The organism is Variovorax sp. EBFNA2 (assembly GCF_033802765.1).
Taxonomy (GTDB): domain Bacteria; phylum Pseudomonadota; class Gammaproteobacteria; order Burkholderiales; family Burkholderiaceae_C; genus Variovorax; species Variovorax paradoxus_H.
Genome location: NZ_CP138496.1, coordinates 4,623,193 through 4,677,399, shown reverse-complemented (window position 1 = coordinate 4,677,399; position 54,207 = coordinate 4,623,193). Strand labels below are relative to the sequence as shown.

General features: G+C 68.6%; 55 protein-coding genes and 1 pseudogene (2 of these 56 cut by a window edge). 26 read left to right on the top strand and 30 right to left on the bottom strand.

The window, feature by feature from the left end; genetic code table 11:
* From RZE79_RS22050 to RZE79_RS22035, 4 genes are all read right to left on the bottom strand, one after another.
* Positions 1–56: the beginning of a TolC family outer membrane protein gene (locus RZE79_RS22050; RefSeq protein WP_319356838.1), read on the bottom strand. 1,474 nt of this gene lie to the left of the window's left edge; the window shows 56 of its 1,530 coding nt (coding positions 1–56); it begins with the start codon at positions 54–56; its stop codon lies beyond the left edge, outside the window.
* Positions 57–80: 24 nt separating this feature from the next.
* Positions 81–434, bottom strand: a complete 354-nt coding sequence (locus RZE79_RS22045; protein ID WP_070062458.1) for a rhodanese-like domain-containing protein — start codon at positions 432–434, stop codon at positions 81–83.
* A 16-nt stretch (positions 435–450) separates the two neighbouring features.
* Positions 451–1,128 carry a protein-L-isoaspartate O-methyltransferase gene (locus RZE79_RS22040; RefSeq protein ID WP_153282780.1) on the bottom strand — a complete coding sequence of 226 codons (678 nt, stop codon included), beginning with the start codon at positions 1,126–1,128 and terminating at the stop codon, positions 451–453.
* Positions 1,129–1,223: 95 nt separating this feature from the next.
* Complete coding sequence (locus tag RZE79_RS22035; RefSeq protein WP_319356837.1) at positions 1,224–1,904, bottom strand: TetR/AcrR family transcriptional regulator; 681 nt, start codon at positions 1,902–1,904, stop codon at positions 1,224–1,226.
* 105 nt (positions 1,905–2,009) lie between these two features.
* On the opposite strand from RZE79_RS22035, the gene msrA reads away from it, so the two are divergent.
* The 6 genes from msrA (at position 2,010) to RZE79_RS22005 (ending at position 7,996) form a co-directional block, all read left to right on the top strand.
* A complete protein-coding gene (gene msrA, locus RZE79_RS22030) occupies positions 2,010–2,561 on the top strand; it encodes a peptide-methionine (S)-S-oxide reductase MsrA (RefSeq protein ID WP_319356836.1) in 552 nt (183 codons plus the stop codon).
* Between the two features lie 58 nt (positions 2,562–2,619).
* Positions 2,620–2,979, top strand: a complete 360-nt coding sequence (locus RZE79_RS22025; protein WP_319356835.1) for a hypothetical protein — start codon at positions 2,620–2,622, stop codon at positions 2,977–2,979.
* Between the two features lie 84 nt (positions 2,980–3,063).
* Positions 3,064–5,163 carry a TonB-dependent receptor domain-containing protein gene (locus RZE79_RS22020; protein ID WP_319356834.1) on the top strand — a complete coding sequence of 700 codons (2,100 nt, stop codon included), beginning with the start codon at positions 3,064–3,066 and terminating at the stop codon, positions 5,161–5,163.
* A 163-nt stretch (positions 5,164–5,326) separates the two neighbouring features.
* Positions 5,327–6,274: an AEC family transporter gene (locus RZE79_RS22015; protein WP_319356833.1), complete on the top strand. Its 948-nt coding sequence runs from the start codon at positions 5,327–5,329 to the stop codon at positions 6,272–6,274.
* 133 nt (positions 6,275–6,407) lie between these two features.
* On the top strand, positions 6,408–6,785 hold the full coding sequence (locus RZE79_RS22010; RefSeq protein ID WP_319356832.1) for a hypothetical protein: 378 nt from the start codon (positions 6,408–6,410) through the stop codon (positions 6,783–6,785).
* Complete coding sequence (locus RZE79_RS22005; RefSeq protein ID WP_319356831.1) at positions 6,785–7,996, top strand: OmpA family protein; 1,212 nt, start codon at positions 6,785–6,787, stop codon at positions 7,994–7,996. The genes RZE79_RS22010 and RZE79_RS22005 overlap by 1 nt, the downstream gene beginning before the upstream one ends.
* A gap of 7 nt (positions 7,997–8,003) precedes the next feature.
* Here RZE79_RS22005 and pdxH read toward each other — a convergent pair whose 3' ends face one another.
* On the bottom strand, positions 8,004–8,657 hold the full coding sequence (gene pdxH / locus RZE79_RS22000) for a pyridoxamine 5'-phosphate oxidase (protein WP_319356830.1): 654 nt from the start codon (positions 8,655–8,657) through the stop codon (positions 8,004–8,006).
* A gap of 29 nt (positions 8,658–8,686) precedes the next feature.
* On the opposite strand from pdxH, the gene RZE79_RS21995 reads away from it, so the two are divergent.
* Positions 8,687–9,256 carry an NTP transferase domain-containing protein gene (locus RZE79_RS21995; protein ID WP_319356829.1) on the top strand — a complete coding sequence of 190 codons (570 nt, stop codon included), beginning with the start codon at positions 8,687–8,689 and terminating at the stop codon, positions 9,254–9,256.
* 45 nt (positions 9,257–9,301) lie between these two features.
* Here RZE79_RS21995 and RZE79_RS21990 read toward each other — a convergent pair whose 3' ends face one another.
* The 3 genes from RZE79_RS21990 to RZE79_RS21980 all read right to left on the bottom strand — a co-directional run bounded on the left by RZE79_RS21990 (position 9,302) and on the right by RZE79_RS21980 (position 12,850).
* On the bottom strand, positions 9,302–11,410 hold the full coding sequence (locus RZE79_RS21990; RefSeq protein WP_319356828.1) for a hypothetical protein: 2,109 nt from the start codon (positions 11,408–11,410) through the stop codon (positions 9,302–9,304).
* 196 nt (positions 11,411–11,606) lie between these two features.
* Positions 11,607–12,146: a superoxide dismutase family protein gene (locus RZE79_RS21985; protein WP_319356827.1), complete on the bottom strand. Its 540-nt coding sequence runs from the start codon at positions 12,144–12,146 to the stop codon at positions 11,607–11,609.
* Positions 12,143–12,850: a gamma-glutamylcyclotransferase gene (locus tag RZE79_RS21980; RefSeq protein ID WP_319356826.1), complete on the bottom strand. Its 708-nt coding sequence runs from the start codon at positions 12,848–12,850 to the stop codon at positions 12,143–12,145. The genes RZE79_RS21985 and RZE79_RS21980 overlap by 4 nt, the downstream gene beginning before the upstream one ends.
* 135 nt (positions 12,851–12,985) lie before the next feature.
* Between RZE79_RS21980 and RZE79_RS21975 the strand changes: the two genes are divergently transcribed.
* Positions 12,986–13,537 (top strand): OmpA family protein, encoded by a 552-nt coding sequence (locus tag RZE79_RS21975; protein WP_153282792.1) that lies wholly within the window; start codon positions 12,986–12,988, stop codon positions 13,535–13,537.
* 52 nt (positions 13,538–13,589) lie between these two features.
* Here the strand turns inward: RZE79_RS21975 and RZE79_RS21970 are convergent, their stop codons facing one another.
* On the bottom strand, positions 13,590–14,618 hold the full coding sequence (locus RZE79_RS21970) for a LacI family DNA-binding transcriptional regulator (RefSeq protein ID WP_319356825.1): 1,029 nt from the start codon (positions 14,616–14,618) through the stop codon (positions 13,590–13,592).
* A 228-nt stretch (positions 14,619–14,846) separates the two neighbouring features.
* Between RZE79_RS21970 and RZE79_RS21965 the strand changes: the two genes are divergently transcribed.
* From RZE79_RS21965 to RZE79_RS21935, 7 genes are all read left to right on the top strand, one after another.
* Positions 14,847–15,374 carry a gluconokinase gene (locus RZE79_RS21965; RefSeq protein ID WP_319356824.1) on the top strand — a complete coding sequence of 176 codons (528 nt, stop codon included), beginning with the start codon at positions 14,847–14,849 and terminating at the stop codon, positions 15,372–15,374.
* A complete protein-coding gene (locus tag RZE79_RS21960) occupies positions 15,371–15,895 on the top strand; it encodes a TRAP transporter small permease (protein ID WP_319356823.1) in 525 nt (174 codons plus the stop codon). The genes RZE79_RS21965 and RZE79_RS21960 overlap by 4 nt, the downstream gene beginning before the upstream one ends.
* 10 nt (positions 15,896–15,905) lie before the next feature.
* Positions 15,906–17,186: a TRAP transporter large permease gene (locus RZE79_RS21955; RefSeq protein WP_153282796.1), complete on the top strand. Its 1,281-nt coding sequence runs from the start codon at positions 15,906–15,908 to the stop codon at positions 17,184–17,186.
* A 59-nt stretch (positions 17,187–17,245) separates the two neighbouring features.
* Positions 17,246–18,253: a TRAP transporter substrate-binding protein gene (locus tag RZE79_RS21950; RefSeq protein ID WP_319356822.1), complete on the top strand. Its 1,008-nt coding sequence runs from the start codon at positions 17,246–17,248 to the stop codon at positions 18,251–18,253.
* 116 nt (positions 18,254–18,369) lie between these two features.
* Complete coding sequence (edd, locus tag RZE79_RS21945; protein ID WP_319356821.1) at positions 18,370–20,196, top strand: phosphogluconate dehydratase; 1,827 nt, start codon at positions 18,370–18,372, stop codon at positions 20,194–20,196.
* Between the two features lie 55 nt (positions 20,197–20,251).
* Positions 20,252–20,887 (top strand): bifunctional 4-hydroxy-2-oxoglutarate aldolase/2-dehydro-3-deoxy-phosphogluconate aldolase, encoded by a 636-nt coding sequence (gene eda, locus RZE79_RS21940; RefSeq protein WP_101489458.1) that lies wholly within the window; start codon positions 20,252–20,254, stop codon positions 20,885–20,887.
* A gap of 2 nt (positions 20,888–20,889) precedes the next feature.
* On the top strand, positions 20,890–21,618 hold the full coding sequence (locus RZE79_RS21935; RefSeq protein WP_319356820.1) for a haloacid dehalogenase type II: 729 nt from the start codon (positions 20,890–20,892) through the stop codon (positions 21,616–21,618).
* Between the two features lie 3 nt (positions 21,619–21,621).
* Here RZE79_RS21935 and RZE79_RS21930 read toward each other — a convergent pair whose 3' ends face one another.
* The 7 genes from RZE79_RS21930 to RZE79_RS21900 all read right to left on the bottom strand — a co-directional run bounded on the left by RZE79_RS21930 (position 21,622) and on the right by RZE79_RS21900 (position 27,681).
* Positions 21,622–22,185, bottom strand: coding sequence for a DUF1697 domain-containing protein (locus tag RZE79_RS21930; protein ID WP_319356819.1), 564 nt, complete (start codon positions 22,183–22,185; stop codon positions 21,622–21,624).
* Positions 22,186–22,213: 28 nt separating this feature from the next.
* Entirely contained in the window at positions 22,214–22,627 is a 414-nt protein-coding gene (gene gloA / locus RZE79_RS21925; protein ID WP_101489461.1) for a lactoylglutathione lyase, read from the bottom strand.
* A 56-nt stretch (positions 22,628–22,683) separates the two neighbouring features.
* Complete coding sequence (locus RZE79_RS21920; RefSeq protein ID WP_319356818.1) at positions 22,684–23,364, bottom strand: glutathione S-transferase family protein; 681 nt, start codon at positions 23,362–23,364, stop codon at positions 22,684–22,686.
* Between the two features lie 117 nt (positions 23,365–23,481).
* Positions 23,482–24,177: an ABC transporter ATP-binding protein gene (locus RZE79_RS21915; RefSeq protein WP_319356817.1), complete on the bottom strand. Its 696-nt coding sequence runs from the start codon at positions 24,175–24,177 to the stop codon at positions 23,482–23,484.
* Entirely contained in the window at positions 24,174–25,859 is a 1,686-nt protein-coding gene (locus RZE79_RS21910; protein WP_319356816.1) for an iron ABC transporter permease, read from the bottom strand. The genes RZE79_RS21915 and RZE79_RS21910 overlap by 4 nt, the downstream gene beginning before the upstream one ends.
* A gap of 35 nt (positions 25,860–25,894) precedes the next feature.
* Positions 25,895–26,956: a Fe(3+) ABC transporter substrate-binding protein gene (locus RZE79_RS21905; protein ID WP_319356815.1), complete on the bottom strand. Its 1,062-nt coding sequence runs from the start codon at positions 26,954–26,956 to the stop codon at positions 25,895–25,897.
* Positions 26,957–27,108: 152 nt separating this feature from the next.
* On the bottom strand, positions 27,109–27,681 hold the full coding sequence (locus RZE79_RS21900) for a PaaI family thioesterase (protein ID WP_319356814.1): 573 nt from the start codon (positions 27,679–27,681) through the stop codon (positions 27,109–27,111).
* Positions 27,682–27,756: 75 nt separating this feature from the next.
* Here RZE79_RS21900 and RZE79_RS21895 point away from each other — a divergent pair, with 75 nt between their 5' ends.
* From RZE79_RS21895 to RZE79_RS21880, 4 genes are all read left to right on the top strand, one after another.
* Positions 27,757–28,212 (top strand): MarR family winged helix-turn-helix transcriptional regulator, encoded by a 456-nt coding sequence (locus RZE79_RS21895; protein ID WP_319356813.1) that lies wholly within the window; start codon positions 27,757–27,759, stop codon positions 28,210–28,212.
* Between the two features lie 129 nt (positions 28,213–28,341).
* The gene (locus RZE79_RS21890) at positions 28,342–29,658 is read left to right on the top strand and encodes an MFS transporter (RefSeq protein WP_319356812.1); all 1,317 of its coding nucleotides are present in this window, start codon (positions 28,342–28,344) and stop codon (positions 29,656–29,658) included.
* Positions 29,659–29,673: 15 nt separating this feature from the next.
* The gene (locus RZE79_RS21885; protein ID WP_319356811.1) at positions 29,674–31,095 is read left to right on the top strand and encodes an MATE family efflux transporter; all 1,422 of its coding nucleotides are present in this window, start codon (positions 29,674–29,676) and stop codon (positions 31,093–31,095) included.
* A 35-nt stretch (positions 31,096–31,130) separates the two neighbouring features.
* The gene (locus tag RZE79_RS21880; protein WP_319356810.1) at positions 31,131–31,838 is read left to right on the top strand and encodes an SDR family oxidoreductase; all 708 of its coding nucleotides are present in this window, start codon (positions 31,131–31,133) and stop codon (positions 31,836–31,838) included.
* 6 nt (positions 31,839–31,844) lie between these two features.
* Here the strand turns inward: RZE79_RS21880 and RZE79_RS21875 are convergent, their stop codons facing one another.
* The 5 genes from RZE79_RS21875 to RZE79_RS21855 form a co-directional block, all read right to left on the bottom strand.
* Positions 31,845–32,174 carry a hypothetical protein gene (locus RZE79_RS21875; protein ID WP_319356809.1) on the bottom strand — a complete coding sequence of 110 codons (330 nt, stop codon included), beginning with the start codon at positions 32,172–32,174 and terminating at the stop codon, positions 31,845–31,847.
* 113 nt (positions 32,175–32,287) lie between these two features.
* Positions 32,288–33,025, bottom strand: a complete 738-nt coding sequence (locus RZE79_RS21870; RefSeq protein WP_319356808.1) for an aldolase — start codon at positions 33,023–33,025, stop codon at positions 32,288–32,290.
* A 43-nt stretch (positions 33,026–33,068) separates the two neighbouring features.
* Positions 33,069–33,710, bottom strand: a complete 642-nt coding sequence (locus RZE79_RS21865; protein ID WP_319356807.1) for a 2-dehydro-3-deoxy-6-phosphogalactonate aldolase — start codon at positions 33,708–33,710, stop codon at positions 33,069–33,071.
* Positions 33,707–34,618 (bottom strand): 2-dehydro-3-deoxygalactonokinase, encoded by a 912-nt coding sequence (locus tag RZE79_RS21860; protein WP_319356806.1) that lies wholly within the window; start codon positions 34,616–34,618, stop codon positions 33,707–33,709. The genes RZE79_RS21865 and RZE79_RS21860 overlap by 4 nt, the downstream gene beginning before the upstream one ends.
* Before the next feature lie 292 nt (positions 34,619–34,910).
* Positions 34,911–36,650 carry an IlvD/Edd family dehydratase gene (locus tag RZE79_RS21855; protein WP_319356805.1) on the bottom strand — a complete coding sequence of 580 codons (1,740 nt, stop codon included), beginning with the start codon at positions 36,648–36,650 and terminating at the stop codon, positions 34,911–34,913.
* Positions 36,651–36,862: 212 nt separating this feature from the next.
* Between RZE79_RS21855 and RZE79_RS21850 the strand changes: the two genes are divergently transcribed.
* The 5 genes from RZE79_RS21850 (at position 36,863) to RZE79_RS21830 (ending at position 41,871) form a co-directional block, all read left to right on the top strand.
* Positions 36,863–37,612 (top strand): FadR/GntR family transcriptional regulator, encoded by a 750-nt coding sequence (locus tag RZE79_RS21850; protein ID WP_319356804.1) that lies wholly within the window; start codon positions 36,863–36,865, stop codon positions 37,610–37,612.
* A 62-nt stretch (positions 37,613–37,674) separates the two neighbouring features.
* Positions 37,675–38,220, top strand: a complete 546-nt coding sequence (locus RZE79_RS21845) for a TRAP transporter small permease (protein WP_153282815.1) — start codon at positions 37,675–37,677, stop codon at positions 38,218–38,220.
* The gene (locus tag RZE79_RS21840; protein ID WP_319356803.1) at positions 38,217–39,518 is read left to right on the top strand and encodes a TRAP transporter large permease subunit; all 1,302 of its coding nucleotides are present in this window, start codon (positions 38,217–38,219) and stop codon (positions 39,516–39,518) included. The genes RZE79_RS21845 and RZE79_RS21840 overlap by 4 nt, the downstream gene beginning before the upstream one ends.
* A gap of 56 nt (positions 39,519–39,574) precedes the next feature.
* A complete protein-coding gene (locus RZE79_RS21835) occupies positions 39,575–40,585 on the top strand; it encodes a TRAP transporter substrate-binding protein (protein ID WP_153282817.1) in 1,011 nt (336 codons plus the stop codon).
* Between the two features lie 86 nt (positions 40,586–40,671).
* Positions 40,672–41,871, top strand: a complete 1,200-nt coding sequence (locus RZE79_RS21830) for a mandelate racemase/muconate lactonizing enzyme family protein (protein WP_319356802.1) — start codon at positions 40,672–40,674, stop codon at positions 41,869–41,871.
* A 3-nt stretch (positions 41,872–41,874) separates the two neighbouring features.
* On the opposite strand, the gene RZE79_RS21825 is transcribed toward RZE79_RS21830, so the two are convergent.
* A complete protein-coding gene (locus RZE79_RS21825) occupies positions 41,875–42,930 on the bottom strand; it encodes an endonuclease/exonuclease/phosphatase family protein (RefSeq protein ID WP_319356801.1) in 1,056 nt (351 codons plus the stop codon).
* A gap of 113 nt (positions 42,931–43,043) precedes the next feature.
* Complete coding sequence (locus RZE79_RS21820) at positions 43,044–44,873, bottom strand: DEAD/DEAH box helicase (protein ID WP_319356800.1); 1,830 nt, start codon at positions 44,871–44,873, stop codon at positions 43,044–43,046.
* A 289-nt stretch (positions 44,874–45,162) separates the two neighbouring features.
* Between RZE79_RS21820 and ettA the strand changes: the two genes are divergently transcribed.
* The gene (gene ettA, locus RZE79_RS21815; RefSeq protein WP_153282822.1) at positions 45,163–46,824 is read left to right on the top strand and encodes an energy-dependent translational throttle protein EttA; all 1,662 of its coding nucleotides are present in this window, start codon (positions 45,163–45,165) and stop codon (positions 46,822–46,824) included.
* A gap of 125 nt (positions 46,825–46,949) precedes the next feature.
* On the opposite strand, the pseudogene pabB reads toward ettA, so the two are convergent.
* From pabB to RZE79_RS21800, 3 genes and pseudogenes are all read right to left on the bottom strand, one after another.
* Positions 46,950–48,742, bottom strand: a pseudogene (gene pabB / locus RZE79_RS21810) (aminodeoxychorismate synthase component I).
* The gene (locus RZE79_RS21805; RefSeq protein WP_319356799.1) at positions 48,729–50,120 is read right to left on the bottom strand and encodes a TAXI family TRAP transporter solute-binding subunit; all 1,392 of its coding nucleotides are present in this window, start codon (positions 50,118–50,120) and stop codon (positions 48,729–48,731) included. Before RZE79_RS21805 ends, pabB begins: the two are co-directional and overlap by 14 nt.
* Positions 50,121–50,147: 27 nt before the next feature.
* Entirely contained in the window at positions 50,148–51,185 is a 1,038-nt protein-coding gene (locus RZE79_RS21800) for a P1 family peptidase (protein WP_319356798.1), read from the bottom strand.
* 40 nt (positions 51,186–51,225) lie between these two features.
* Between RZE79_RS21800 and RZE79_RS21795 the strand changes: the two genes are divergently transcribed.
* The gene (locus RZE79_RS21795) at positions 51,226–52,527 is read left to right on the top strand and encodes an FAD-dependent oxidoreductase (RefSeq protein WP_319356797.1); all 1,302 of its coding nucleotides are present in this window, start codon (positions 51,226–51,228) and stop codon (positions 52,525–52,527) included.
* 3 nt (positions 52,528–52,530) lie between these two features.
* On the opposite strand, the gene RZE79_RS21790 is transcribed toward RZE79_RS21795, so the two are convergent.
* The 4 genes in view from RZE79_RS21790 to RZE79_RS21775 are tightly spaced (at most 56 nt apart) and all read right to left on the bottom strand, a layout consistent with a single transcriptional unit that may run on beyond the window.
* Entirely contained in the window at positions 52,531–52,824 is a 294-nt protein-coding gene (locus RZE79_RS21790; protein ID WP_319361249.1) for a copper-binding protein, read from the bottom strand.
* 56 nt (positions 52,825–52,880) lie between these two features.
* The gene (locus tag RZE79_RS21785; RefSeq protein ID WP_319356796.1) at positions 52,881–53,330 is read right to left on the bottom strand and encodes a DUF411 domain-containing protein; all 450 of its coding nucleotides are present in this window, start codon (positions 53,328–53,330) and stop codon (positions 52,881–52,883) included.
* A 40-nt stretch (positions 53,331–53,370) separates the two neighbouring features.
* Positions 53,371–53,892, bottom strand: a complete 522-nt coding sequence (locus tag RZE79_RS21780) for a cupredoxin family protein (protein WP_319356795.1) — start codon at positions 53,890–53,892, stop codon at positions 53,371–53,373.
* A 35-nt stretch (positions 53,893–53,927) separates the two neighbouring features.
* Positions 53,928–54,207, bottom strand: partial view of a copper oxidase gene (locus RZE79_RS21775; RefSeq protein ID WP_319356794.1) — the end only. It continues 1,109 nt past the right edge of the window; only the last 280 of its 1,389 coding nucleotides appear in the window; its start codon lies off the right edge, out of view; the stop codon is at positions 53,928–53,930.

The window sequence follows — 54,207 nt, the reverse complement described above, 5'->3', positions numbered from 1 at the left end:
GCAATGACGCTTGCGAGGGCTGCGGAAAGTGGCACAAGCCGGGGCCTGGGAGGCATTGAACGTCCTTGGGAGCGAAAGAATCAGTAGCGCGGCACGCTCGGGTCGTGCTGCGCGGACCAGGCGTCGATGCCCCCCGCCACGTTGGCGAGCGAGTCAAAGCCGTTCTGGTGCAGAAAAGCGGCCACGCGCTGGCTGCGGGCGCCGTGGTGGCACAGGCAGGCGATGCGGGGCGCGGGCTGTCCGTCGCCGGCGGCGAGTTCGGCCAGCCGGCCGGGGATCTCGTTCATCGGGATCGCGACCAGCGTGAAGCCCTGCGGCGCAACGCTCGCGGTCTGCAGCTCCCAGGGCTCGCGCACGTCGAGCAACACGGGGGCGGCGTCGGCGTCCTGGGCGAACCAGGCGGCCAGGTCGGCGGGGCGGACTTGATCGATCATTCGGTGGGCCGCTCGATCAGAACGCGAAGCGCGAAGGCTCGGGAAAGTTCAGCAGGCGCGGCGCCACGGTGTCCCAGGGCTGGATCGTGTCCCACTTGCTTTCGCTGGTGCGGGTCACGAAGTGGGCGCGCATCATGGGCTCTTCGCCAACGATGGCCGAGAGGCGACCGCCGACCTTGAGCGAGCCGAGCAGGTTCTGCGGAATGCGTGCGACCGAGCCGCTGAGCACGATCACGTCGAAGCTCGGGCCGCTGGCCAGCGGCACGGCGCCGTCGGCGTGGCGCACTTCGACATTCGTCACGCCGTTCTGGCGCAGCGTCTCCGCGGCGCGGGCGGCCAGCACGGGGTTGATTTCGAGCGACAGCACCTGGGCCGCGCGGGCGCCGAGCAGGGCGGCCATGAAGCCGGAGCCGGTGCCGATCTCGAGCACCGATTCGTGCTTCTGGATGTGCAGGTCCTGCAGGGTGCGGGCTTCGACCTTGGGCGACAGCATGAATTCGCCGGGCACCGAGCCGTCGAGCAGCGGCAGTTCCATGTCGAAGAAGGACAGCGTGCGGTGTTCGTCGGGCACGTAGTCTTCGCGGTGAATCTCGGCCAGCAGCTCGAGGATGTCCGACTCCAGCACGTCCCAGGGACGGATCTGCTGTTCGATCATGTTGAAGCGCAAGCGCTCGAGGGTGGGCGTGGGGTTCATGGCGTGGCTTTCCTTGAAGGCTCTGGACGGGGACAAACCTTCAATTTTAGGTCGCACCGATGACGCCACCGCGCCAGTCGGCCATCCGGCGGCCGTCATGCGGGGCTCCCGGGGCGCACGCAGAGGCCGTTGAGCACGGTGTCGCACTGGGTGGCGATGAATTTTTCGGGGTCGAGCGCGCTGACGCCGTCGACGCAGACCATGGCCGAATGCTTCCAGAGCATGAGGAACACCATGGGCGCGACCACCGAGTAGATGGCGTGGTCGATGTCCATCTGCACGAACTCGCCGCGGTCGATGCCGCGCTGCAGGATGCGGCGCAGCAGGTCGTGGCCGGGGCGCACCACCTGCTGGCGGTAGAACTCCGCCAGCTCGGGGAAATTGCCGCCTTCGCTCATCATCAGCTTGGTCAGGCCCGAGGCCTTGGTCAGGCCGACGCGCTCCCACCAGACGTTCATGCAGTAGCGCAGCATGTCGGCGGTCGTGCCCTCGAAGGCCTCGAATTCGGCGTTCCACTCCGTGAAACGGCCGCCGAGGTTTTCGACCACCACGGCCTTGAACAGCTCTTCCTTGCTCGGAAAGTACAGAAAGAGCGTGCCCTTGGACACGCCGGCCCGCACTGCCACTTCTTCCGAGCGGGTGGCGGCAAAGCCTTTTTCGACGAACAGGTCGAGCGCCGCCGCCAGCAGTTCGCCCGGGCGCGCCTCTTTGCGCCGCGCGCGCTTGGAAGAAGGCAGCGGACAGAACTTGTCGACGAGGGAGCGGGGGGACGGCATGGTGTTAATGACTGACGGGTTAGTAATGTAGTGACCGGCATCCGGCCCGTCAAGCCGCGACAATACCGGTCCCCCGCTTTTTCCAACCCCACCCGGAGCCGCGCCATGTCTTCCTCACCGTCGCCCACCGAAACCATCGTGCTCGGCGGGGGCTGCTTCTGGTGCACCGAGGCGGTGTTCGACCGGGTGCAGGGCGTGCTCGACGTCGAATCGGGCTACAGCAACGGCCAGACGGTGAACCCCACCTACGAGCAGATCTGCACCGGCCGCACCGGCCATGCCGAGGTCGTGAAACTCGAATTCGACCCGGCGCAGATCAGCCTGCGCGAGCTGCTCGAGATCTTCTTCGTGGTGCACGACCCCACCACGCTCAACCGCCAGGGCAACGACGTCGGCACGCAGTACCGCAGCGGCATCTACACGTCGAGCGACGCGCAGAAAGAAGTGGCCGACTCCGTGATCCGCGAGATCGAGGCCAGCAAGACCTACAGCGCGCCTGTCGTGACCGAAGTGGCGCCGCTGGCCAACTACTCCACGGCCGAGACCTACCACCAGGACTACTTCCTGAACCACCCGAACCAGGGCTACTGCGCGTTCGTGGTCGGCCCGAAGGTCGAGAAGTTCCAGAAGACCTTCGCCTCGCGCGTCAAGGCCTGATCCTTCGCTCTTTCTTCACGCCCCTGTGTCCGCCACCCTCCGCCAGACTCCGACCCGCATGACGCGCACCACGCGCGCGCTCGTCGTCGCGCTGGCGTTCGCGCTCTGGTTCGCGGGCACGATGGGGCTGATGCACCGTTCGCTGCACGTGCCGGGCCTTCCGGCTGCCGCAGCCGCGACGGCGCAGGCCGAGCACCGGCACGGCACCGGCCACACGCTGGCCAGCCTGTTCGGCGTGCACGACGACGCCGACTGCCGCCTGTACGACCAGCTTGCGCACGGCACGGGCGTGCCCGGCGTGCCGCTGGTGGTGCTGCCGATGCTGCTGCCGGCGGCCACGTTTGCTTATCTGCAGGGCGAAGCCATCGCCCGCTGGGTCGCGCTCTTCGACGCGCGCGGCCCGCCTTCCACTCGCTGAATCCCCTGTGTTCCGGTTGCTGCACCTGCCTTCGGCGGGTGAGGGCGGCCGGTCGTTCCCCGATTCAACGAGTGTTCTTTCTTCATGACCCCCCACTTCCGTCGCAACGCCATCGGCGCTGCCGTTCTTTCGCTCGCCTCGGTGGCGAGCCTGGCCCAGACCGCCGACACCGCTGCCGCCACTGCTGTCGCTGACACCTCCAGCCTGCGCGAGGTCACCGTCACCGGCAACCCGCTGGGCGCGAGCGACCTGATTGCGCCGACCACCTCGCTGTCGGGCGACCGGCTGCTGCTGCGCTCCGAAGCGACGCTCGGCGAAACGCTGAACAACCTGCCCGGCGTGAGCAGCAGCTACTTCGGCCCCAACGCCAGCCGCCCCAGCATCCGCGGGCAGGACGGCGACCGCATCCGCATCCTGCAGAACGGTGGCGGTGCGCCCGACGCCTCGGCGCTGAGCTACGACCACGCGGTGCCCGTCGATGCGCTGGTGACCGAGCGCATCGAGGTGCTGCGCGGCCCGTCGGCGCTGCAGTACGGCGGCAGCGCCGTGGGCGGCGTGGTCAACGTGATCGACAACCGCATCCCGACCGAGCCCATCAACGGCTTCGGCGGCCGTGCCGAGCTGGGCTACGCCAGCGGCAACAAGGAAAAGAGCGGCGGCGTGCTGCTCGAAGGCGGCAACGACCGCTTCGCCCTGCACGTCGACGCCTTCAACCGCGATTCGAAAGACGTGTCGGTGCCGATCGACCTCGAATGCAGCAAGCCCGGGCGCCTGTCGCTCGCGCGCCGCATCTGCAACTCGCAGAACCAGGCAAACGGCGGCGCGGTCGGCGGCACGCTGTTCTTCAGCCAGGGCTGGATCGGCGCCTCGGCCAGCACCTACCGCAGCAACTACGGCACCGTGGCCGAGGACGAGGTGACCATCGGCATGAAGTCCGACCGCTACGCGCTGGAAGGCGAATGGCGCCCGGGCGGCTTCATCCGCAGCATCCACGCCAAGGTGAGCCGCACCGACTACCGCCACACCGAGTTCGAAGGCGCCGAAGCTGGCACCACCTTCTCGAACCTGAGCAACGACCTGCGCATCGAGGCGCGGCACGAAAAGATCGGCGACCTCGAAGGCCTGGTCGGCTTCAGCCGCGAGACCAACCGCTTCGCCGCCGACGGCGCGGAGGCCTTTGCGCCGCACAGCCGCACGCGCGCCAACGCGCTGTTCCTGCACGAAGAGCTCGGCACCTCGTGGGGTCGCCTGAGCTTCGGTGCGCGCACCGAGAAGGTCACGGTGCGCTCGCTGGGCTACCCCGACGACCTGTCGGTGACGCGCTTCGCCGTCGGCGAGCGCACCTTCAACCCGCACAGCGCGGCGTTCGGCGCGCTGGTCAACCTCACGCCGCAGTGGCAGCTGACCTCGAACCTGGCCTACACCGAGCGCGCACCGAAGGACTACGAGCTGCTCGCCAACGGCCCGCACGTGGCGACCGCAGCCTGGGAGATCGGTGACCCGAACCTGGGCAAGGAAAAGTCCACCGGCTTCGACCTGGGCGCGCAGTGGAAGTCGGGCCCGAACACGGCCCGCGTGAACGCGTATGTCACGCGCTTTCGCAACTACATCGGCCTGACCGCGTCGGGCCGCACGCTCGATGAAGAAGGCCAGGTCGTCACCGACCCCGAGGCCGTCGACACGCTGGCCGAGTACCGCTACGGCGGCATGCGCGCACGCTTCACCGGCATCGAGGCCAACGGCAACCTGCGGCTGCTGGGCGCCGACGGCTTCGCGCGCATGGCCGACGCGGGCACGCTCGACCTCGAATGGCGCGGCGACATCGTGCGCGCCAAGAACCTCGACACCGGCGAGCCGCTGCCGCGCATCGCACCGCTGCGCCTGGGCGCCACGCTGGCCTATGGCAACGGACCGTGGACCGGGCGTGTCGGCTTCGACTACAACGCCGCGCAGCGCCGCGTGCCCGACGTGGGCGCGCGCGAGACGGACGCGTACACGCTGTGGAACGCGTCGATCAGCTACCGCATGAAGGTGCAGCGCGCCAACCTCACCTGGTACGCGCGCATGGACAACATCGGGAACAAGCTGGCGTACACGCCGACCTCGATCCTGACGACCACGGTGTTCCCGAAGGCGCCGCTGCCGGGGCGGTCGCTGAAGGTGGGGTTGCGCGTCACGTTCTGATCGCGGTGTTTCTCCCTCCCCCGCTGGGGGAGGGCAGGGGTGGGGGCAAGCGGCCTGTGATGAAGCTGCAGCTTCTGCAAGCGCCGCTTGCCCCCATCCCAACCTTCCCCCAGAGGGGGAAGGAGCAAGGCAAGGGCCGAAATCGCTCGGCTATCCTCGCCGGGTGAATTCCTTCGTCATTTCCTCGCTCTTCCCCGTCGTTCTTCTCATCGCCGCCGGCTACCTCGCCGGACGGCGCCGATGGATCGGCGGCAATGCGGTGAAAGACCTGTCGAACCTCATCTTTTTGCTGCTCGCGCCCGCGCTGTTGTTCCGTGCCATGAGCACGGTGCATGTGCAGGAATTGAGCCTCAAGCCCGTGGCCGCGTACTTCATCGCCTCGGGCCTGCTGTTCGCGGCCACGCTCGCGTGGCGCGGCTTCAACCGCACGGGCGCGGTGCTCGCGCTGGCCAACACCTACAGCAACACCGTGATGATCGGCATCGCGCTGATCGGCCTGGCCTACGGCGAGGCCGGCATGGTGGTGCTGCTCACGCTGATCTCGCTGCATTCGCTCGTGCTCATGACCAGCGCCACCGTGGTGCTCGAGCTGGCGGTGGCGCGCGAGCATGCGGCGAGCGGGGCGGAGCGCCGCTCCATGGTGCGCACCGTGCTGCGCGCGCTGCGCAACGCCATCATCCATCCGGTGCCGCTGCCGATCATTGCGGGCCTGCTGTTCGCGCAGACGGGGCTCGTGATGCCCGAGGTGATCGACAAGCCGATCCAGCTGCTCGGCCAGGCCTTCGGGCCGGTCGCGCTGGTGATGGTGGGCATCACGCTCGCACTCACGCCCATCGGTCGCCACTGGCGCGGCGCACTGGTGCAGGCGCTGGTGAAGAACCTCGTGCATCCGCTGCTGGTGGCGCTCATCGGCTGGCTGCTGGGCGTGCGCGGCATTCCGCTCACCGTGATGGTGGTGGCGGCGGCGCTGCCGATCGGCGCCAATGTGTTCCTGTTCTCGCAGCGCTACCGCAGCGCCGAAGACCTGGTCACGGCCAGCGTGGCCGTGTCGACCGTGCTGGCGCTGGGCACGCTCACGCTGGTGATGGTCTGGGTGCAGTGGTTGCCCTGACGGCCCCCATTTTCTCCGCGCTTTTCGCGAACTTTTGCCCGACTGGGCGACAGCGGTAGCCCTATGCCGTTTGGCAGGGCTGGCCGTTTGGTGGGCTGGCGAGCGGCGTTCGCGCCCCTACATTTGCCGGCTGATGACGATCTACCCGGCGCGCGTTTCGCCCCTTGCCCTTGCAGTGACGGCGGTGGTCGCGACGGTGGTCGCGCTGCACGGCGCGCGCGCCCATGCGGCGGGCGAGGCCAAGCCGTGCCGCACGCCGTGCCTGGCGGTTCCCAAACCGGCTGAGGCACCGCAGGCCAAGGAAGCAGAGCCCAAGCCCGCCGTCGTGCGGCCGGCACCGAAGCCGCGACCGCAGATCACCGCCACCGCTGCCCCGGCGCCCGAGGCGCATCGCGAGCCCGCCGAGCGACGCTCCGTGCCATCGAAACGCTGCAGCGAAATCAACATGCGCGCCGCCGTCGGCGAGCCGCTGTCGGACCAGGACATGACCATTTTGAGGAGCCAGTGCTGATGACCGCGAAGACGAACACCGCCGTCCCCCGAACCTTGTGGCGCGTGCTGCTGCTGTGTACCGCCGCGCTGCTGGCCACCGCCTGCGCGCACCGCCCCGCGCCCAGCAGCGCCATGCCCTTCGACCAGGCCGTCACGCAGGCGGTCGACGACCTCATGGTGCAGACCCAGAAACTGCCGGCCTTCCTGGCCAAGGTGGAGTCGACGCTGTCGCAGCGCCGCATCGTGATCGACCCGCTGCTCGAAGGCGCCAGCGGCCAGCAGACCGAGGTGACGCGCGTAGCCGAGCAGCGCATCGTGCAGCGCATGCAGGCGCAGTTCAAGCAGTTCACCGTGACGCCGTTCAACGCCAACGAAATCGGCAGCGCGCAGTACGTGCTCAACGGCACGCTGGTGCGCGACAAGGACGCCTCGGGTGCGCCGTACCGGCTGAACCTTGCGATGACCGAGATCAAGAGCGGCATGGTGATCGCGCAGTCGGTCGCGCGCATCAGCGACGCGTCGCTCGACACGCGGCCCACCGCCTTCTTCCGCGACAGCCCGGTCAACGGCAAGGACCGCGGCGTGGAGGGCTACATCCGCACCGCCGAGACGCCGGCCGGGCAGGCCGCCGATGCGCTCTACCTGGAGCGCCTGCCGACCGCCACCGTGCTGCAGGAAGCCACCGCCGCCTACGAAGCCGGCCGCATGAGCGAGGCCCTGAGCCGCTATGAGGCCGCGTCGAAGCGCACCGACGGGCAGCAGCTGCGCATCTACAGCGGGCTGTACCTCACGCAGTCGCAGCTGGGCCGCACGGCCGATGCCGAACGCACCTTCGGCACGCTGGCGCGGCTGGGGCTCGAGAGCAACAACCTGAGCGTCAAGTTCCTGTTCAAGCCGGGCTCGACCGACTTCCTGGCCGACCCGAAGATCAGCGCGGCCTACCCGATGTGGCTGCGCCAGATCGCGCGGCAGGCGGCGCAGATCGATGCGTGCGTGGTGGTCACGGGCCACACGAGCCGCACGGGCTCGGAAGCGGTCAACGAGCGGCTGTCGCTGCAGCGCGCGACCAGCGTCAAGGCGCGGCTGGTGGGCGAGGCGCCGCCGCTGTCGAAGAAGCTGCGCGAAGCCGGAATGGGCTTTCGCGAGAACATCGTCGGCACGGGCGCCGACGATGCGAGCGACGCGCTGGATCGGCGCGTCGAGTTCAAGGTCGCTGGTTGCGAGGCTTGATCCGGACTCAGGGCGCGAGCCGTTCGCGCATCCAGTCGGCGCCTTCGAGCCGGTAGCGCAACCGGTCGTGCAGCCGGCTCTTGCGGCCCTGCCAGAACTCCCAGCGGTCGGGCACCAGCCGGAAGCCGCCCCAGTGCGGCGGACGCGGCGGCGACAGCAGGTGCCTGGCGGCGTACACGGCGGCGTTCTTCACCAGCACGTCGCGCCCGCTGATCACTTCGCTCTGCGGGCTGGCCCAGGCGCCGATGCGCGAATCGAGCGGGCGGCTGGCGTAGTAGGCGTCGCTCTCCTCGGCGCTGACCCGTTCCACGCGGCCTTCGATGCGCACCACGCGCTCCAGCTCGACCCAGTGGAACTGCAGCGAGGCATACGGATTGCCCGACAGCTCGCGGCCCTTGCGGCTGTCGTAGTTGGTGTACCAGACGATGCCGCGCGCGTCGTAGCCCTTGATGAGCACGATGCGGCTCGACGGTCGCAGGTCGCTGCCCACGGTGCACAGCGTCATCGCGTTGGGCTCGGGGATCTGTGCGCCGATGGCCTCGGTGAGCCAGCGCTCGAACTGCAGGAGCGGGTCGGCGGCGCTGCGGGTCTCGTCGAGCTCGGCGCGCTCGTAGCTCTTGCGCAGCGCGGCCAGCGCGTCTTTGGAAAGCGGAGAAGTCATGCCGGGATTGTTGCGCACATACTCGGCCCATGACGACGACAGAGGCGAACTCCCCGACCGTGATCGTGCTGGCCTCGGGCCGCGGCGAGCGCTTCATCGCGGCCGGCGGCACGGGCTCGAAGCTGAAGGCGCTGCTCGCGGGCAAGCCGGTGCTCGAGCGCACGCTCGATGCGGTGCGCGCCAGCGGCCTGCCGTGGCGGTTGGAAGATGCCGGTCACCCCGGCATGGGCGATTCGATTGCCGCCGCCGTGCGCGCCACGCCCCATGCGGCGGGCTGGCTCATCCTGCCGGGCGACCTGCCGTTGGTGCTGCCCGCCACGCTGCGGGCCGTGGCCGCCGCGCTCGGTGGGCGCGTGAATGCCGTGCAGCCGCAGTACCGGGGCGAGCGCGGGCATCCGGTGGGCTTTGCGGCGGGCTGCTGGGCGCAGCTGGCGGCGCTGGAAGGGAACATGGGCGCATCGTCCGTGCTGCGGGCGATGCGCGCGATCGATTCGGTCGTCGATCTGGTGGTGGACGATGCCGGCGTCGTGACCGACATCGACACGCCCGAGGCGCTGGCGCGGGCCGAGGTGCTCTGGCAGGCGCGCGCAGGTGCCTGAACGTCAAGTCCTCCTGCAACACGCAGGTCTCGCCGGGACCGGACGCTAGATCACCAGTTGCAGCTCGGCCTGCCCCACCAGTTTCTTGAACCGGCTCCGGTCCTTGGTGCGAACCGCGCCGACCGCGTAGTAGTCGCCCAGACTCTGTAACTCATACAGTGCATAGCCGTGCGGGGCGAGATGCTTGCGCGCTGCGTCCAGGCCCTCCGTGATGTCATCGCCGTTGTCCAGCGGTTCCCATTGGAAGCCGTCCCAGGCATTGCCCGGGACGGGGAGGGCCAGCGACTTGACCGCGTCGCCGTCTTTCCAGTCGAAGGTTGTGAAGAGGGGCGAACCGCCGGTGACCGCATAGACCAGCCCCTCCTTGGGGTTGTCTACGCCCCACAGCAAGGCGTTGACGGCGTCGGGGCCGGCTTCGGGCGCCATCGCCGCGCGCAGCTGGTCGAGCAGCGCCTGCAGCGCCGCCTGGCCCGCTGTCTTGTCGCCAAGCCAGACGCATCCGATCAGGTCTGCCAGCCAGCCCCGGCCTGTGGCGGCTTCGTCGCAGATCGCCTGCAGGGAGGTATCTGCGACTGACTTTTTGCGCCGCGCATTGTGGCTGCGGCCTTCCCGGCGCGCTTCGTGGAACTCGGCCCGGGTCATGCCGGTGCGTTCGAGAACCTGCCCGTCGAAATCGACCCACTGAACCTGCGCATCCGGGCCGTCCTCGTTCAGGGTCAGCAGGCGATCGCCTTCGACGATCGGGTTGCCTGTATCCGTCCAGAAGTGCATGGCGGTGCTCACCGGTCGGCCTTCGGTGTCGTAGAGCGTGAGCTGCATGGGCGCAAAGTCGAGGCCGATGAAACGGTTGCGCCCGTAGACCTTGGGCGGCGCGTCGCGGTTACCGCGCGCGATGTGCCCGTGCTTGCACGGGATCAGTTCCCGGCCATCGAGGGCGACCACGCCTTCGCGTCCCTTCGAATCCGCCACCACGGCCCAGCGTTTGCGCGTGTCGAAGTTTCTGACGGTCTCGTAGCGGTGAGGCACGAGGATGCGCGCGCCGTCGGCGCTCGCAACGGCCGAGCGCTCTTGTGCGTCGCGCAGACGCAGCAAGCCGTCGTCGCTCTGGAAAGCCGAGGTCACGCCGGTGTGCAGGATTTCCCCGGTGCTGATGCGCACCAACTGTCCCCCCGCCTCCGGTTCGCCGGAAAATTCGGCCCACAGCAAGTCTTCAGCGACGACGTCTGCGTAGCCCAGGTTGCCGACGGGATAGCGCCAGACGCCGTTGCGGTCCATCAGTCCGCTGGCGACGGAAGGAAGCGCACTTTTCTTTTTCGTCTTGTCCGTGTCGTCGCGCAGGGCAATCACCCATGGGCCGCTCGCGCGGCCCTGATAGACGGAGGTGGCTCCCGCTTCGAAAGGGAGCAGCCAGCGGCCGTAGGGCGTGACCAAACCAACCGGTGGGCGGCGCTTCGCCTCGGCGCGCTTGTTCTTGCCGCCGTTCGCGTCATTGGGTGGGTGCACCACATAGGCGGCCAGGTCCGGCCACCAGTCGTCCACCGTCAGGGCCTGAAGAAAGGGCGCGCGTTCGTCTTCCGTCTCGTACGCGACCGCCCACAGCCGGGCAATCACCTGGTCGGACCACCAGCCCCACTGTCGGCGCCAATCCGACACCAGTGGGCGAAGCACCTCGGGCAACTCGGCTTCAGCGGTGCAGGGCGCGGGTGCTCCCTCGGGCTGCAAGGCAGCCACCAGCGCGGCACTGTCGGCCTGCAGTTGGTCCAGGTGCGTGCCGAATGCCTCTGCGTTGCTGCTGTCCCAGGCGAGGTCGATCGTGTCGAGCACGAGCCACGGATGGGGACTGCCGTCCAGCGCGGCCTGGATGCGGTCCATCTCGGTGTGCGCTTCCATGGGCAACAGGGCCGCCGTGAGGGCACGAAACCGTTGCCAACGGGCTCGCGCGTCCTTCATGGGCGCGGCCAGCAGCACCTGTGCATCGTCGCAGTTGCCGATGGCGGAGGAGGCCCGTTGGCCCTCGCCCACCAGCAGCAAGAAAAGGGCCGGGACCGCATCGAACCATTCGGCGAGCCCGGTCACATCACCGGCTTCTTCGTCGAGCGGGCGCGCGTGATCGGGGAATTCGTGGAGAGAAAAGAGGACGCTGGCGTTTGGCATCGCGATGACTGTAGACGGTACCGGCGGGGCCATGCCGGTGGTCGGCCTGCCCCCTCAGGCCAGCTTCATGTCCTTGCGAACGCCCGGGCCTGGAGAGCTGGGCGGACGACCCGCACGCAATGCGGACCCGATGCTTGCGGGCGGTCCCCGACTGTCCCCGAGCTTTTCATTTGCACAGGAGACGTTGAACAGGTTCTCAGCCCTTGGGGATCACGGCGCAGAGCACGCGCGGGCCCGAATTGCCGGCGGGTTGCGTCGTGAAGTCGTCGCGGTCGCGGTGCACCACCAGGGCGCGGCCGCGCACGTTGTTGGCGGCGCCGTCGGTCAGCGAGATCGCGTGGTTGTCGACGCTGAAACGCGCCACGCCGCGGGCATCGGCCACGAGGCTGGGCAGCTCGCCGGCATGGCTGCCGGGAGCGGAGAACTTGCCGTGCGTGCCACCGGCCGGGTTGAAGTGGCCGCCCGAGGCGTTGCCGTTGTCGCCGCAGTCGCCCTTTTCGTGGATGTGGAAACCGTGCTCGCTGCCCGGCGCCAGGCCGCGTACTTCGCCGGACACGCGCACGCCGTGGTCGAGGGCGGTGAGCGTCACCGAGCCGCGCGCGGGGTTGGGCGTGACGGCGGCGGTCGGCGTCAGCTCGACCGTGGTGCTCGGCTTGCCGCCCATGCTGCCGCAGGCGGCGAGCACGGCGGTGGCGAGGAGGGCGGTGCCGGTGGCGAGAAGACGGCGATGGGTCATGGTTTTTCCTTGTCGAACGAAACGGAAGATGAGGAGGATGAATTGTCGGAAGACCCCGGAACGTATACCGGAGCCGGCGGCGCGCCGCAATCAGCCGGTGCCTCGAAAGGGGCATCTTGCGGCGTTTCGGCCATGGCCAGCGCCACCAGCCGGGCCAGTGCCGCGTCGTGGATCGCGTGGCGTTGCAACTCGAGCAGGGTCTGGCGCGCGTAGTCGAGCGAGCTGCCGTAGCGGCCCACCGCATTCGCGAAGATGTGGCGGTAGCGCTCGTCGCTGAGTTCGCCCGTGAAGTTGGGGCTGCGCCGCGAGAGCGTGAAGGCCAGCGCGCGCACCGGCCCTTCGGCCGTGCCGCATTGCAGCCACTTGGGGTCGTACACGCCGGTCGGCATCTCGCGCAACCAGAGGCGCTTGAGCGTCTCCAGGCCTTCGTCCTTCGGCACGCGGAACACCACGCCCCGGCAGCTGCCGCCCGAGAGCAGGCCGAACACCAGCCCCGGCGTCTGCACGCTGCCCCGGTTGACCCGGCTCCACATCTTGAGCGCGCGGTGCCAGCCGTGCACCGAGGCCGCGCGACGTTCCGCAAAACCGAACTCGGGCCGCCAGATCAGCGAGCCGTAGCCGAACAGCCAGAGATCGTCGCGGCCGCCCCAGTCGGCGATCGCGCGTTCCAGCATCGGCTGCGGGTCGCGCAGCGGACGGGGCATCGGGTCGAGCCCCGGCGGACCGGGGTCCGGCGCGCCGGCTGACACGGGGGTGTCGGGGGCGGCGCCTACAATTTCGTGATCATGGTTCACCGCACCATTATTTACCGACCCCTTTCCTACGGAGATCGCGCTTCCATGAACAACGACGACAGCCAGCAGAATTTCGCCCTCGGCTTTTTGGTGGCATTGATCGCGCTCGTGATCATGTTCGTGATCGGCGTCGCCTTCTGGCACAAGGGCCTGGGTGCCGCGACCGTGCAGGCGAAGCCTGCCGTGGCGGCCTCTGCGGCGGCCGCGCCGGGCGGCGCGGTGCAGGTGACCGAAGTCACCGAGACCGTCACCGTGGTGATCCCCGACGGCGCCAGCATCCGCGTGGCGGGCGACGTGGTGAACTTCTACTTCGCGACCGGCAGCGCCGATCTCGCACCGGGTGCCGCCGAGGCGCTGGCCGTGGTCATCAAGGGCGTCGAGGGCGGCCGCAAGGCGGTGGTCTCGGGCTTCCACGATGCCACCGGTGACGCGGCCATCAACGAGGAGCTCGCCAAGAAGCGTGCCCAGATGGTGCGCGAGGTGCTCGCGGGCCTGGGCGTGCCGGCCGAAAAAATCGACCTGCAGAAGCCCGCCGTCACCGCCGGCTCGGGCAACAACGCCGAGGCGCGCCGCGTCGAAGTGAAGCTGGTGGACTGAGCGCCCCTACGCATCCAGCAAAGCCCGGCTTGCCCGGGCTTTTTCATGCGCCTCAGGTGCTGCCGCGCACGATCAGTTCGTAGTCCAGCTCGATGCAGCCGGGCTGCGCGAGCGTGCCGCGCATCAGGCCCAGCAGCATCTCGGCGCCGGCCCGGCCGACCTCGCTGCGCGGTGTGCGCATGGTGGTCAGCGGCGGCACCATCTGGTCGCTGCCGGCCAGGTCGTTGAAGCCGGCGATGGCGATGCGTCCGGGCACCGGCACCTGCAGGCGGTTGGCCGCCAGCAGCCCGCCCTGCGCGATGTCGTCGTTGCAGAAGAAGATGGCATCGATGTCGGGCATGCGCTGCAGCATCTCCTCGAACAGGCGCGCGCCCAGCGCGATCGACGAGCGCTCGGGGCTGAGCATTTCCAGCCGCGCGTCGTACAGGCCCGCTTCGCGCAGGCAGCGGCGATAGCCTTCGGCGCGCTGCAGCACGCGCGGATCGAGCTGCGCGCCGCAGAAGGCGATGCGGCGGTGCCCGCGTTCCAGCAGATGGCGCGTGACGGCGGCGCCCGCGTCCACCTGCGAAAAGCCCACGCAGGCCACGCCCGGCGCGGTGCTGGTTTCCATCAGGTGCACGCAGGGCACGCCGCTGTGCGCGATGAGCTGGCGTGCCGCCTCGCTGCGGTCGAAGCCGGTCACCAGCAGGCCCGCGGGGCGGTGGGGGAGGTAGGTGCGCAGCAGCAGTTCCTCTTCGGCGCTGTCGTAGTGCGTCACGCCGATGAAGGGCTGGTAGCCCACGGGAAAGAGCGTGCGGTGCACGGCTTCCAGCAGGTCGACGAACAAGGTGTTGGACAGCATCGGCACCAGCACGAGCACCTGGCTGCTGCGCTGCGACGCCAGCGCGCGGGCGGCCGGGTCGGGCACGTAGCCCAGGCGCTCGGCCGCCTCACGCACGCGCAGGGTCAGCACCGGGTCGACGCCGCGCTCGCCGCGCAGTGCGCGTGAGACGGTGATCGGGCTGACGGACGCGGCGCGCGCCACGTCGTCGAGGGTGATGCGGCCACTGGAGCGGCGGGTGCGGCGGGGCGCGTCGGTCAAGGGTAAATCCGGAGAAAGGTGAATCTCATTGTTCTATAGGATAGCGCTATCCATCAAAGGGTTAACAAGTAGTTTGCGACTGCAAATAAGGTGCAGACCAGCCGTTTCCCCTCTGAGCGACAATGGAAGAGAACCCCGATTGCCCTGGCCCGAGCCTCCGTCCGGGCCTTTTTTTGATTTCCAATGGACAGCGCTATCTCAAAATTTCAACCGCAGGCCCTCGTGGTCATGGGCGTGTCCGGATGCGGCAAGTCGAGCGTCGGGGCGGCCTGTGCCGAGGCGCTGGGCTGGACGCTGCACGAGGGTGACGCGTACCACGCGCCCGAAAGCGTCGCCAAGATGCGCGCCGGCACGCCGCTCACCGACGACGACCGCGCCGGCTGGCTCGACCGGCTGGCCGACCTGCTGGCGTCCCCGCCCCAGGGCACCGGCCGGGTGCTGACCTGTTCCGCGCTGCGCAAGCGCTACCGCGACCGGCTGCGCCAGGCGGTGCCGCGCCTGGGCTTCGTGTTCCTGTCGCTGGACTACGAGGAGGCGCTGGCGCGCGTGCAGTCGCGCGCGGGCCATTTCTTCTCGCCGGCGCTGGTCGCGAACCAGTTCGCCACGCTCGAATCGCCGGTGGGCGAGCCGGGTGTGCTGGTGCTCGACGCCACGCAGCCCATGGCCGACCTGGTGGCCGCCGTCGTCGCCTGGGCCGCCGCACCTGCTTCCGCTTCAACCACAGGGCGCGACACGCCGCCCGGAGACATCGCATGAGCCAATCTCCCCCATCTCCCTCCGCGCAGCCGGCGCGCCGCAAGCCGGCGCTCCAGCGCCTGGCCGAACTCTTCATGGTCGTGGCGCTGGCCGGCATGGTCGTCGCGGTCTTCGTGAACGTCGTACTGCGCTACGTGTTCGCCACCAGCATCGTGTCGTACGAGGAAATCTCACGCCTGCTGTTCGTCTGGCTGGTGGCCGTGGGCACCATCGTCGCGGCCTTCGAGGGCAAGCACCTGGGCTTCGACATGCTGACCTCGCGCCTGAAGGGCGGCCCGCGCAAGGGCCTGTTCTGGCTGAGCCAGCTGCTGGTGGCCGGGTGCATGGTGCTGCTGCTGAAGGGCGCGTGGGCGCAGGTGGTCGCCGGCATGGAGAGCTTCAGCACGGTGCTGGGCTATCCGCTGGCGCTCGGTGCCGCCGCCACGCTGGTGCTGGCCGTGGGCCTGCTGGTGGCGCTGGTGTTCGACCTCGTGCGCGGCGAGCCGCCGGCGAACGCGGGCGCCGCGGGCGACATCGAGTGAGAGCAGCCCCATGATCGTCACCGCTCTCTTCCTGATCGTGCTCATCGGCGGCATGGTGATCGGCATGCCGATCGCCCATGCGCTGGTGCTGACCGGTGTCGCGCTCATGTGGCACCTGGACTTCTTCGATGCGCAGCTGCTTGCGCAGAACCTGCAGGCCGGCTTCGACAACTTCCCGCTGCTGGCCGTGCCCTTCTTCATCCTGGCCGGCGAGCTGATGAACGCGGGCGGCCTGTCGCGCCGCATCATCGACCTGGCCCGCGCGTTCGTCGGGCACATTCCCGGCGGACTGGGCTTCGTGGCCATCGGCGCTGCCGTGCTGCTGGCGTCGATGAGCGGCTCGGCCATTGCCGACACCGCCGCGCTCGCCACCATCCTGCTGCCCATGATGCGCGAGCAGAAGTACCCGCCGGGCTACAGCGCGGGCCTGCTCGCGTCGGGCGGCATCATCGCGCCGATCATTCCGCCGTCGATGCCCTTCGTGATCTACGGCGTGACCACCAACACGTCGATCAGCAAGCTGTTCCTGGCCGGCGTGTTCCCCGGCCTGATGATGGGCGCGTTCCTGATCGGCGCCTGGTGGTGGATCGCCCGCAAGCACAAGCTGCCCGCCATGGCGCGCGTGGCATGGGGCGCGCGCATGAAGGCGCTGCTGCACAGCTTCTGGGCCATGATGATGCCGGTCATCATCCTGGGCGGCCTCAAGGGCGGCATCTTCACGCCCACCGAAGCCGCCGTGGTGGCCGCGGTGTATGCGCTGATCGTCTCGATGTTCGTGTACCGCGAGCTGACCTGGGCCGGCCTGTACGAGGTCTTCCTGGCTGCGGGCAAGACCACCGCCGTGGTGATGTTCCTGTGCGGCGCCGCCACCGTGACCGCCTACATGATCACGCTGGCCGACCTGCCCAACCTGCTGGCCGACAGCTTCGCCGGCGTGATGGGCGACCCGATCGTCTTCATGGCGCTGATGATGGTGTTCCTGCTGGTGGTCGGCACGGCCATGGACCTGACGCCCACCATCCTGATCTTCGGCCCCGTGTGCGCGCCGCTGGCCATGAAGGCCGGCATCGACCCGGTGTACTTCGGCTTCATGTTCATCTACGTGGGCTGCATCGGCCTGATCACGCCGCCCGTGGGCACCGTGCAGAACGTGGTGGCCGGCGTCGGCAGGCTGCGCATGGAAACCGTCATCAAGGGCACCACGCCGTTCCTGCTCATGTACGTGCTGCTGGCCGTGCTGTTCGTGCTGTTCCCTTCGCTCATCACGGCACCGCTGGCCTGGATGCACTGACCGCCGTTCCTTTTCTTCCTCTTTTTTTCCGTTCCTCTTTCGATACTCAGGAGACTTCCATGCGCATCCGTTTCGCTCTCGCCGGCCTCGTGGCCGCTCTCGCCACCGCCGGCGCCGTCCAGGCGCAGGACTTCAAGCCGCGCATCGTGCGCTTCGGCTACGGCCTGGTCGACAACTCCAACCAGGGCCGTGCCGTGCGCCTGTTCGCGCAGGAGGTCGAAAAGGCTTCCGGCGGTAAGATGAAGGTCCGCGGCATCGGCAACGCCTCGCTCGGTTCCGACACGCAGATGCAGCAGGCGCTGATCGGCGGCGCGCAGGAAATGATGGTCGGCTCCACCGCCACGCTCGTGGGCATCGTTCCCGAAATGGCCGTGTGGGACACGCCCTTCCTCTTTGCCAACGTGAAGGAAGCCGACGCCGTGCTCGACGGTCTCGTGGGCGAGAAGGTCAAGGCGAAGCTGGAGCCCAAGGGCATGGTCGGCCTGGTCTACTGGGAGAACGGCTTTCGCAACCTCACCAACAGCAAGCGTCCCGTCAACAAGCTCGAAGACATGGGCGACATCAAGCTGCGCGTGATGCAGAACAACGTGTTCCTCGACAGCTTCAAGGCGCTGGGCGCCAACGCCGTGCCGCTGCCGTTCTCGGAGCTGTTCACCGCCCTCGAAACGCGCGCCGTGGACGGCCAGGAGAACCCGTTCAACACCGTGGTGTCGAGCAAGTTCTACGAAGTGCAGAAGTACCTGACGGTGACCAACCACGTCTACAGCCCCTGGATCGTCACCGTCAGCAAGAAGTGGTGGGACACGCTGAGCCCGGCCGAGAAGAAGGTGCTGCAGGACGCCGCCGTGAAGAGCCGCGAGTTCGAGCGCAAGGACACCCGCGAGGAAGCCACCAAGGCGCTGGCCGAACTGCGCACCAAGGGCATGCAGGTGAACGAACTGCCCGCCACCGAGGCCAACCGCATGCGCGAGAAGCTCACCAGCGTCAACAGCGGCATCGCCAAGTCCGTGGGCCAGGAGACCTGGGACGCGGTCAACGGCGCCGTGGCGCAAGTGCGCGGCAAGTAAGCAGGCCTTTTCCCTCGAACGAAGGCGGTTTCGCACCGCCTTCGTCACTTTCGTGCCGGGTGTGGGGTTTACCATGAAGGCCCCAGCCAGCCGGCGCATTCACAGCCCCAGCAAGCATGCCACTCCACGACACCGTCCAAGCCGTCACCCGACGCATCCGCGAACGCAGTGCCCCCACCCGCACCGCGTACCTCGAGCAGATCGACGCCTACAGGCACCGTGACCGCGGCGCCGACCGCATGGGCTGTGCCAACGTGGCGCACGCCGTGGCCGGCATTCCGGCCAACGACAAGTTCAAGGTGGTGGCCGAGCGCGCGCCCAACATCGGCATCGTCACCGCCTACAACGACATGCTCTCGGCCCACGCGCCGTACCAGGGCTACCCGGACATCATCAAGCACGAGGCCCGACGCCACGGCGCGACCGCGCAGGTGGCCGGCGGCGTGCCCGCCATGTGCGACGGCGTCACGCAGGGCACGCCCGGCATGGAGCTGAGCCTGTTCAGTCGCGACCTCATCGCCATGAGCACGGCGGTGGCGCTCACGCACGACATGTTCGACGGCGCCCTCATGCTCGGCGTGTGCGACAAGATCGTGCCGGGCCTTTTGATCGGCGCGTTGCACTTCGGCCACCTGCCCACCGTCTTCGTGCCCGCCGGGCCGATGCCCTCGGGCCTGTCGAACACCGCGAAGTCGAAGGTGCGCGAGCAGGCGGCGCAGGGCCTCGTGGGCCGCCAGGGCCTGCTCGACGCCGAAATGGCCGCGTACCACACGGTCGGCACCTGCACCTTCTACGGCACCGCCAACAGCAACCAGATGCTGCTCGAGGCCATGGGCCTGCATGTGCCCGGCACGGCCTTCATCCAGCCCGGCGACGCCATGCGCGAAACGCTCACGCGCGAGGCCGTGCGCTCGGTCCTCGGCAAGGCCAGCGACACCCCCTTCAACTGCCCACCGATCGGCGAGATGGTCGACGAGCGCTGCATCGTCAACGCCATGGTCGCGCTGCTCGCCACGGGCGGCTCCACCAACCACCTGATCCACTGGGTGGCCGTGGCGCGCGCCGCCGGCATCCTCATCGACTGGGACGACTTCTCCCAACTGTCCGACGTGGTGCCGCTGCTCACGCGTGTGTACCCCAACGGCAGCGCCGACGTGAACGAGTTCCAGGCTTGCGGCGGCCCGGGCTTCGTGATCGGCGAACTGGTCGAGGCCGGTTTGATGCACGCCGACGTGCTCACGGTGCGTGCCGGCGGCATCCGCGAATTCGCGAACATCCCGTCGCTGGCCGGCGAGAACACGCTGCAGTGGACGCCGGCCGCGCCATTGCAGAAAGAAGCCGTCACGCGCCCGGTGTCGAGCCCCTTCAGCGCCACAGGCGGTCTCAAGCTGCTCGGCGGCAACCTGGGACGCAGCGTGATCAAGGTGTCGTCGGTGCCCGACGACCGCCATGTCATCGAAGCGCCAGCGCGCGTGTTCGACTCACAGGCTGCGCTGCACAAGGCGTTCACGGCCGGCGAACTGGAGCGCGACGTGGTCTGCGTGGTGCGCTGGCAGGGCCCGCAGGCCAATGGCATGCCCGAGCTGCACAAGCTCACGCCGCCGCTGTCGGTGCTGCAGGGCAAGGGCTTCCGCGTGGCGCTGGTCACCGACGGCCGCATGAGCGGCGCCTCGGGCAAGATCCCCGCCGCCATCCACGTGTCGCCCGAAGCGGCTGCTGGCGGCCCGCTCGCCAAGGTGCGCGACGGCGACCTGATCCGCCTCGACGCCGTAGCGGGTACGCTTGCCGTGTTGCTGCCCGACGATGAATGGGCCGCACGCGAGATCGCCGTGCAACCCGAAGCGCAGCGCTTCGCCGACGGACGCGGCCTCGGCCGCGAACTGTTCGCCGGCATGCGCCGCAATGCACTGGCCGCCGAAGAGGGCGCCTGCACCTGGCTGTGAACACCCGCATCGCCAGCAGGCGATGCGCAACGCAACGACGTACTGGAGCTATGACATGACAGACAGACTCACTTCCCTCGACGTGATGCGCGACGCGCCGGTCATCCCGGTCATCGTGCTGACCGACGTGAAGCACGCCGTGCCGCTGGCGCGCGCGCTGGTGGCCGGCGGCATCCGCATGCTCGAAGTCACGCTGCGCACGCCGCAGGCGCTGCAATGCATCGAGGCCATCGCCAAGGAAGTGCCCGAAGCCGTCGCCGGCGCCGGCACCATCCGCAGCGCGGCCGATGCGCAGGCTTCGGCGCTGGCCGGCGCGAAGTTCGGCGTGAGCCCGGGCTACACACGTTCGGTCGGCAAGGCCTGCCACGACCTCGGCCTGCCGCTGCTGCCCGGCGTGGCCACCGGCAGCGAGATCATGACGGCGCAGGAAGACGGCTACACCCAGCTCAAGTTCTTCCCCGCGCTGCAGGCCGGCGGCCTGCCGATGCTCAAGGCCTGGCAGGGCCCGTTCGGCGACGTCACCTTCTGCCCCACGGGCGGCATCCATGCGGGCAACGCGGCCGAGTTCCTCGCGCTGTCGAACGTGGCCTGCGTGGGCGGTTCGTGGATCGTGCCGACCGACGCCATCCGCGACGGCGACTGGGCCCGCATCGAGCAACTGGCACGCGCCGCGAGCCAGCTGCCGCGCTGAGCATGCAGCCCGATTTCGACGCGAGCGACCTCAAGGTCATCGCGTTCGACGTGTTCGGCACGGTGGTCGACTGGCACAGCGGCATTGCGGCCGAAGTCGAGCGCGTGCTGCCCGGCGTGGACGGCGCGGCCTTTGCGCTCGCCTGGCGCGCCGGCTACCAGCCCGCCATGAAGGCCGTGATGGAACGCATCGCGGCCGGCGAGGGCGGCTTCACGCTGCTCGACGAGCTGCACCTGAGCATGCTCGACCAAGTGCTGCACGACTTCAGCCTGGCCGACCAACTCGACACCGCCGCCAAGCGCGACCTGAGCCGTGCGTGGCACCGCCTGCCGGCCTGGCCCGATGCGGTCGAGGGGCTCACGCGGCTGAAGAAGAAGTTCACGATCTGCACGCTCTCCAACGGCAACATCGGCCTGCTCACCGAGATGGCCAAGCGCGCCGGCCTGCCCTGGGACTGCGTGCTGTCGGCCGAAGTGTTCAAGGCCTACAAGCCCGATCCGCGCACCTACCTTGGCGTGGCGGGCGTGTTCGATGCAACGCCCGGGCAGGTCATGCTCGCCGCGGCGCACCACGACGACCTCGCGGCTGCGCGCGTGTGCGGCCTCAAGACGGCGTACATCGAGCGGCCCCACGAGTTCGGCCGCCAGCAGCCGAAGGACGTGTCGCCGCAGCCGGACAACAGCCTGCATGTGCGCGACATCGTCGCGCTGGCCGATCGGCTGGACTGCTGATCGTCAGTCCGTGATGAGCTTTTCCACCGTGCGCAGGTTGCGCGTGGTGGTGCTCGACTTGTAGCGGGTCTTCGCCAGCAGCTTCGCCACCGGCGTGTCCAGGCTTTCGCCGCGCGGGCATTGCCAGTACAGCACGCCATCGCCGCGCACCAGCTGTTCGACTTCGGCATCGACCGTGCCGGCCTTCTCCATGATCTCGTCGAGCATCGCGGCATCGGAGCCGAACACGAGGTACGGATGGTGCGTGTCGTCGATGCGTTCGAAGGGATAGCTTGCCGCCATGTCGGCCACCTGCGTCTGCGTGCGCAGCACGATCCACGCCTCGTAGCCGAAGCACTGGCGCAGCGCTTTCTCGATGCGCGTGCGCAGCGCGGCGGCATCGGGCGCGTCGGTGTCGAACAGCACGTTGCCGCTGGCGAGCACCGTGCGCACCGCGCCGAAGCCGAGTTCGTCAGTGAACAGCGCCTTCAGGTCGGCGCTCTTGATCGTGATGCCGTTGACGTTCACGCCGCGCAGCAGCGCGACGTAGCGGGTCAGCGGCGCGTGCTTTTTCTTCGGGCTTGCCATGGCGTTGTTGCGTGCGGCCCGAAAAGGCTCAGCGCAGGCCGCCGCCCGACGCGTTCTCGTTGCGCTGGATCAATTCAATCTTGTAGCCGTCAGGGTCCGTCACGAAGGCGATCACCGTCGTGCCGCCCTTGACCGGACCGGCCTCGCGCGTCACGTTGCCGCCCGAGGCCTTGATCTTGTCGCAGGCCGCGTACGCATCGGGCACGCCGAGCGCGATGTGGCCGTAGGCGGTGCCGAGTTCGTAGCTCTCGGTGCCCCAGTTGTAGGTGAGCTCGATCTCGGCCTGGTCGGGGTTGCCGTTGCCGTAGCCGACGAAAGCCAGGCTGTACTTGTACTCGGGGTTTTCCGACGTGCGAAGCAGCGTCATGCCGAGCACCTGCGTGTAGAAGTCGATGGAGCGCTGGAGATTGCCAACGCGCAGCATGGTGTGGAGAAGTCGCATCTCGTGGGTCGTGTCGTTAGGGGGAGGGCGCTATTGTCGCCCTCTGCTCCTGGCGATCAAGCTGCCAACGTCAGCAGGTGCGCCTGGTGCTTCTTCAGAAAATCCATCAGGTGCTGCGGGTACTCGGGCACCACCGCCGCACGCACGCTGGGGCGTGCCGCCAGCGCATGGCGCCAGGCATCTACCTTCGGCAGCGCGTCGAACAGGTGCGAATCGCTGATCGCGTCGAACACCTCGAAGTAGCGGAACACCGGCGCGAACACCGCATCGACGAGGCTGAAGGCCTCGCCCGCGAAGTACGGGCCTTGCCCCAGCGCGGCTTCGACGCGCGCGAACTTGGCGGCCAATGCCTCGCGCTTCTGCGCGAACACGGCGGCGTCCTGCGTGGTCTCGTAGCCCCACAGGTCGGCGAGGATGGCCGAGCCGAATTCCATCCATGCGCGATGCTGCGCACGTGCGAGCGGGTCTTCGGGGTGCAGGCGGGCGCCGGGTTGCGTCTCCTCGAGGTATTCGCAGATCACGTTGCTCTCGAACAGCACAGCCTCGGTGCCGTCGGGCTGCTGCACTTTCAGCAGCGGCACCTTGCCGAGCGGCGAGATGTCGAGGAACCACTGGGGCTTGTTCGCGAGATCGATCACGACGCGCTCGAAGGGCACGTTTTTCTCGTGCAGCGCGATGGCGGCGCGTTGCACGTAGGGGCACAGCAGGTGGCTGACGAGGGTGAGGGCTTGGGTCATCAGGGCGTTCCGTTCTCGAAGAAATGAGGTGGTCAGGATCGCCGCGATTCTTGCGGTCCTGAACAACCTTTTCCCGAAAAGCCCATTCGACAAACGGGCCCCTTGTGCTAGAGCACTCTACGGCGCTGGCGAGGGCGCCGTCTCCAGCCAGTGCGTGATCCGCCCGTTGTGCATCACCCCGATGCGGTCGGCCATCGCATGTGCCTCGGCCTCGTTGTGCGTGACGAGGATCGCGGTCTGGCCGGCCTTCTTCAGGATGCCGCGCACCTCGGCGGTCAGGCGTTCGCGCGTGCCGCCGTCGAGGTTGGAAAACGGTTCGTCCAGCAGCAGCACGGCGGGCGAGGGCGCCAGCGCGCGGGCCAGCGCGATGCGCTGCTGCTGGCCGCCCGACAGCTCGTGTGGGTAGCGCTCGCCGGCTTCGGCCAGGCCGACCAGCGCGAGCATCTCGGCCACGCGTGTCTGCTGCGCCGCGCGGTCCAGCCGGCGCAGGCCGAAGGCCACGTTCTTCGAGGCCGACAGGTGCGGGAACAGCGCGTACTCCTGGAACATCATGCCCACGCGCCGCTGCTCGGGTGGCAGGTGCTTCTGGGGCGACGACAGCAGCGTGTCGCCCAGGCGGATGGTGCCGTCGCGCACGGGTTCGAAACCGGCGATGGCGCGCAGCACGGTGGTCTTGCCGCAGCCCGAGGGGCCGAAGAGGCAGGCGATCTCGCCCGCGGGCAGGTCCAGCGAGAAGCCGTCGACCACGGTGTGCGGGCCGCGCGGCGTGTCGTACGCGAGTTGGAGCGAGTCGAGATGAAGCGGGGAACTCATGAAGGGTCCGTGTCGGGTGGTGTCACCGCCGGTGTCGCACCGAGCTGGTTGCGCGCCAGCAGCACCACCGGCAGCAGGCCGGCGACCACGATGGCCAGCGCGGCGATCGCGCCTTCCTCGTAGGTGCCGCGCGCGGCCTCGGCGTAGAGCCAGGTGGCGAGGGTGTCGAAATTGGCCGGGCGCAGCAGCAGCGTGGCCGGCAGTTCCTTCATGGCGTCGACGAAGACCAGCAGCGCGCCGGCCGCGATGGCGGGCTGCAGCAGCGGAAGGTGCACGCGGCGCAGCGTGCCGCCGGTGGTTTCGCCGAGCAGGCGCGAGGCCTGCTCGATGGCGGGCGGAATGCGCGCCAGTCCGGCCTCGATGCCGCCCACGGGCATCGCAAGAAAGCGGATCGCGCAGGCCACGACCAGCACGATGCCCGCGCCCATCAGCGGCAGGCCTTGCCAGCCCATCGCGCCGGCCAGCGCCGCGTCGAAGGCCAGGGCCGGCGTCAGCAGGCCGATGGCGAGCACCGTGCCCGGCACCGCATACCCCAGCGTCGCCGCGCGCGCCTGCCAGCGTGCACGGTTGAGGCTCGTGCCCTGGCTGCGCGAGGCCCAGGCCACGACCAGTCCCGCCGCCACGGCCACCACCGTCACGCCAGCCGCCAGCGCCAGCGTGTTGCCGAGGCTGGCCACGAGGCCCTGCGAAATGCCGCCGCCCTGATGCAGCCGCTTGCCGCTTTCCCAGACCAGGTACAGCGCGGGTGCCACGAAGCCGATCAGCACCGGCAGCGCCGCTGTGGCGGTCGCCGCCCAGGCCGCACCGCCGTGCAGGCGACGCGGCTGCACCGCGCGCATGCGCTGCGTGGAGCCGAAGCGCTGGTGCTGGCGGCCGTTGCGTTCGAGCCAGACCAGCGCCACCACCACGAACAGCATCGCGCAGGCGATCTGCGCGGCGCCGGCCAGGTCGGAGCGCGTGATCCAGGTGGTGTAGACCGCCACCGTGAGCGTGTTCACGCCGAGGAATTCGGAGGCGCCGATGTCGTTGAGCGTTTCGAGCAGCGCCAGGCTCAAGCCGACGGCCAGTGCCGGCCGCGCGAGCGGCAGCGCCACGCGAAAGAACGCGCCGCGCCGGCTCTCGCCGAGCGTGCGCGCCGCTTCCAGCAGGTGCGCGGGCTGCGTCATGAACATCGCGCGCGCCGTCATGTAGACGTACGGGTAGAGCACGAAGCCCAGCACGAAGATCGCACCCGGCATCGAGCGCAGGTCGGGCAGGCGGAACTGGCGTGGGCTGTCGAAGCCCAGCATCCAGCGGATCGCGCCCTGCACGGGGCCGATGGGATGCAACAGGTCGAGGTAGGCGAAGGCGACGATGTAGGTCGGCATCGCCAGCGGCAGCAGCAGCGCCCAGTTGAGCACGCCGCGGCCGGGGAAATCATGTGCCGTGACCAGCCAGGCGCAGCCGGTGCCGATCACGAGGACGAGGATGCCGACGCCCGCGAGCAGCAGCGCCGTGTTGAGCGCCGCCTGCGGCAGCACGTGCGCGAACAGCGGCCCCCAGTGGCCGACGCCCGAGCCGAACGCGAGCCAGGCCAGCGTGAGCACCGGCGCGAGCACGCCGAGCGCAATGAGCAACGACGCGCAGCGCCACGCCGGGCCCGCGGCGCGCAGGCCCGGCGGCTGGCGCCGCGACATCAGCATTCAGTCGCCGGCACGGCGTGCCCGGCCATGCAAGGTCACTGGTCGAAGCCGACCTTGTCCACCAGGGCGCTGGCCTGCTTGCGGTGCTTGGCAATCTCGGTCAGCGGCAGCGGGTCGACCTTCAGCGCGCCGATGGTCTGGCCGATGATCGGGTCGAGGGCCACGCCCTTGCGCACCGGGTATTCGTAGTTGGTCTGGGCGTAGAGCGCCTGTGCCGGCTCCGACACCAGGAACTCGAGCAGCTTGACCGCATTGGCGCGTTGCGGCGCGTTCTTGGCCACGGCCGCGCCGCTGATGTTCACGTGCGTGCCGCCGCTCTTGGCGTTGGCGAAGGTCGGACGGATCACCTTGATGGCGTCGCCCCACTTGCGCGCGTCGGTGCCTTCCTTGGCGCTCTTCATCTGGCCGACGTAGTACGAGTTGGCCACGCCGATGTCGCAGATGCCGCCGAGGATGTCGCGCGCCACGTCGCGGTCGCCGCCGGTCGCCTTGCGCGCCAGGTTGGCCTTGACGCCGCGCAGCCACTGCTCGGTCTTGGCCTCGCCGTCGTGCGCGATCATTGCGGCCACCAGGGCCGTGTTGTAGGGGTGCTGGCCGGCGCGGATGCAGACCTTGCCCTTGTACTTCGGGTTGGCCAGGTCTTCGTAGCGGAAGCTGGTCAGCGGCTGGTTCTTGTCGGCGTACAGCACGCGGGCGCGCAGCGAAAGCGCGAACCACTGGCCGTCGGCGCCGCGCAGGTTGGCCGGAATGGCCGACTCGAGCGCGGCCGACTTCACCGGCTGCGTCACGCCGCCTTCGACGAGGTCGACGAGGTTGCCGATGTCCACGGTCATCAGCACGTCGGCCGGCGAGCGGGCGCCTTCGGCCTTCACGCGTTCCAGCAGGCCGTCCTTCACGAACACCGTGTTCACCTTGATGTTGCTCTGCGCGCTGAACGCCGAGATGAGCGGCTGGATCAGCGCAGCCTCGCGCGTCGTGTAGAGCGTGAGCTCGTCGGTGGCGGCGTGCGCGGGCAGGGCGGCAAGGGCGAGCCAAGCAGCGGAAACGCCGAGCAGGGCGTGCGCCACGCGGCCCTGGGAGCCGGAACGGTCGGTCATGAGGGATCCTCCAGGTGCGGTGAGGTGTTCTATGGGGAAAGTCATCGGCGACGACGGAGCGTGTCGCTGATGCGAACAATTATCACTGACGGGGAGGAGCGGGTTTTCCTTTTGGCTTACAGCTTGAGGGCCTACTTGAAACGCGAAACGCCTCACCGCCCCGCCGGCACCTCGAACACCAGGCACGTCGTCGTCGCATGCGCATACAGCGTGCCGTCCGCCCCGACCAGCCGCGCCTCGGCGGTGGCGAGCTGCTTGCCGCAGTGGATCACCTTGCCTTCGGCGCGCACGCGCTGCACCTTCGGTGTGAGGCCCTTGACGTAGTTCACGCTGAGCTCGGCGGTGGTGTAGGCGCGGCCGGGCGGCATCATGGTGTGGACCGAGCAGCCCAGGGCGGAGTCGAGCATCGTGGCGACCCAGCCGCCGTGGATGGTGCCCAGCGGGTTCAGGTGCTGCGGCAGCGGCGTGCCCTGGAAGATGGCGATGCCCCGGCTGACCGAGACGATCGTGAAGTCAAGCGTCTTGGCGATGGCGGCATAGGGAATCTCGCCGTTGAGCATGGCCTGCATGACCTCCAGGCCGGTCTTGCCCGCGACCTGCTCGGGGCGCGCGAGCCCGGGGCCGGGGCCGGGGCCGTTGTCGAGGCGCTCGACGATCTGCCGTTCTTCGGCGATCCATGCGTCGAGCAGGTGGATGGGGGTGTCGGTGGAAGCTTGCTGCGTCATGCCTGTGTTCCTGCTGGGGGCTTTGATGAGTGGGGTTGATTGCATATGCAATAGTTGCACATACAATAATATCCCATGGACACACCGACCCAACCCCGCGGCTGCACCAGCTTCAAGGTGCGACAGCTTTCGCGCCGCCTGTCGCAGCACTACGACGCCGAGGTATCGCGCAGCGGCCTGAAGACCACGCAGTACTCGCTGCTGTCGCACCTGGCGCGGCTCGGTCCTTCGCGCCCGGTCGACCTGGCGGGCGAACTCAAGATGACCGCGTCGACCCTGAGCCGCAACCTGCAGCCGCTGATCGCCGCGGGCTTCATCGCGCAGGGTGCAGGCGCCGATGCGCGCAGCCTGCTGGTGCAGCTCACCGAAACGGGCGAGGCCAAGCGCCGCGAAGCGCAGCAGCACTGGAAGGCGGCGCAGCAGAAGATCAATGCGCTGCTGGGCGTGGAGCGTGTGCTCGCGTTGCACCAGCTGATCGATGAAGCGATGGACCTGCTGGGCGCCGACGACGAGCCCGCCATCGAAGACTGAGCGTCTTTCCCCGCCGAGCGATACCGAGATCCCGACATTTTTCTCACTGCGCGCAGAGGCTGAGCGCGCGAGTGCGTTGCCTGCGTTGCCGTTTTTCCTCCTCCATTCAATTCCAACAGCAGAGGTTCCATGTTCGCCACCCACGTCTCCGCATGGCTGCAACGCCGCGGCATCCACTACGGCTGGATCGTCGCGGCCGTCACCTTCCTGACCATGCTCACCATGTCGGCCGCGCTCGGCCTGCCGGGCGCGATGATGAAGCCGCTCGGCGACGAGTTCGGCTGGAGCACCGAGCAGATCTCGTCCGCGCTCGCGCTGCGCTTTGCACTGTTCGGCCTCATGGGCCCGTTCGCCGCGGTGCTGATGGAGCGCTACGGCCTGCGCGCGGTGATGTGCGCCGGCCTCACGCTGGTCGGGCTGGGCATGGCGCTGGTCACCACGGCCTCGCAGCTGTGGCAGCTCTTCGTGCTGTGGAGCCTGATGCTCGGCCTGGGCACCGGCATGACGGCGCTGGTGCTCGGCGCCGTGGTGGCCAACCGCTGGTTCGTGGCGCGGCGCGGCCTGGTCGTGGGCATGCTCACGGCCAGTGCGGCCACCGGGCAGCTGGCCTTCTTGCCGCTGGCGGCCTGGATGATCGAGCACTGGGGCTGGCGCTCGGCCATCGTGCCGATCGTGGTCGGCAGCGTGGTGATTGCGCTGCTCGCGCTGTGCCTGGTGCGCAACCGGCCGTCGGACATCGGCCTGCTGCCCTACGGTGAAGCGCCCGGCACGCAGCCGGCGCCGGCACCCGCCTTCACGATGAACTTCGCCACGCCGTTCCGTGTGCTGCGCGAAGTGGCGACCAACCGCACCTTCCTGATCCTGGCCGGCACTTTCTTCATCTGCGGCCTGAGCACCAACGGCCTGGTGCAGACGCACTTCATCTCGCTGTGCGGCGACTACGGCATGAGCGCCGTGCCCGCCGCCTCGGTGCTCGCGATGATGGGCGCCTTCGACTTCGTCGGCACCATCCTGTCGGGCTGGCTCTCCGACCGCTATGACAACCGCAAGCTGCTCTTCTGGTATTACGGCCTGCGCGGGCTGTCGCTGTTCTGGCTGCCGCACTCCGAATTCACGATCTACGGGCTGGGCCTCTTCGCGATGTTCTACGGCCTCGACTGGATCGCCACCGTGCCGCCGACCGTCAAGCTTGCGGGCGCGGCCTTCGGCCCCGCGAAGGTCGGGCTGGTGTTCGGCTGGATCTTCGCGGCCCACCAATTGGGTGCGGCCGCTGCGGCCTACGGCGCGGGCTTTGCGCGCACGCTGCTGCTGACCTACACGCCCGCGCTGTACACGGCGGGCGCGGCCTGCCTGTTCGCGGCGGTGATCGTGATGGCGATCCGCCGCCCCGCCAAGACCGCTGCCGCACCGGGTGCGGCCACCACCAGCGCCGCCGCGCGCGCCTGAACGCCGGAGACCCGCATGACCACCCCGCAAAACAACAGCGACCTCGACCCGCGCACGCGCCGGCTGCTCGAAGCACCCATCATTCCCACCCTGCTGCGGCTCGCCGCGCCCAATGTGCTCGTGATGCTGGCCCAGGCCTCCGTCGGCCTCATCGAGACCTACTTCGTCGGCAAGCTCGGCACCGACGCGCTGGCCGGCATGGCGCTGGTGTTCCCCATCGTCATGCTGATGCAGATGACCTCCAGCGGCGCGATGGGCGGCGGCATCGCCTCGTCGATCGCGCGTGCGCTGGGCGCGCGCCGCCGCGGCGATGCCGATGCGCTGGTGTGGCACGCGGTGGTCATCGCGCTCGGCTTCGGCCTGTGCTTCACGCTCGCGCTGCTGCTGGGCGGGCGCTGGCTCTACGGCGTGATGGGCGGCTCGGGCGCCGCGCTGGAAGCCGCGCTCACGTACTCGAACTGGGTGTTCGCGGGCGCGGTGCTGGTGTGGCTCTTCAACTCGCTGTCCGCGATCATCCGCGGCACCGGCAACATGGCGGTGCCGGCCAACGTGACGGTGGTGGGCGTGGTGTTCCTCATTCCGGCGTCGCCGCTGCTGATCTTCGGCATCGGGCCGTGGGGCGGCATGGGCATCGCGGGCGGGGCGCTGGCGCTCTTGCTGTACTACCTGCTGGGCTCGCTCGCGCTCATCGCCTACCTGCGCTCGCCGCGCAGCCTGCTGCGGCCCACGCTGGCGGCGTTCCAGATGCGCTGGCCGCTGTTCCGCGACATCCTGCGCATCGGCCTGATCGGCACGGTGTCGACGGTGGCGACCAACCTGTCGATCGGCATCGCCACCGCGCTCACCGGCCACTTCGGCGCGGGCGCACTGGCCGGTTACGGCACCGCGTCGCGGCTCGAATATCTGCTGGTGCCGCTGGTGTTCGGCCTGGGCGCGCCGCTGGTCGCGATGGTCGGCACCTGCATGGGCGCGGGGCTGCGCGAGCGCGCGCTGCGTGCCACCTGGGCCGGCGCGGCGCTGGCCTTCGGCATGGCCGAGCTCATCGGGCTGGCGGCCGCGCTGTTCCCGCGTCCGTGGCTGATGCTGTTCGGTCATGACCCCGTGATGCTCGAGACCGGCGCACACTACCTGCGCGTGGTGGGGCCGCTCTACGGTTTCTTCGGCGTCGGGCTGGTGCTGTACTTCGCCTCGCAGGGCGCGGGCCGGCTGCTGTGGCCGGTGATCGGCAACATCGCGCGGCTCGCCGTGGCGGGCACTGGCGGATGGCTGGCGCTGCGCTGGGGCGGCGGGCTCACCGGCGTGTTTGCGGCGCAGGGCGTGGCGCTGGTGGTGTACGGCATCGTCATCGCCTCAGCCATCGCGGGCGGCGCGTGGTTCGGCCGCGTCGGCTGGCCGCGCACGACGCAGGGTTTGCTGCGCCGCGTGGCACAGGCCTGAAGCGCCCCGGTTTTCTTTTCAACGAAAGGCTCGTCATGCAGATCAAGGATTCCGTCGTCTTCATCACCGGCGCCAACCGGGGGCTCGGCCTGGCGTTTGCCAAGGCGGCACTCGCGGCCGGCGCGCGCAAGGTCTACGGGGCTGCGCGCGACCCGAAGAGCATCACGCTGGCGGGCGTCGTGCCCGTGGCGCTCGATGTCACGCAGCCCGCGCAGATCGAGGCCGCCGTGCGTGCCTGCGCCGATGTGACGCTGCTGATCAACAACGCGGGCATCTCGCGCGGATCGAGCTTCCTGGGTTCGCCCGACGCGGTGGCCGCGGCGCGCGCCGAGTTCGAGACCAACTTCTTCGGCCCCTGGGCGCTCACGCAGGCCTTTGCGCCGGTGCTCGCGTCGAACGGCGGCGGTGCGGTCCTCAACGTGCTGTCAGCCCTGGCCTGGACCACGTTCCCCGGCGTGGCGACCTACAGCGCCACCAAGTCGGCGGCCTGGTCGCTGAGCAACGGCTTGCGCAACGAACTGGCGGGGCAGGGCACGCAAGTCACGAGCCTGCATGTGGCGCTCATGGACACCGACATGGCGGCGCGCATGCCAAGCCCCAAGACCTCCCCCGACGACGCGGCGCGCCAGGCGCTGGCGGGCGTGGAAGCGGGGCTGCCCGAGGTGCTGGCCGACGAGGTCACGCGCCAACTCAAGCAGAGCCTGTCGACCGAGCGGCCCGCTTATGCGAGCCCGCCGGTCTGACGTGCATCAATAGCGGTAGGGGTTGTTCGGGCGGCGGTCGTAGCGGTTGGGCACACCGTCGCCGTCGTAGTCCCGGCGGCCATGTCGGCGCTCGTCCCAGCCGCGACGGCCGTGGTCGTAGTAACCGTGGCGACGCGGGCCGTCGTAGTGGCCCGGGTAATAGTGGCGCGGGGGCGGCGGCGGTGCGTAGTAGCGGGGATGGTGCGGCGGCGGCGCCGGCGTCACATACACCTGGGCCTGGATGAACGGGCCGCCGGCCTGGGCATGGGCGGGTGCGGTGAGGGCGGCCAGCGAGAGCAGGGCGGCGGCACCGAAGGCGAATGTCAGCTTTTTCATGGCGACTCCTGAGGAGTGGTTGCGATGCCTCATCGTCGCGCCATTGTGTGAAGTTCTTGTAAGCCGGAAGCGAAATCGCATGAAGAGCTGTAAGCCGCTGCGCCCCCGCTTTTTCAGCGTTGCGGTGCCGGCAGCATGCGCCGCAGCGCTTCGAAGAACAGGTCGGACTGCTCCCGCTCACCCTGGATCTGCGCCGCCACGTGCGCGGCCAGCTCGGCGTTGACGGGCACGAGCGGGCGGCCGGTCGATTGCGCGATCACCTGGTGCAGGCAGGCGCGCTCCAGGTAGTACAGGTCGTCATACGCGTGCGCGATGGTGCCGCCCGCCACGATCACGCCGTGGTTCGCGAGAAAGGCCACGTCCTTGCCCGCCATGGCGCGCGCGATGCGTTCGCCCTCGGCATCGTCGAGCGCCAGGCCGTTGTACTCGGCGTCGATGGCGATGCGGTTCATGTAGCGCATCGCGTTCTGGCTGGCGGTCGGGTCGAGTGCGCGATCGACCGTGAGCGTCAACGCCGTCGCGTAGGGCATGTGGCAATGCAGCACCACGGCGTGGCCCGTGAGCCGATGCACTGCGCCGTGGATGAAGAGCGCCGTGGGCTCCACGCGGTGACGGCCCGCGAGCACTTCGCCGTGCACGTCGATCAGCACGATGTCGTCGGGGCCGATCTCGCTCCAGTGCAGCCCGCGTGGGTTGATGAGGTAGCGGTCCTGCGCGCCCGGCAGCAACACGCTGAAATGGTTGCACACACCTTCGGACAGGCCGTGGTGGGCCGCGGCACGCAAGGCGAGCGCGAGGTCTTCGCGCAACTGGCGCACGGCGGGGCTGGCGTATTCGGAATCGGCGGACATCGCGGGGTCTCCTTCTTTCTTGTGAGGGGTGAGTCGTGTCGGATCAGGCGCGGATCAGGCCGGCCCAGGCGGCCACGAAGCGCTGCGCGTCTTCGCGCACGGCGGCGGCGCTCTTGCCGGGCTTGTAGAGCGACGAGCCGATGCCGAAGCCAGCCGCGCCGGCTGCGCGCCACGTGCCCATGTTGTCGGGCGCGATGCCGCCCACGGGCATCACGGGCGTGCCGGCCGGCAGCACCGCGAGCAGGGCCTTCACGACAGCGGGCGAGGCCAGCTCGGCCGGGAACAGCTTGAGGCCCGTGGCACCGGCTGCGAGCGCGCCGAAGGCCTCGGTCGGCGTCATCACGCCGGGCAGGCAGACCAGGCCCAGGCGCGCGGCCTCGCGGATGACGTCTGCGTTGAAGTTGGGCGACACGATCAGCTCGCCGCCGGCCGCATGCACCTCGCGCACCTGCTTCGCGTCGAGCACCGTGCCCGCGCCGACGAGGGCGTTCGGAAAGCGCTGGCGCATCAGCGCGATGCTCTCCAGCGGCTGCGGCGAATTGAGCGGCACTTCGAGCAGCCGGAAGCCGGGCTCGACGATGGCATCGCCCACATCGGCGGCTTCGGCGGGCGAGAGGCCGCGCAGGATGGCCACGAGCGGCAGGGCCTGCATCGCGGCGTTGAATTTGTCGAGAGGTGTGGTCATGCGGCGGGTGTCCGGTCGGTGTCGAGAAAGCCGGACAGCGTGTGCAGTCCGGCCCAGGTGGCTTCGGCGCCGAGCGTGCGCGTGGCAACGCCGGTGGCGCGCAGGGCCAGGGTGTAGCGCTGGGTGAGGGCGGAAGAGCCGATCAGCACGACCTCGCCGACGGCCTGCACGGATTGCGTGCGCAGTTCTTCGCCGATGAGCAGGCCCGACAGGTAGCTCGACAGCTCTTCTTTCGGCATGCGCTCGAACAGCGCGAGCGTGCGCGCGCCGAAGGCGTTGTGCAGCAGGCCGTGGCCGTTCTCGGAGCGCGTCACGCCTTCGAGGAACGCGGCTTCGTCGAGCGGCGCGGCCGCGTCGAGCGTGCGCGCGAGGATCGAGTGCTGGCTCAGCAGCGCGTAGAACTCGCCTGTCATGTAGGTGCGAAAGCCCGCGACGCGGCCCTTCTTGACCGTCGCCCACTTGTTGTGGGTGCCGGGCAGCACGAAGACACCGTCGTCCAGGCCGGTGATCGTCATGGCGCCGAGGATCTGCACCTCTTCGCCGCGCATCACATCGGGCACGCCGGCGTGTTCGTCGCTGAGGCCCGGAACGATCGCGATGCGTGCGCCGGGGATGGCATTGATGTCGATGATCTTGCGGCCGACTTCCACGCGGCCTGCGGGGCAGGCGCAGTAGGGCGCTTCGATCCAGCCCTGCTTGCTGCCGGCCATGCCGGAGATCAGGCAGCGCGTGTTTTCCAGGCGCATCCAGTCGCCGAACAGCGACTGGAACACGGCGGGGAAGCCGCCTTCGGGCACGGTGAGGATGCCGCGGGCGTCGCTGCGTTCTTCGATGACGTGTCCGCTCGGGTCGAGCAATGCACCGCGTAGCGAGCTTGTGCCCCAGTCGATGGCGATGAGTCTTGTCATGTCTGTCGTCTGCTGCGTTTTGGAGAGTTTGTTCGGGGCACGTGCCCAGGCCACCGGGTACTTCCCTCCGCGAATGTCCCCCGCTTCGCTCCTCCTTGATTTCGCTGCGGGAAGCACCCAGTGTCCTGGGCACAAGGCACGCTGTGGGTGCTCGCCGATCAACGACTGCTGCGAACAACGGTCACGTCGATGGGGTGCCTTGCGCAGCGAAATCAAGGAGGAGCCCGAAGGGCGGGGGACATTCGCGGAGCAAGGTTCCCCCTCGGCGGGAGCGTCGCCCCGAACATCCAGATCAGTGATTGTCTCGCGGCACAAAAGCCCCGCGACGCCCGCGCAGAAAGTCCAGGTCCGCGCCCTGGTCGGCCTGCAGCACCGTGTCGACATAGAGCTTCCAGTACCCCGAGTCGAGCGGTGCCTTGGGCGCCACCCACTTCGCGCGGCGCTTCGCCAGTTCTTCGTCGCTTACATGCAGGTGCAGCCTGCGGTTCGGCACGTCGAGCTCGACGATGTCGCCGTCCTGCACCAGCGCCAGCGGGCCGCCTGCAGCCGCTTCAGGCGCGGTGTGCAGAACGACGGTGCCGTAGGCCGTGCCGCTCATGCGCGCGTCGCTGATGCGGACCATGTCGGTGATGCCCTTGCGCAGCACCTTCGGCGGCAGCGGCATGTTGCCCGCCTCGGCCATGCCGGGGTAGCCCTTGGGGCCGCAGTTCTTGAGCACCATGATGCAGTGCTCGTCGATGTCCAGGTTCTCGTCGTCGATGCGCTTGTGCAGGTCGTCTGCGCTCTCGAACACCACCGCGCGGCCCTTGTGCACGAGCAGCTCGGGCGTGGCCGCGCTGGGCTTGATGATGGCGCCGTTGGGCGCGAGGTTGCCGCGCAGCACGCAGATGCCGGCCTTGTCCTTGAAGGGCTCGGCCTGGGTGCGGATGACCTGCGGGTTGTAGTTCTCTGCGTCCTTCACGTTCTCCCACACGCTCTGGCCGGTGACGGTGAGGATGTCCTTGTGCAGGTGGTCGGCGATTTCCTTGATGACCACCGGCAGGCCGCCCGCGTAGCAGAAGTCTTCCATCAGGAACTGGCCCGAGGGCTGCAGGTTCACGAGGCAGGGCAGGTCGGCGGCGAGGCGGTCGAAGTCGTCGAGCGTGAGCTCGACACCCATGCGGCCCGCAATGGCCAGCAGGTGGATCACGAAGTTGGTCGAGCCGCCGATGGCCGCGTTGACCTTGATCGCGTTCTCGATCGCCTGGCGCGTGAGGATCTTCGACATGTTCATGTCTTCATGCACCATGTCGACGATGCGCCGGCCGGCCTGGCGCGCGAGCACGTTGCGGCGGCCGTCGACGGCGGGGTAGGCCGCATTGCCCGGCAGGCCGATGCCCAGCGACTCGACCATGCTGGCCATGGTGCTGGCGGTGCCCATCGTCATGCAGTGGCCGTGGCTGCGGTGCATGCAGCTCTCGGCCTCGAAAAAATCTTGCAGCTTGAGCGTGCCGGCGCGCACCTGCTCGCTCATCTGCCACACGCCGGTGCCCGAGCCCAGCTCTTGTCCGCGCCATTTGCCCGAAAGCATCGGGCCGCCCGACACGCCGATGGTCGGCAGGTCGACGCTGGCCGCGCCCATCATCAATGCGGGCGTGGTCTTGTCGCAGCCCATGAGCAGCACGACGCCGTCGAGCGGGTTGCCGCGAATGCTCTCTTCGACGTCCATGCTCGCGAGGTTGCGGTACAGCATGGCGGTGGGGCGCAGGAGCGTCTCGCCGAGCGACATCACGGGGAACTCGAGTGGAAAGCCGCCGGCTTCGTACACACCGATCTTCACCTGCTCGGCGAGCGTGCGGAAGTGCGAGTTGCAGGGCGTGAGTTCGCTGAAGGTGTTGCAGATGCCGATGACCGGGCGACCGTCGAACTGGTCGTGCGGCACGCCCTTGCCTTTCATCCAGCTGCGGTAGATGAAACCGTCGCGGTCATGGCGACCGAACCACTGCTGGCTGCGCAGTTCGCTGGCGGGCTTTTTCTTGGGGGCGTTGCTCATGGGATGTGTCTCTTCGTCGTTGATCTGGAGCGGAATCCTCAGGGTTTTTCCTGCGGGACGACCGTTTCAATCATCATATGATAAGCGTGACGAGCTCGCGCGCATTCAGGGTTTTCGAGTGGCAGGCACAGGCAAAACCGCTTGGAACCGACCTCGCTACGGGCAGAGAAACCAGCACCGGACATCACCAGAACCACACACCCCAGGCAGGCATGATCAAGAACGTTCACGGCAACACGGTCGATCGCATCGGCAGCGACATCGTCGCGGGCCGCTATGCGCCTGGCGCGTCGATTCCGCCGGAGCCGCTCTTGTGCGAAGAGCTCGGGGTGAGCCGGACCGTGGTGCGCGAATCGATCAAGTCGCTGATCGCCAAGGGCCTCGTGACCAGCGGTCCGAAAGTGGGCACGCGCGTGCAGCCGCCCGACCAGTGGAACTGGTTCGATGCCGACGTCATCGTCTGGCAGACGCAGGCGGGCCTGTCGGCCGAGTTCCTGCGCGACCTGCAAGACCTGCGCCGCGTGGTCGAGCCCGCCGCGGTGGCGCTGGCCGCGCAGCGCGCCACCGCCGATGACATCGCCGGCATGGAGGACGCCTATGCGGGCATGAAGCGCGCCATCGAGTTCGGCGGCGACTACATCACGCCCGACCTGCGTTTTCACCAGGGCCTCATCCGCTCCAGCCACAACCGCATGCTGGTGCAGATGAGCCGTGCGCTGGGCGCGCTGCTGCGCACCAGCTTCGAGATATCGACCTCCCGCAAGAACGGGCCGGCGAGTTCGCTGCCGTTGCACCGCGCGGTGCTCGACGCCGTGATCGCGCGCGATCCGCCGGCCGCCGAGAAGGCGGTGCGGGTCCTCATCGACGGCGCGCGCCTCGACATCGAGACCGTGCTGGCCTCGCGCAAGAAGCTGCCGCGCATCAGCCGGCCGGCGACGCAGCTGAAGGCCTTCCCGCTCTAGGTGCGGCGCGGCCGCGCAGACAACCCATAACAACACTGGAAAGTCAGGAGACGCAGATGCTGATGCAAAGGGCAATCGACGGATTTTTTCGACTGCTGGAGTTCCTTGTCGTCGTGTGCATGGTGGCGATGGTCGTCATGGTGTTCGGCAACGTGGTGCTGCGCTACGGTTTCAACTCGGGCATTTCAGTGTCCGACGAGATGTCGCGCTACTGCTTCATCTGGCTCACCTACATCGGCGCCATGGTGGCGATGCGCGACGGCGCGCACCTGGGCGTCGACACGCTCATCAAGCACCTGCCGCTCATGGGCAAGAAGGTCTGCTTCTTCCTGAGCCAGTCGCTCATGTTGTTCTGCAACGTGCTCTTCTTCATGGGCACCTACGAGATGCACGAACTGCAGGTGACCAACATCTCGCCCGTGGTCGGCATCTCGATGATCTGGATCTACGGCATCGGCTATGTGGTGTCGGTGGTGATGGCCGTCTTCAACATCGACAAGCTCTGGCGATTGTTCCGGGGCAGGGTGCCCGACCAGGAGCTGATCCAGGTCATGGAATCCGAAGAGCAGGTGCTCGACGCCGCCGCACACGGGAAGGTGGCGCAATGACCGTCACGATCTTCATCGTCTCGCTGCTCGGCGCCATGGCACTGGGCATTCCGATCTCGTACTCGCTGCTGGTGTGCGGCGTCTCGCTGATGGGCTGGCTGGCCTACACCGGCGGACTGCCGGCCTTCGACAGCCAGATCATTGCGCAGCGCTTCGTCGACGGCGCCGACAACTTCCCGCTGCTCGCGGTGCCGTTCTTCCTGCTGGCCGGCGAGTTCATGAATGCGGGCGGGCTCAGCCGGCGCATCGTGAACCTGGCCATGGCCTGGGTCGGCCACTACCGCGGCGGCATGGGCTATGTGGCGGTGCTGGCGGCGATCATCATGGCGTCGCTGTCGGGCTCGGCCGTGGCCGACACGGCTGCGCTGGCCGCGCTCCTCATCCCGATGATGAAGGCGGCCGGCTACCGCATGAACCGGTCGGCCGGCCTCATCGCCGCGGGCGGCATCATCGCGCCGGTGATCCCGCCGTCGATCGGGCTCATCGTGTTCGGCGTGGCAGGCAACGTGTCGATCACCAAGCTGTTCCTCGCGGGCATCGTGCCCGGCATCCTCATGGGGCTGGCGGTGGGCGTGGCCTGGTGGATCGTGGCCCGAAAGGACAACGTGAAGTCCTCGCCGCGCGTGCCCTGGGGCGAGCGACTGAAGGCCACGGCGCAAGGCAGCCTGGCGCTGGCGCTGCCGGTCATCATCATCGGCGGCATGAAGTTCGGCGTCTTCACGCCGACCGAAGCAGCCGTGGTCGCGGCCGTCTATTCGCTCGTGGTGGGCCTCTTCATCTACGGCGAGCTCAAGGTCAAAGATCTGTACCGCCTCACGCTCGCGGCGGGCAAGACCACCGCGGTGGTGATGTTCCTCGTGGCGGCCGCGATGGTGAGCGCGTGGCTGATCACGGTGGCCAATATCCCGACCGAAGTGGTGGCGCTGCTCGAGCCCTTCCTGGACAACAAGATCCTGCTGATGTTCATGATGATGGTGCTGATCGTCATTGTGGGCACCGCGCTCGACTTCACGCCCACCGTGCTCATCCTCACGCCGGTGCTGATGCCCGTGGTGCTCAAGGCCGGCATCGACCCGGTGTACTTCGGCGTGCTGTTCATCATGAACAACGCCATCGGCCTGATCACGCCGCCCGTGGGCACGGTGCTCAACGTGGTGAGCGGCGTGGCGCGCATCTCGATGGACGATGCCTTCAAGGGCGTGATGCCCTTCTTCATCGCCCACCTCGTCGTGCTGTTCGCGCTGGTGTTCTTCCCGCAGCTCGTGACCGTTCCGCTCCAGTGGTGGATGGGGCGCTAGTTTTTTTCCTGTCAGTCAGTTCGTTCAACCAACCCCTCGAATCGAAGGAGACAAGCATGTTGTTTCGCAGAACCCTGATGACCGCCGCCCTCGTGGCCGGCGGCCTGCTGGCATCGACCGGCGCCCTCGCGCAATTTGCCGAACGCACGATCAAGTTCACCAACGGCGTGAACGAAGACCACCCCGTGGGCGTGGGCGTGAAGAAGATGCAGGAGGTGCTGGCCGCCAAGACCGGCGGCAAGATGAAGATCACGGCCTTCTGGGGCGGCGCCGCGGGCGGCGACCTGCCGGCCACGCAGGCGCTGCGCGCCGGCACGCAGGAAATGGTGTGCACCTCGAGCTCGCCGCTGGTGGGCATCGTGAAGGAGCTCGGCGCGTTCGACCTGCCGTTCCTCTTCGCCAACGAGAAGGAAGCCGACGCGGTGCTCGACGGTCCCGCGGGCGAGTACTTCAACAAGAAGCTCGAGGCCGCCGGCCTCGTGAACCTGGCCTACTGGGAGAACGGTTTCCGCAATCTCACCAACAGCAAGAAGCCCGTCACCAAGGCCGAAGACTTCGAAGGCGTGAAGCTGCGCGTGATGCAGAACAACATCTTCCTGGACTCGTTCAAGACCCTGGGCGCCAACGCCGTGCCCATGGCGTTCGGCGAGGTGTTCACCGCGCTCGAGACCCGCACCATCGACGGCCAGGAGAACCCCTTCGTGACCATCGAGACCTCCAAGTTCAGCGAGGTCCAGAAGTACCTGAGCGTGACGCGCCACGCCTACACGCCGTTCCTCATCCTCTACAGCAAGAAGCTGTGGGACCAGCTCAACCCGCAGGAGCAGGCCGTGCTGCGCGAGGCCGCGAAGGAAGGCCAGAAGGTCCAGCGCGAGGCCAACCGCGCGCTCAACGAGAAGTCGCTGGCCAGCCTGCGCAAGACGATGACGGTGAACGAGGTTTCGGCGGCCGAGCAGAAGCGCATGCTGGAGAAGGTGAAGCCCGTGTACGACAAGAACGTGCCCACCATCGGCTCGGAAGCCGTGGGCGTGGTGACCGACGCACTGAAGAAGGCGCGCGGGGGCTGATCGAGGCTTTCAGCCATGCGCTGAATGTGTGCAAGAGCCGCGCGGCATCCGCCGCTGCGGCTTTTTCTTTTTGCGGAACCCTTTTCATGAAAATCACGCAAGTCGAAACCATCCGCCTCGGCGAGTTTCCCAACATCCTGTGGGTGCGCCTGCACACCGACGAGGGCCTGGTCGGCCTTGGCGAGACCTTCATGGGCGCCGCAGCGGTCGAGGCCTACCTGCACGAGTGGGCGGCGTTCAAGCTGCTCGGCACCGACCCGCTGCAGATCGAGGCGCGCAACCGCGACATCACGGGCTACCTCGGGTGGCGCGGATCGGGCGTGGAAACGCGCGGCAACTCGGCCGTGGACATCGCCCTGTGGGACCTGTTCGGCAAGGCCGCCAACATGCCGGTGCACACGGCGCTGGGCGGCAAGAGCCGCGATGCGATCCGCATCTACAACACCTGCGCGGGCTACCAGTACATCCGCAGCGCCACCAACCAGACCAGTTCGAACTGGGGCCTGGCCAACAACAACGGCCCGTACGAAGACCTGCAGGGCTTCCTGCACCATGCCGACGAGCTGGCCGAGTCGCTGCTGTCCGAAGGCATCACGGCCATGAAGATCTGGCCCTTCGATCCGGCGGCGGAAAAAAGCCACGGGCAGTACATCAGCAACGCCGACCTCGACACCGCGCTCGAGCCCTTTCGCAAGATCCGCAAGGCGGTGGGCGGCAAGATGGACATCATGGTCGAGTTCCACAGCCTGTGGCGGCTGCCGATGGCGCAGAAGATCGCGCGCGCGCTGCAGGAGTTCGACACCTTCTGGCACGAGGACGCGATCCGCATGGACAGCCTCGACCTGCTCAAGCAGTACGCGAAGGACTGCCAGGCGCTCGTCTGCGCCAGCGAAACGCTGAGCTACAAGTGGGGCTTCAAGGACTACCTGCAGACCGGCGTGGCCGGGGTCGCGATGCTCGACCTGAGCTGGTGCGGCGGCCTCACCGAAGCGCGCAAGATCGCCGCCATGGCCGATGCCTGGCAACTGCCCGTGGCGCCGCACGACTGCACCGGGCCGGTGGTCTGGGCCGCGTCCACGCACCTGAGCCTGCATGCGCCCAATGCGCTCATCCAGGAGAGCGTGCGTGCCTTCTTCACCGGTTGGTACAAGGAACTCGTGACCGAGCTGCCGAAGGTCGAGAACGGGATGATCAGCCTCAACGACAAGCCCGGCCTCGGCCTGGAGCTGCTGCCCGACCTGCACAAGCGCGCCGATGCGATCGTGCGGGTGTCGAAAGCCTCTTAGCGCTTATCCGCGGTTGTCGTCCGTGCGCAGCCGCAGCAGGGCGCGCACGAAGCCGTGGTCCGAGCGCGAGCGGTCGCGGCCTTCGTGCAGGTGGTCGTTGAAGTAGTCGACGCGGCGCACGTCGCCCAGGCTGTGGCGGCTGGTGGCAACGAACTCCTCGCTCACGAGGATCTGGTCGAGCACATCCGGAAAGCCCTGGTGGATGTGCGAATAGGCCACGTCCTTCTTGAGCGCCGATTCGCCCTGCATCTCGTAGGCGTTGAACAGCGCCACGTCGCGCGCGGCCTTGTCGTAGGCCACCTCGGACGTCGCGGCCACCAACTGCGTGGTCACGCTGTGCGGGTTGTCGTTGAAGTCGCCCATCACCACCAGCGGCACGTTGGTGCCTTGTAGCAGGTCGATCACGATGCAGCGCAGGGCCGCGGCCTCGGCGCCGCGCATCAACAAGGAGCGCAACGAGGCCATGGCGCCGATCTTGCGGTCGTCGCGGTCTTCCAGGGGATTGCCCTGCGCGTCCTGCAGGAACTTGGGGCGCTTGGACTTCAGGTGCACTGTCAGCACATGCACCGGCTGGCCGTGCTTCATGCGCACGGTGACCAGCAGGGGCGGGCGCTCGAAGCGCGTGTGCGGGCCGAGGCCCGGCACGTCGACGCCGAAGCCCGGTGGAAAGTCGACGAAGGATCGCGTGCTTTCCACCTGCAGCCGCGTGACGATGCCGACGCGCGGCGTGCCTTGCGCGCCGGGCCGCCCGGGCGTGCCCGGCGGGCTTGCGGGCGGCGGCGTGTTCTCGGCGCCCGGCACCGAGACGAAGTCGTAGCGCAGGCCGCTGCGCCCGATGGCGGCTTTGAGCGCCGCCTCGTCCCACACCTCCTGCACCGCGAGCACGTCGGCGTTGAGCGCATGGATGCGCTCACCGATCCAGTCGATCTTGCGTTCGTATTCGCGCTCGTTGTAGGCGTCCTGGTTCTCGTAGTACACGCGGTTCGGGTTCGCGAGGTTGAGCAGGTTGCAGGTCGCGACGAAGAGCGTGGCGTAGTTGGGCGGGATGTAGGAGGGCATGGCCAACACATTGTGTCCTGAGACGGTGTCAATGAACCTGCCGCGCCCGCCAGCCGGTAGAAACGAAAAAGGGCACCGAAGTGCCCTTTGTGGAATCAACGCGTGTGTGCGTTTCAGCGACCGAACGAACGACCGCCGCCGCCACCGCCGCCGGAGCGGTTGCCGCCACCACCACCGCCGCCGTAGCCACCGCCACCACCCGAGCGGCCACCGCCACCGGAACGGTTGCCGCCGTAGCCACCACCGCCGCCGCCACCCGGGCGACCGCCGCGACCGCGACCACCCATGTGGTCGACGCTCGTGCGCAACGGATCCGGCTGGCCGGCCGCGCCGCCGCCTGCGACGGCTTCAGCGCGCAGGTGCGCGACCTGGTTGGCCTGCGTCGGGCTGTGGCTGTTGCCGTGATGGCGCGGTTGGCGCTCTTCATGCGGCGTGTGGTGATGCGGCTGCTGCGGTGCGCGCGGCTGGCCTTGTTGCGGGCCGCGACCTTGTGCGGGACGGGCTGCGCCCTGGCCGCGCGGACCCTGGCCCTGGCCTTGGCCGCCACCGTTGGCATTGCGGCCTTGACCGCCGCCGCCCTGGCCGCCACCGCGGCGTTGACCGCCGCCGTTGCCGCCACCACCACCGCCGCCAGCGCGTTCGCCGCCACCCTGGCCGGCCTTGTTCTCGCGGATGCGCGACATCATTTCGGTGCGGGCGGCCTTGGCGGCTGCCTGCATCACTTCGCGGCTCGGCGGACGGCCGGCGCCGCCCCAGATCGTCTGGCGACCCATGGCGATCGGCTCGGCGCGTTCGCCTTCTTCAGGACCGAAGCCCTCGACCTTCTGCACCGGAATCGTCTGCTTGGTGAAGCGTTCGATTTCCTGCATGAAGCCTTCTTCGTCCAGGCACACGAAGCTCACGGCCTCGCCGCTCGAACCGGCACGGCCGGTGCGGCCGATGCGGTGCACGTAGTCTTCGCTGACGTTCGGGATTTCGTAGTTCACGACGTGCGGCAGCTCGTCGATGTCGATGCCGCGGGCCGCGATGTCGGTGGCCACCAGCGCGCGGATGTCGCCGCTCTTGAAGCCGGCCAGTGCCTGCGTGCGGGCGCTCTGGCTCTTGTTGCCGTGCAGCGCCATCGCCTCGATGCCGTTCTTGGTGAGGAACTCGGCCACGCTGTTGGCGCCGAACTTGGTGCGCGTGAACACGAGGACCTGGCTCCACTTGTGCTCGTTGATGATGTGCGCGAGCAGCGCCTTCTTCTTGCCGCGGCCCACAGGATGGATCACCTGCGTGATGCGCTGCACCGTGGTGTTGCGCGGTGTGACCTGGATGCTTTGCGGGTTCTTGAGCAGCGAGCCGGCGAGGTCGCGGATCTCGTCGCTGAAGGTGGCCGAGAACAGCAGGCTCTGCTTTTCCTTGGGCACCAGGGCCAGGATCTTCTTCACGTCGTGGATGAAGCCCATGTCCAGCATGCGGTCGGCTTCGTCCAGGATGAGGATCTGGACCTGGCTCAGGTCGAGCATGCCTTGCTGTTGCAGGTCGAGCAGGCGGCCGGGGGTGGCCACGAGGATGTCGACACCCTTCTTGAGCTTGCTGATCTGCGAGTTCATGCCCACGCCGCCGAAGATCACGGTGGAGTCGAGCTGCAGGTACTTGCCGTAGGTGCGCACCGACTCTTCGACCTGGGCCGCGAGTTCACGCGTGGGGGTCAGCACGAGGGCACGGATGCCGATGCCGCCGAACTTGTTGGTTGCGCTGCGGCTCATGGTGAGCTTGTGCAGCATCGGCAGGGTGAAGGCCGCGGTCTTGCCGGTGCCGGTCTGGGCGCCGCCCAGCAGGTCGTGGCCGTCGAGGACCACGGGAATGGCTTGTGCCTGGATGGGGGTGGGGGTGTCGTAGCCGTGTTCGAGCACAGCCTTCAAGATGGCCGGGGCCAGCTTCAGTTCGTCAAAATTCATTGTGGAAACAACAAGCGCCATACACGGCGCAGTGGCATCGGCCCGCTTGGCGTCTTGGCGACGCCGAGCCAGTCAAGGCAGATGAAGGTCAGGGGTGGGAGCCGGAAAACCCGTTGTGATGAGGGGTTTCTTCGTCCCCGGCAGAGAGCCGGTTTGCGGGCAACTGGACCCGGCAACGAGGACTATTGTCGCATGAGTCGATAATCATGGGTTCGCCGCGCCCGGATCACTGTCCGGACGACCGTGCTTTTACGCAAATCCCCAAGCTACCCGAGGTAATCATTCACAGATGGCTCAATACGTCTATTCGATGAACCGCGTCAGCAAGACCGTGCCGCCCAAGCGGCAGCTCTTGAAGGACATTTCGCTCTCTTTCTTCCCCGGCGCCAAGATTGGCGTGCTCGGCCTGAACGGCTCGGGCAAGTCCACGCTGCTCAAGATCATGGCGGGTGTGGACAAGGAATTCGAGGGCGAGGCCCTGCCCATGCCGGGGATGACGATCGGTTATCTGGAGCAGGAACCCAAGCTCAACAACGAGCACACGGTGCGCGAATCGGTTGAAGAATCGATGGGTGCGGTGTTCGCGGCCAAGGCGCGCCTCGAAGAGGTGTACATCGCCTACGGCGCCGAAGACGCCGACTTCGACGCGCTGGCGGCCGAACAGGCCCAGCTCGAAGCCATCATCGCCACCGCCGGCACCGACTCCGAGCACCAGCTGGAAATCGCCGCCGACGCGCTGCGCCTGCCGCCGTGGGACGCCAAGATCGGCGTGCTGTCGGGCGGTGAAAAGCGTCGCGTGGCGCTGTGCCGCCTGCTGCTGTCCAAGCCCGACATGCTGCTGCTCGACGAACCGACCAACCACCTGGACGCCGAATCGGTCGAGTGGCTCGAAGTGTTCCTGCAGCGCTTCACGGGCACCGTGGTGGCCATCACCCACGATCGCTACTTCCTGGACAACGCCGCCGAGTGGATCCTGGAAATGGACCGCGGTCGCGGCATTCCCTGGAAGGGCAACTACAGCACCTGGCTCGAGCAGAAGGGCGAACGCCTGGCGCAGGAGCAGAAGAGCGAAGAAGCTCACGCCAAGGCCCTGAAGAAGGAACTCGAGTGGTCGCGCCAGAACCCGAAGGCACGCCAGGCCAAGAGCAAATCGCGCCTCGCCCGCTTCGAAGAGCTGAGCGACATGGAATACCAGAAGCGCAACGAAACGCAGGAAATCTTCATTCCTGTGGCCGAGCGGCTGGGCCAGCAGGTGTTCGAGTTCCACGGCGTCAGCAAGTCCTTCGGCGACCGCATGCTGATCGACAACCTGAGCTTCACTGTGCCGCCAGGCGCGATCGTCGGCATCATCGGCCCGAACGGCGCCGGCAAGTCGACGCTGTTCAAGCTGCTCGCGGGCAAGGAACTGCCGGACAGCGGCGAAGTCGTCATCGGTTCGACCGTGCGTGCAGCCTTCGTCGACCAGCACCGTGACGAGCTCGCCAACCAGAAGACCGTGTGGGAAGACATCTCGAACGGCCTGGACATCATCAACGTCGGCAAGTTCCAGATGGCCAGCCGCGCGTATGCAGGCCGCTTCAACTTCAACGGCGCCGACCAGCAGAAGAAGGTCGGCACGCTGTCGGGCGGTGAACGCGGCCGCCTGCACCTGGCCAAGACGCTGATCGCGGGCGGCAACGTGCTGATGCTGGACGAACCGTCGAACGACCTGGACGTGGAAACCCTGCGCGCGCTGGAAGACGCGTTGCTCGAGTTCGCCGGCACCGTGATGGTCATCAGCCACGATCGCTGGTTCCTTGACCGCATCGCCACGCACATCCTCGCGGCCGAAGGCGACAGCCAGTGGACCTTCTTCGACGGCAACTACCAGGAGTACGAAGCCGACAAGAAGAAGCGCCTCGGCGAAGAAGGCGCCAAGCCGAAACGCATGCGCTACAAGGCCCTCAAGTAAGGCTTCGGTTTTTCTCCCTCCCCTTCCGGGGGAGGGTTGGGGTGGGGGCACGACGGCCTTCGATCAAGCCCCAAGTCGCTTCAACCAGAGCGCGCGGTTCCACAAGGGGCCGCGCGCTTTGTCGTTCAGGGGGCGTCGTTGTCGACGAGGTCCGCGTCCAGCCAGCCGCGCAGGCTGTTGACGAAGGCCAGCGCCTCGACGCGCGGCAAGTCGTCCACGCGCACGACCGCTTCGGTCAGTTGCCCTTCGCGCAACCGGCGGGCACGGCCGATGCCGTCGAGCAGGCCGCAATGCAGCGGCGGCGTGACCCAACGGCCATCGAGCTGCAGCGCGATGTTGCCGCGCGTGCATTCGGTGATCTCGCCCTCACGGTTCCACAGCAGCGTGTCGAACACGCCGGGCGCGGTGGGCGTGAAGGCTTCGTAGTGCGCGCGGTGCGTCGTCTTGAAGCGCGAGAACTCGCTGGAGGCTTCGTCGAAGGCGCGTGGGGCCAGCTGCAGGCGAACGCGCGGCGGTGGGGCGTCCATGGTGAAGGCCTCGGCGCGCGGCTGGCCTTGCGCATCGAGCAGCAAACGCACGCGCCATGTGCCTGTGGCATGCGCTGCGCGCAGCCGGTCCAGGCAGTCCGCCACGTGGGCTTCGTGCCACGGATAGCCGAAGTGCGCAGCCGCGTGGCGCATGCGGGCCAGGTGCGCGGGCGCATCGCGCAGTGCGCCATCGGTCAGCGCCAGGGTCTCGAGCAGTTCGAAGGACGTCATGGGGGCGACGATACAGCCGCGCCGACGCCCGCGAGAAAGGCGCGCTTGTGCCGCCACTCGTCCCACTCCGCATCCGCCTGCGCATCGGCCGTGATGCCGCTGCCGATGCCGCAGCGCGCGGCGTTGCCGCGCAGCGTGACGGTGCGAATCGGCACGTTGAAGGTCGCGTGCCCGCCGGGCCGCACCACGCCCACGGCGCCGCAGTACACGCCGCGCACCTCGGGCTCCAGCGCGCGGATCATGCGCATGGCGCTCACCTTCGGCGCGCCGGTGATGGAGCCGCAGGGGAACAGCGCCGCGAAGATGTCGGCCAGCGTCGTGCCCTCGCGCAGCCGGGCTTCCACGTCGGAGGTCATCTGCCACACGGTGGGCAGCGCCTCGGTGTGGAAGAGGCGCGGCACGCGCACCGAGAAGGGCTGGGCCACGCGCGAGAGGTCGTTGCGGATCAGGTCCACGATCATCACGTTCTCGGCGCGCTCCTTGGGCACGGTGCGCAGCCGCAGCGCGTGGGCGGCGTCTTCGGCGGGCGTGGCGCCGCGCGGCGCGGTGCCCTTCATGGGGCGCACGAGGATGCGGTCGCCGTCGCGGTCGAAGAACAGCTCGGGCGACACCGACAGCACCTGCTCGTCGCCGGTGTCGATGAAGGCGCCGTAGCCGTTGGGTTGCGCCTGGCGCAGCGCGTGGAACCAGGCTTGCGCGTCGCCGTCGAAGGCCGCGCGCAGCGGCGCCGTGTAGTTGAGCTGGTACAGCACGCCGTCGGCGATGGCGCGGTGGATCGCCTGCATGTTGAGGTCGAAGGCCTCGCGCGACAGGTCGGCCGTCCATGCGACGGGCGCCACGGCGGGCACCGGCACATCGGGCCATGGCAACATCTCGTCGTGCACGCCGAACCAGGCCAGCGGCCCATCGGGCGCATGCACGGCGAACGCCGGATCGAAGGCCGCGGCGGCCTCGTAGCGCAGGTGGCCGACGCACCAGCGGCCTTCGCGGGCCAGCGCCTCGACGGCTTCCAGCACGGGGCGCACTTCGTGCGGTGCATGGGCGACCAGCACGCTCACGGGCGCACCGAAAGCAGCGCGCAGCCGGGTCGCCCCGTCGGTGCGCGGGTCGGCGAAATCGATCAGCGTGGACAGCAAGCGCGCGCTGTCACTCGGCGGCACGGGCCGGCGGCGCGACGGGCGGCGCCTTCGCCGGGCTCGCAGATCCCGCGAGCGCGCGCTTGCGCACCGCATAGATGTTGTTGCGCAGCGCGTAGAGCTCGTCGGCATACGACAGCGGCACCGCCACCTTGTTGACCACGCGGTCGAGGTCGTCGAGTTCTTCCACCAGCTTGTCGCGTTCGGCCTGGCTCTGGCGCACATCCACCTTGGCTTCGATGTCGCGCAGCCGCGCGTACCAGCGGAACACGCGGCGGCGCACGCGGAACTGGTACAGCGGCGGGATCACGCGGCTCAGCGGCAGCATCAGCACGAGCACACCGCCCAGCACCAGCCACATGCGCTCGACCAGGTTGCTGGCCCAGAACGGCAGGTAGCGCTGCCAAAACGGCGGCGTGCCGTTGATCGCGCGGTCGCCCTCCGGGCTCACGGGCAGCTCGCTGGTGCGGGTGTTGGGGAAGTCGCGCGCGCGGTTGAACCAGCCGGCGTCGCTGTGCACGGTCTGCGCGGCCTGTGCGAACAACTGGCGCAGGGCCGGATGGGTTTCGTCGCGCGACAGCAGCGAGGTGGTGGCGGCGAGCAGCGACACGTCGTGCAGCGGCAGGTCTTTCGACAGATCGACCACGCCGCGCGGCAGCGACACGGCCGACAGGAACGGAAAGCGCCGCGTGTAGGCCTCGGCCTGGCCGAAGTCCATGAGCTGGATGTCGCCGGCGCGCAGCAGGCGCTGCACCTGCGGCGACTGCGGCGCCGAGAACAGCACGATGGCATCGAGCAGCCCGGCTTGCAGCGCCTCGGCGGCGGCGGCCTGCTCGAGGTTCGACAGCAGCAGGTCGTCGGGCCCGAGGCGGTTGGCCTTGAGCAGCCGCTCCATGATCTCGGGCAGGCCGCTGCCGGGCAGGTCGACGTTCACGCGCAGGCCGCGCAACTGCGTGAGCGAGGTCAGCGTGCCGGTCTTGCGGTCGAGCTTCTGCGCGACGTCGGCGCGGTAGAAGAGCCAGATCGGTTCGTAGAACAGCGCGCCCAGCGAGCGCAGGCCGGCCTCTTCGTCGGCCACGGGGTCGGCGCTGCCGCCGCGCACGAAGGCCACGTCGGCACCGCCGCTGCGCAACAGCTGCAGGTTCTCGGTCGAGCCCGAGGTGGCCTTGAGTTCGACGGTGATGCCGCTGTGCTTCAGGGCGTCGGCGTAGCGCTTGCCGAACTGCGCATAGGCGCTGCCCGTGGGGCCGGTGGCCAGCGTCACGTGCTTGGGCGGCTGCGGCTGCAGCCACCAGTAGGCTGCAATCAGCAGGCCGATGACGATGAACACGATCGGGCCTGCCGAGGCGATCAGGTCGCGGATCGACAGCAGAATCAGCTTCAGGGTGCGGGGAAACGCCATGGAATGCCTCGTCGTGCGGTGCGCGCGTCAGCCGCGCGGCGCGGCCACGTTGGCCAGATCGGCGGCGCAGGGAATGTGCAGCTCGCCCACGGTCACCGCGCGTGCGGCGCGCACCGCACGCACGGTGGCGATGGCGGTGGCTTCCGCGGCCATGGTGCTCAGCACGGTCATGCCGGGTGCATCGCCTTCGAGCGGCACGCGGCCGGTGGCCAGCGCGAACAGCGTGTCGCCGTCGCTCATGGTGTGCACCGGGTTGATGGCGCGCGCCAGGCCGTCGTGCGCGACCATGGCGAGCCGGTTGGCCTGCACCTTGGTCAGCACGGCGTCGGTGGCGATCACGCCGATGGTGGTGTTGGTGCCCGCCAGCAGCGGCTTGGGCAGCTCGCCGCGCAGCAGTGCGCGGCGCGTGTCGAGCAGGGCGCTGCCGTCCTCGGTGCGCGCGCCGGCCACGGGCAGCGCGGTGTCGGGGTCGATCACGTCGCCCAGCGAATTGACCGCGATGAGCGCGCCCACGGTCACGCCGCCGACGGTGACCGAGGCGGTGCCGATGCCGCCCTTCATCGCGCGGTGCACGCCGAAGAGCTTGCCCACCAATGCACCGGTGCCCGCGCCCACGTTGCCTTCGGCGGGCGCGTCGGTCGAGGCGGCTTCGCAGGCGGCGTAGCCCGCAGCGGCGTCGGGGCGGATGCGCGCGTCGCCCATCGGCAGGTCGAACAGCACGGCGGCCGGCACGATGGGCAGGGTGCCGAAGCGCACGTCCATGCCGACGCCGCGCTCTTCGAGCCAGCGCATCGCGCCTTCCGCGGCGGCCAGGCCCCAGGCGCTGCCGCCCGCGAGCATCACGGCATGCACTTCCTGCACGAGGTTGCCGGGCGAGAGCAGGTCGGTCTCGCGCGTGCCGGGCGCGGCGCCGCGCACATCGACACCGGCCACGGCGCCTTCGCGCGCGAGGATCACGGTGCAGCCGGTGGGGCGGCGCGTGTCGGAGAAATGGCCGACTTCGATGCCGGCGACGTCGGTGATGGCACCGGCGCGAGAAGAGGGGGAAGAAGACGCAGCGGACATGGCGGCCGATTATGGGACCGCGCCCTTTACGATCTTCACAATGACAGTTGCAAGAAGTTTCTCCCTCGAGGGCCGCAGCCGCCACGTGGTGGTGATCGGCGCGGGCGCGGTGGGCAGCGCCGCCGCCATCGAGGCGCTGCGCGCGGGCCTGCGCGTGACGGTGGTGGAACCCGGCGAGCCGGGCGGCCCGCAGGCCACGAGCTATGGCAACGCCGGCTGGCTGTCGTCGCATTCCGTGGTGCCGCCGGCACTGCCGGGCACCTGGCGAAAGGTGCCGGGCTGGTTGGCCGACCCGCTCGGGCCGCTGGCGTTGCGCTGGTGCTACCTGCCGCGTGCCCTGCCGTGGCTGCTGCGCTACCTGGCCTCTGGCTGGACCGAGGCGCGCGTGCAACGCACCGCTGACGCATTGCGCACGTTGCTGGCCGATGCGCCCGCGCTGCATGCGCAACTGGCCGCCGAGGCCGGTGTGCCGCAACTCATCGAGCAGCGCGGGTTGCTGCATGCCTACCGTTCGCGCGCCGAGTTCGACAGCGATGCACTGGGCTGGCGCGTGCGCCGGCGCGTCGGTGTCCACTGGGAAGAATGGCCGGCGGACGAACTGCGCCGCCGGGAGCCCGATCTGGCCGCGCGCTACACGCTGGGCATCTTCGTGCCCGAGGCCGGCCACTGCCGCAATCCCGGCGCTTACGTGGCGGCCCTGGCGCGGCATGTGCGCGATGCGGGCGCCGAACACGTCGCCGCCCGGGCCACCGGTTTTCGCATCGAGGACGGCCGGCTGCGCGCCGTGCTTACGGAGGCCGGCGAGATCGCCTGCGACGGCGCCGCCATCTGCGCCGGCGCGCGCTCGGGGCCACTGGCCGCGGCGGCCGGCTCGGCGGTGCCGCTGGAGTCGGAGCGCGGCTACCACGTGGTCGTCGAAGACGCCACGGCCGGCCCGCGCACGCCGACCATGGTGTCCGACGGCAAGCTCATCGCGCACTGGATGGACGGCGGCCTGCGCGCGGCGGGGCAGGTGGAGATCGCGGGCCTCGAAGCGGCACCCGACTGGCGCCGCGCCGAGATCCTGCACGCGCATCTGCATTCGATGTTTCCGTCGCTTGCACGGTCCGCGCCCGGTGTGCCTTCGGTGAAGCACTGGCTCGGACACCGCCCGAGCCTGCCCGACGGACTGCCATGCATCGGCCCGGCGGCTGCCAGCGCCGACATCGTGCTGGCCTTCGGGCATGGACACGTCGGCCTGTGCGGCTCGGCGCGTACGGGGCGGCTGGCGGCGCAGCTGCTTGCGGGCGTTGCGACGGAGATACCGCTGGCGCCCTTCGATCCGGGGCGCTTCAGGTCCTGAGGCTCAGTTCGCCACCGGTTCGAGCGACATCACGGTGATCGCGCCGTCGACCTTGTCGGCCGTGAAGCGCACCTTGTCGCCGGCCTTCACCTTGGCGAGCAGCGCCGGGTCGCTCACGCGGAACACCATGGTCATGCCGGTCATCTCGAGGTTCGGGATGTCGCCGTGGCGCAGGGTGATCTTCTTCGCGTCGGTGTCGACCTTGCGGACTTCGCCGTCGACTTGGGGCAGGGTGGCCTGCGCGAACGCCGCGGCGGTGAGCACGAGGGTGGAGAGGGCGGTGATGATCTTCTTCATCATGGTCGGTGTTCCTTCCGGGTTGCGAGGGGTTGCAAAGAGGGGCTGATGCAGGCTCAGCGGTAGCTCTGGAAGACGCGCGTGCTGCCGTCGGCCAGCACCAGCAGCACGTCGTAGGCGTCGCGCTGGTCGCCGTAGGCGGAGCCGTCCATGCCGGGCGAGCCGATGGGCATGCCGGGCACGGCGAGGCCGACGGCCTTGGGCTTTTCTTTCAGCAGGCGGTGCATTTCGCGCGCGGGCACGTGGCCCTCGATGGCGTAGCCGCCGACGCGGCCCGTGTGGCACGACCCCAGCTTGGCCGGAATGCCGAGCCGCTCGCGCGCGGGGCCATTGCCTTCGTCGTGCACGCGCGTCGCAAAGCCGTTCTTGTTGAGGTGCTTGACCCAGTCCTGGCAGCAGCCGCAGTTCGGGTCTTTCCAGATCTCGACCATCGGTGCGGCGGCCTGCGCGGCGAGCGGCAGGGAGGCGGTGGCGGCGGCGAGTTTGAGGAGGGTGCGTCGTTGCATGGTCAGGTTCCTTTCATGCGATTCATCGGAGTCATTGGATTCATTTGGAAGAGGCGGCGGCGGCCCGCACGCGCACGCGGCCGGCCATGCCGAGTTCGTAGTGGTCCTTCACGAGGCAGGCGAAATCGAAGTCGCCGGCGCGGTTGAAGGTCCAGATCAGTTCGCCGGTCTTGCCGGGCAGCACGTGCGCCATCCAGGGCTCGTCGTGCTCCATGCCGGGGTGCTTTTTCATCATCGCGGCGTGGTCCTCGATGACGGCGGTGGTGCCGAGCACGAGTTCGTGCAGGTCCTTGCCGCGGTTCTTCAGCCGCAGGCGAATGGTGTCGCCCTCGCGCACTTCGAGGACCGAGGGCGTGAAGGTCATGTCGTCGGCCATCGCGATGTCGATCGTGCGCTTCACGGCGCTGGCCTTGCCGGCGATGCCCCAGGCTTTCTGCTCGGGTGCGAGCGGGGCGGCAGCGGCTTTGCCGGCCTTGGGCGCGTGGCTTTCGTGGGCTGCGGCGAAGGTGGCGACGGCTGCGAGTGCGAGACCGGCGACGAGGGGGGACAAACGGGTGTTCATGGCTTGAATCTCAAAAAAAGTGGGAGTGAAGACGATCAGTGGTTGTGGGCACCGTGGCCCGAGGGCTTGCGCACGGTGGCGCTGCCGCTGTCGGGGCTGGCGGGTGCCGTGCCCGTCTTGCGCGGCGCCGCTGGCGCACCGGTGGCCGACACCTCGCGCGCGACCGTGCCGGCCGGGTGCTTGAACCAGCCCGGGTCGCGGTAATCGCCCGGCTTCTGGTCGCGCCGCACCTTGAGCAGCGTGAACATGCCGCCCATCTCGGCCGAACCGAAGGGGCCGGTGCCGGTCATCATGGGCATCGTGTTGTCGGGAATG

Excerpts from the sequence above, each read along its gene's own strand:
- RZE79_RS21790 (WP_319361249.1), bottom strand. The coding sequence starts at position 52,824 with ATGAAGAAGATCATCACCGCCCTCTCCACCCTCGTGCTCACCGCCGCG.
- RZE79_RS22040 (WP_153282780.1), bottom strand. The coding sequence starts at position 1,128 with ATGAACCCCACGCCCACCCTCGAGCGCTTGCGCTTCAACATGATCGAA.
- RZE79_RS21840 (WP_319356803.1), top strand. The coding sequence starts at position 38,217 with ATGACCGTCACGATCTTCATCGTCTCGCTGCTCGGCGCCATGGCACTG.
- RZE79_RS21795 (WP_319356797.1), top strand. The coding sequence starts at position 51,226 with ATGACAGTTGCAAGAAGTTTCTCCCTCGAGGGCCGCAGCCGCCACGTG.
- RZE79_RS21930 (WP_319356819.1), bottom strand. The coding sequence starts at position 22,185 with ATGGCAAGCCCGAAGAAAAAGCACGCGCCGCTGACCCGCTACGTCGCG.
- RZE79_RS21985 (WP_319356827.1), bottom strand. The coding sequence starts at position 12,146 with ATGACCCATCGCCGTCTTCTCGCCACCGGCACCGCCCTCCTCGCCACC.
- RZE79_RS21880 (WP_319356810.1), top strand. The coding sequence starts at position 31,131 with ATGCAGATCAAGGATTCCGTCGTCTTCATCACCGGCGCCAACCGGGGG.
- RZE79_RS21820 (WP_319356800.1), bottom strand. The coding sequence starts at position 44,873 with ATGAATTTTGACGAACTGAAGCTGGCCCCGGCCATCTTGAAGGCTGTG.
- RZE79_RS21860 (WP_319356806.1), bottom strand. The coding sequence starts at position 34,618 with ATGACAAGACTCATCGCCATCGACTGGGGCACAAGCTCGCTACGCGGT.
- RZE79_RS21900 (WP_319356814.1), bottom strand. The coding sequence starts at position 27,681 with ATGACGCAGCAAGCTTCCACCGACACCCCCATCCACCTGCTCGACGCA.
- RZE79_RS22035 (WP_319356837.1), bottom strand. The coding sequence starts at position 1,904 with ATGCCGTCCCCCCGCTCCCTCGTCGACAAGTTCTGTCCGCTGCCTTCT.
- RZE79_RS21785 (WP_319356796.1), bottom strand. The coding sequence starts at position 53,330 with ATGCAACGACGCACCCTCCTCAAACTCGCCGCCGCCACCGCCTCCCTG.
- RZE79_RS21905 (WP_319356815.1), bottom strand. The coding sequence starts at position 26,956 with ATGACCGACCGTTCCGGCTCCCAGGGCCGCGTGGCGCACGCCCTGCTC.
- RZE79_RS21855 (WP_319356805.1), bottom strand. The coding sequence starts at position 36,650 with ATGAGCAACGCCCCCAAGAAAAAGCCCGCCAGCGAACTGCGCAGCCAG.
- RZE79_RS21835 (WP_153282817.1), top strand. The coding sequence starts at position 39,575 with ATGTTGTTTCGCAGAACCCTGATGACCGCCGCCCTCGTGGCCGGCGGC.
- RZE79_RS21995 (WP_319356829.1), top strand. The coding sequence starts at position 8,687 with ATGACGACGACAGAGGCGAACTCCCCGACCGTGATCGTGCTGGCCTCG.
- RZE79_RS21825 (WP_319356801.1), bottom strand. The coding sequence starts at position 42,930 with ATGCCCTCCTACATCCCGCCCAACTACGCCACGCTCTTCGTCGCGACC.
- RZE79_RS21890 (WP_319356812.1), top strand. The coding sequence starts at position 28,342 with ATGTTCGCCACCCACGTCTCCGCATGGCTGCAACGCCGCGGCATCCAC.
- RZE79_RS21950 (WP_319356822.1), top strand. The coding sequence starts at position 17,246 with ATGCGCATCCGTTTCGCTCTCGCCGGCCTCGTGGCCGCTCTCGCCACC.
- RZE79_RS22025 (WP_319356835.1), top strand. The coding sequence starts at position 2,620 with ATGACGCGCACCACGCGCGCGCTCGTCGTCGCGCTGGCGTTCGCGCTC.
- edd (WP_319356821.1), top strand. The coding sequence starts at position 18,370 with ATGCCACTCCACGACACCGTCCAAGCCGTCACCCGACGCATCCGCGAA.
- RZE79_RS22045 (WP_070062458.1), bottom strand. The coding sequence starts at position 434 with ATGATCGATCAAGTCCGCCCCGCCGACCTGGCCGCCTGGTTCGCCCAG.
- RZE79_RS21895 (WP_319356813.1), top strand. The coding sequence starts at position 27,757 with ATGGACACACCGACCCAACCCCGCGGCTGCACCAGCTTCAAGGTGCGA.
- RZE79_RS22010 (WP_319356832.1), top strand. The coding sequence starts at position 6,408 with ATGACGATCTACCCGGCGCGCGTTTCGCCCCTTGCCCTTGCAGTGACG.
- RZE79_RS21865 (WP_319356807.1), bottom strand. The coding sequence starts at position 33,710 with ATGACCACACCTCTCGACAAATTCAACGCCGCGATGCAGGCCCTGCCG.
- gloA (WP_101489461.1), bottom strand. The coding sequence starts at position 22,627 with ATGCGACTTCTCCACACCATGCTGCGCGTTGGCAATCTCCAGCGCTCC.
- RZE79_RS21805 (WP_319356799.1), bottom strand. The coding sequence starts at position 50,120 with ATGGCGTTTCCCCGCACCCTGAAGCTGATTCTGCTGTCGATCCGCGAC.
- RZE79_RS22020 (WP_319356834.1), top strand. The coding sequence starts at position 3,064 with ATGACCCCCCACTTCCGTCGCAACGCCATCGGCGCTGCCGTTCTTTCG.
- RZE79_RS21990 (WP_319356828.1), bottom strand. The coding sequence starts at position 11,410 with ATGCCAAACGCCAGCGTCCTCTTTTCTCTCCACGAATTCCCCGATCAC.
- RZE79_RS21960 (WP_319356823.1), top strand. The coding sequence starts at position 15,371 with ATGAGCCAATCTCCCCCATCTCCCTCCGCGCAGCCGGCGCGCCGCAAG.
- pdxH (WP_319356830.1), bottom strand. The coding sequence starts at position 8,657 with ATGACTTCTCCGCTTTCCAAAGACGCGCTGGCCGCGCTGCGCAAGAGC.
- eda (WP_101489458.1), top strand. The coding sequence starts at position 20,252 with ATGACAGACAGACTCACTTCCCTCGACGTGATGCGCGACGCGCCGGTC.
- RZE79_RS21965 (WP_319356824.1), top strand. The coding sequence starts at position 14,847 with ATGGGCGTGTCCGGATGCGGCAAGTCGAGCGTCGGGGCGGCCTGTGCC.
- RZE79_RS21980 (WP_319356826.1), bottom strand. The coding sequence starts at position 12,850 with ATGCCCCGTCCGCTGCGCGACCCGCAGCCGATGCTGGAACGCGCGATC.
- RZE79_RS21875 (WP_319356809.1), bottom strand. The coding sequence starts at position 32,174 with ATGAAAAAGCTGACATTCGCCTTCGGTGCCGCCGCCCTGCTCTCGCTG.
- RZE79_RS21920 (WP_319356818.1), bottom strand. The coding sequence starts at position 23,364 with ATGACCCAAGCCCTCACCCTCGTCAGCCACCTGCTGTGCCCCTACGTG.
- RZE79_RS21910 (WP_319356816.1), bottom strand. The coding sequence starts at position 25,859 with ATGCTGATGTCGCGGCGCCAGCCGCCGGGCCTGCGCGCCGCGGGCCCG.
- RZE79_RS21935 (WP_319356820.1), top strand. The coding sequence starts at position 20,890 with ATGCAGCCCGATTTCGACGCGAGCGACCTCAAGGTCATCGCGTTCGAC.
- msrA (WP_319356836.1), top strand. The coding sequence starts at position 2,010 with ATGTCTTCCTCACCGTCGCCCACCGAAACCATCGTGCTCGGCGGGGGC.
- RZE79_RS21830 (WP_319356802.1), top strand. The coding sequence starts at position 40,672 with ATGAAAATCACGCAAGTCGAAACCATCCGCCTCGGCGAGTTTCCCAAC.
- RZE79_RS21975 (WP_153282792.1), top strand. The coding sequence starts at position 12,986 with ATGAACAACGACGACAGCCAGCAGAATTTCGCCCTCGGCTTTTTGGTG.
- RZE79_RS22005 (WP_319356831.1), top strand. The coding sequence starts at position 6,785 with ATGACCGCGAAGACGAACACCGCCGTCCCCCGAACCTTGTGGCGCGTG.
- RZE79_RS21780 (WP_319356795.1), bottom strand. The coding sequence starts at position 53,892 with ATGAACACCCGTTTGTCCCCCCTCGTCGCCGGTCTCGCACTCGCAGCC.
- RZE79_RS21850 (WP_319356804.1), top strand. The coding sequence starts at position 36,863 with ATGATCAAGAACGTTCACGGCAACACGGTCGATCGCATCGGCAGCGAC.
- RZE79_RS21800 (WP_319356798.1), bottom strand. The coding sequence starts at position 51,185 with ATGTCCGCTGCGTCTTCTTCCCCCTCTTCTCGCGCCGGTGCCATCACC.
- ettA (WP_153282822.1), top strand. The coding sequence starts at position 45,163 with ATGGCTCAATACGTCTATTCGATGAACCGCGTCAGCAAGACCGTGCCG.
- RZE79_RS21885 (WP_319356811.1), top strand. The coding sequence starts at position 29,674 with ATGACCACCCCGCAAAACAACAGCGACCTCGACCCGCGCACGCGCCGG.
- RZE79_RS21955 (WP_153282796.1), top strand. The coding sequence starts at position 15,906 with ATGATCGTCACCGCTCTCTTCCTGATCGTGCTCATCGGCGGCATGGTG.
- RZE79_RS21845 (WP_153282815.1), top strand. The coding sequence starts at position 37,675 with ATGCAAAGGGCAATCGACGGATTTTTTCGACTGCTGGAGTTCCTTGTC.
- RZE79_RS21915 (WP_319356817.1), bottom strand. The coding sequence starts at position 24,177 with ATGAGTTCCCCGCTTCATCTCGACTCGCTCCAACTCGCGTACGACACG.
- RZE79_RS21870 (WP_319356808.1), bottom strand. The coding sequence starts at position 33,025 with ATGTCCGCCGATTCCGAATACGCCAGCCCCGCCGTGCGCCAGTTGCGC.